Here is a 52,792-nt window from a genome sequence, read left to right as displayed (position 1 = left end):
AGACGAAGGAGTACGAGGGCAACGCCCTCACGCAGGTGTCGTCATCGTCGTACACGACGTCGTACTCGCAACCCCGCACCCTGACGGAGGTGCTCGACTACCTCCGGGGTCGCGGAGAGACGGCGCGCAGCGTCGGGGGGCGCGCGCAGATCCTCGCCCACTGGACCGAGTCGAGCGAGCACATCGACCAGAACAACGTGCTCATGGATCGCCTCGCCGACGCCTACGCGAAGCTGCAGAACGCCGAAGCAGACTGCGCGAACGCGATCAATCGGCAGCGCGAGACCTGCATGGCCGAGGTGGAGCACATCGAGGCGTGGCAGCTCAAGCAGTCCGACGAGCTCACGGTCGTCATGCCGTGGGGCAGTCGCGTCGACGAAGACCGCAACTGCGGCGAGTCGTTCTGGTGGGGTGCCGGCAGCGCGGGCAAGGAGATGCTCGAGGGGCTGGGTGGCCTGATCGGCTACAACTCGCTCATCGACGGGTGGGAGTGGGACCGGTCGTGGCAGACCGCCGGTCAGGCGTGGTGGGGCGCACTCACCGGCATCGGCTCGCTGCTCGTCATCACGTCGCCGCCGCTCATGCTGCTCGGGATGGCCGGCGTCCCGGTCCTCAAAGACGGCGTCGCGATGGGTCAGGAGATGGTCAAGGGACTCCTCGCCTGGGATACCTGGGAGGAGAACCCCGCCGAAGCCGCGGGCCGCGTCGTGGTCAACGTCGGGTCGATGTTCATCCCCGGCGCGGGCGAGGTCGCTGCGGCCGTCAAGGCGCTCACCGCGGGGTCGCGCATCGTCGATCTCGCCGGGGACGCCGTCCGCCTCGGCGACGCGGCCCTCGACGGCGTCAACAAGGTCGACGGTCTCGTCACGAAGATCGACGGCCTGACGAGCGAGATCGCGGGGGCGGGGGCGGTCGCCGACGATCTCGTGACGGTGGGGTCGAGGATCGACATGCCCGACAGCAGTCTGCTGCACGTGGGAACCCGCACTCCCGACACATCGCCGACGCCGTCCTCGCTGCTCGACGATGCAGGGGGGAGGCCTCACCCGAGCGACGGGCCGTCATCACGGGGCGACGACACCCCGACCGCGCCGACGGACCCTCCGTCGACCGCGGCCGCGCACGGCGGCGACGAGCTCGTGCCCGGGCCGTCGTCCGACGGTCCGGGACCCCATGACCCGGCGTCCCCGCCGGCGAAGGGCGACGACGGCACGCCGGGCGGCGGCCCCGGCGTGGATGCCAAGCCCCTCAGTCAGAGCGACTTCGCGCAACTCAGCGCGAGCGAGCAGATGGCTCTCGCCAAGGCGGAACTCGCCCGCGGCGCCGTCGACTTCGACAGCGAGGCCGCCGCGATCAAGTACGGTCAAGATCGATGGAACGGGTACGCGGATGATCTGCCCGCAGAGCAGGCTGCCGCGGTGAGGGACTACACCGGCGCGGCGTACACGGAGTACAACGGCGCCCTGCGCGGTGAGAAGCCCATGACGCCCGAACTCCGGAGCCAGATCGCTCAGATCGACAAGGCCCTCGCGGGACATCCGGTGCCCGAAGACCTCATCGTGAGCCGAGGCAGCGGCTTCGCCCACCTGACCGACGACCCGACCACGCTGATCGGTCAGGTCATCGGCGACGATGGGTTCCTCTCGACCTCTCTCGGCAGCGCGGCTTTCAGCCACAAGCCGGCGATCTTCCACTTCTTCGTACCCGAGGGCACCCCGGGTATGTACGTGGGCAAGGTGTCCCAGCTCGCCAACGCGGAAAAGGAACTCCTCCTCGGCCGCGGGCTCGAGTTCGAGGTGCAACGCGTCTTCCTCGATGACAAGGGCAAGTGGCAGATCTTCGCGACGATCCTGAAGGCAGACTCATGACCCCCGAGCTTCCTGACCTCCCCAACGAGCGCCTCGACGCGGACCTCCAACTCAAGGTCGTCCGCGGAGCCCCCCGGTACGCCTTCCGGGCCGTGGGCGAGGTCGCGTATGTCCCCGTGCGTCGCGAGGTCGCCGGGGAACCGCAGCTCTTCGGCTACCTCTGGTTCAGCGACGACGAAGATGCGGCGGGTTACGTGGCGCACCGCGCCTTCAGCCCCGAGAGTGACAACTTCGGCGCGGTCTGGAACGAGAGATTGTCGGCCGGCAAGGCGGAGGGCGCGAGCCCGTCGGCGGCCGTGGCCGCTCTGGGCTCGCTTCCGGCCGGTCCCGAGGGCCACGCCGACGTCACCGAGGTGTCCCGGGCGGGCTCCGTCGCCGAGCTCCGGATCGCCGCCGGCCACGAGCCCCCGGCCTGAGACCATGACTCCCTCGGAGACCGACGGTGCGATCGTCGGCCGGGAGCTGCGTTCGCCCGACCCCGACGCACTGAGACACGAAGTGGATCGCGCGATCGTCGACGTGACCGGGTGGGGCCGCACGAGCTTCCCCCACGGCTCTCTCGCCGGCCTGAATCCGCGCATCGAACCGCGGGTCCGGGAGGTGCTCGTGACCCTTCACTCCTACGAGCCCGACGGGACGATCGATGACGCGGCCGAACTCTCCCAGCGTGCCCGAGCCCACGTCGCCGCCGCGCATCCCGAGCTGAGCGACGATGCGCTCGATGCCCTCGCGTGGCTGTTCAGCTTCGAGTGGCGCTGACGCTTCGAGGTGCTTGGAGCCGTCGAGCGGTCTCGACAGCTCTCAGAAGGCGTCGGGTCACGACGCGCTGAGGCCGACCTAGCGCTTCGTGGCCTTGGTGACGGCGTCGGTGTTCTTCGCCGCGCGGTCGGTGGCCGCCTTCTTGTCGGCCTTCGCCGTGCGCTTCTCTTTCAGCGTCTTCGACGCGGCGGTCTTGCCGGACTCCTTGCGTGCGGACTTCTCGCCCATGGGTCGTGCTCCTTCGAGAGCCACGGTGACCCTATGGGCCTGAGGCTACACGTCGCGCCCGGATCGCCCGCCCTCAGAAGACGTCGGGCGACGGCGTCGACGCGTAGCGGATCGTGACGTCGGCGTGACGGTCGAAGCGGTAGCCCGCCCCGCGCACGGTGCGGACGATGTCCTCGTACGCGCCGAGCTTCGAGCGCAGGCGCCGCACGTGCACGTCGATCGTGCGCTCGTTGGGCGTCTCGTCGTCTTGCACGTCGCCCCACAGCGTCGAGATGATCTCGCCGCGGTCGATCGTGCGGCCCTCGCGCAGCACGAGGAACTGCAGCAGCTCGAACTCTTTGTAGGTGAGCGGAGCGGTCTCGCCGTCGAGCAGCACGCGCTTGCGGGAGATGTCGATGACGACGCCCCCTCGCGGCTCCGGCTTCTCGGCGACCGAGACCTGACGGTGCTTCGCGAGCGCGGCCGGGTCTTGCAGGGCGAGGCGCACGACGTCGACGTCCCGACCTCCCGCGCCGGTCGGCGCGAGCGCGACCGACGCGTAGGTCTCGGCGCCCGGCACCTGCTCGGCGAGAAGCCGCTTGACGGCGGCGACGATGCTCGGCAGATCGGTGCCGGCGGCCTCGGCCTTCGCCTCGTCGATGCCGACGTAGAGCGCGAAGCCGCGGGCTTCGGTGCCGTCGGGTACGGCGCGGATGCGGTTGACGGGAGTCGGCTCGGGGGCGGATGCCGGAGCGGGGGTGACGGGCCGGGGGGCGGCGGCGGGGCGGAGCTCGGAGAGAGTGGCGAGAGACATGGTGTCGAATCCTTGGTCGGAGTCCGGCGGCGCGGGTTCATCCATCGCGATCCGCCTTACGGAGGTGTGGGTCAGAGCAGGAGCCACGGAACGGGCTCACGCGCCCGAGGGGCGCAGGGGCGTCTGTTACGCACACATTCGACAACACATGACCGCGCGCGACTTCATCACCGAGGTGACGGTGAGGTCGCGCTGGGTCGCGGTCATGTCCAGCAGTCTGACCCACGCGCGTCACGGTTCGCAACCTCACGACGCCGTGTTACGCACGTGAAGCGGGCTCAGACCAGGCCGTAGAGCCGGTCGCCGGCGTCGCCCAGGCCGGGCACGATGTAGCCGAGTTCATTGAGCTTCTCGTCGAGCGCGCCGAGCACGACGGTGACGTCCCTGCCCTCGAACTGCTGCCGCACGAACTCGACCCCCTCGGGCGCACCGAGCAGGCAGATCGCGGTCACGTCGACGGCGCCCCGATCGAAGAGGTATTGGATGGCGGCCGCGAGCGAGCCCCCCGTGGCGAGCATCGGGTCGAGCACGAAGCACTGACGGTCGGAGAGGTCGTCGGGCAGCCGGTTGGCGTAGGTCGTCGGCTGCAGCGTTTCGTGATCGCGCACCATCCCGAGGAAGCCGACCTCCGCGGTCGGGACCAGCTTGACCATGCCCTCCAGCATCCCGAGCCCAGCGCGGAGGATGGGCACGACGAGCGGGCGGGGCTCGCTGATCCACAGCCCGGACGCGTCGGCGACGGGGGTCTTCACGGTGACGGCCTGCGTGCGCACGTTGCGGGTCGCCTCGTACGCCAGCAGGGTGACGAGTTCTTCGACGAGGGCGCGGAACACGGGCGAGGGCGTCTTCTCGTCGCGCAGCACGGTCAGCTTGTGTGTGATGAGCGGGTGGTCGGCGACGTGCAAACGCATACGCTCAGCGTAGTGACCCCGTCCTCCGCTGCCGATGAGACCGCGATGCGCCTCGCCCTCGCGGAGGCGGAGCGCGCGCTCGCGACCGGGGACGTGCCGGTCGGCGCGGTGATCGTGGATGCCGCGGGCGCCGTCATCGGCACGGGCCGCAACGAGCGTGAGGCGACCCACGACCCGACGGCGCACGCCGAGGTCGTCGCGATCCGTCAGGCCACGGCGGCCCGGGGCGCGTGGCGGCTGCCCGACGCGACCCTCGTCGTCACCCTCGAGCCGTGCGTGCTGTGCGCGGGCGCGATCCTCGCGGCGCGTATCCCCCGCGTCGTGTTCGGAGCCTGGGACGAGAAGGCGGGCGCCGCGGGGAGCGTGCACGACCTGCTGCGCGACCGGCGGCTGCAGCACCGGGTCGAGGTCGTGCCCGAGGTGCTCGGTCCGGAGGGCGCCGCGCTGTTGCGCACGTTCTTCCGAGGCGCGCTCGGGTCGGAACTCTGACTCTTACTGCCAGAGCACCGCGACGAGCACGTTGATGACCGCGGTGCCGCCCGCCGCGTGGAAGGCCGGCTTGACCTTGCCGCCGCGTCGACGCTGCACGTGCGCGACGATCGCGGCGACGAGCACGACGACCGCGAGACCGAGCTTCACCGCGATCTTGACGTTGTTCACGCCGAGGTCGGTGGCTTCACGCACTCCGACGAGCGCGAGCCCGGTGACGACCTGCGTGATCGCACCGGTGAGCATGACGCCGGTCGCGAAGCCCTCCTTGGCGCGGAGTTGCACGAAGAAGGTGCCGACGATCGCGGAGAGGCCGAGGATGTGCAGGGCGAGCAGGACGAGACGGACGATCTCGAGGGATTCCATGGTGACTCCGTTCGGGTGGATCGGTCGTGTCGACGATCAGTCGTGCGACTGGATGATGATCGCGTCGGTTCTCGTGTTCGACCCGGCGACGTAGATGTCGGGCTCGATGTAGATGACGCGCGCGACCGGCACCGCCTCGCGCACGGCCACCTCGATCTCGTTGATCGCCTTCGCGATCTCGGCGGCCTTCGTCGTCTTCGACACGGCGACCTTCGCCGCGACCATGAGCTCGTCGGGACCGAGGTAGAGCGTCTTCATGTGGATGATCGCCTCGACGTTCTTGTGCCCGGTGAACGCGGCGCGGATCTTCTCGACGTCGGCGCGCGAGCCGCCTTCGCCGACGAGGAGGCTCTTCGTCTCGATGCCGAGGATGACCGCGACGCCGATGAGCAGCACGCCGATCGCGATCGTGCCGATGGCATCCCAGATGACGTCGCCGGTGAGCAGCGAGAGGCTGACGCCGATGAACGCGAAGGCGAGACCGGTGAGGGCCGCGATGTCCTCGAGCAGGATGACCGGCAGCTCGGGCTGCTTCGCGTGACGGATGAACGCGATGAGGCTGTCTTTGCCGCGGGCCTTGTTGGCCTCGATGACGGCCGTGCGCAGCGAGAAGCTCTCGAGCACGATCGCGATCGCGAGCACCGCGAGCGGGATCCACGGGAGGTTGAGCTCCTCGTGCGCCTCGAGCTTGTGGATGCCCTCGTAGAGCGAGAACATGCCACCGACCGAGAACAGGATGATCGCCACGACGAACGCGAACACGTACCGCTCGCGGCCGTAGCCGAACGGGTGCGTCTCGTCGGCGGCCTTCTTCGCGCGGCGCCCGCCCACGAGCAGCAGCACCTGGTTGCCGGCGTCGGCGACGGAGTGCACACCCTCGGCGAGCATCGAGGCCGAGCCGGAGATGCCGGCGGCGATGAACTTCGCGACGGCGATGCCGGAGTTCGCGAGGAGTGCCGCGATGACCGCTCTCGTGCCGCCTTCGGTGCTCATGCGCTCCAACTTACACTCGGGTTATGAGTGCCCCTCTTCCCCGCATCGCCATCCTCGGAGCCGGCTCCATGGGCGGCGCCATCCTCGCCGGACTCGTCGAGTCGGGCCTCGCCGTCGACGGTGTCGCGGTCACCAACCGCTCCGCCGCGAAGGCGGACGCCGTGCGGCTGCCGGGAGTCGACTCCTACGCGCTCGAGACCCATCCGGAGGCGAATGCGACCGCGCTCGAGGGTGCTCGCGTCGTGATCGTCGGCGTGAAGCCCGCGATGGTGCCGGCGCTGCTCGAGGAGGTCGCGGAGTTCCTCGCCCCCGACGCGATCGTCGTGAGCGTCGCCGCGGGTGTCACGACGGCGACGATGGAGGGCATCGTTCCGAATCCCGTCGTGCGGACGATGCCGAACACGCCGTCGGTCGTCCGCCGCGGGGTCACCGGCCTCGCGGCGGGGTCGCGTGCGACGTCGGAGCAGATCGCCCTCGTGCGCGCCGTGTTCGAGACCGTCGGCGCCGTCATCGAGCTCGCCGAAGATCGCATCGACGCCCTCGGCACGATCTCGGGGTCGGGCCCCGCGTACGTGTTCTTCCTCATCGAGCAGCTCACCGGCACCGCGCAGCGGCTCGGCTTCAGCGTCGACGAAGCTCGGCTCATGGTCGAGCAGACGTTCCTCGGCGCGACCGAGCTGCTGCAGTCGTCGGATGTCGACCCGGCAGAACTCCGACGTCGCGTCACGAGCCCGAAGGGCACCACCGAACGCGCGATCGCCGTGATGGCGGAGGCAGACCTCGGCGGCATGTTCGACCGGGCGACCGCCGCCGCCCTCGCCCGCACCCGCGAGCTCGCCCTCGGTGGTTGAGTAGCGCCGAAGGCGCGTGTCGAAACCGCCCTTCGAGTTGCCCGGGTGAGGTCTCGACACGCCGCTGCGCGGCTACTCGACCACCGACGTCAGCTCTGAAGAGCAGAGAACTTGTCGAGGTCGGCGGTGTTGCCGGACGCGATGATGAGGTCGTGGTTCGACACCACCGTGTCGGCCGTCGCGTAGGTGAAATCCTTGCCGGGACTCTTCACCCCGACGACCGTGATGCCGTACTTCTGGCGCACGTGGGCCTCGGAGAGGGAGAGCCCCCGGATCGGCTTCGGCGGGTACATCTTCACGATCGCGAAGTCGTCGTCGAACTCGATGTAGTCGATCATCCGCCCCGAGACGAGGTGCGCGACGCGCTCGCCGGCCTCCGCCTCCGGGTAGATCACGTGATTGGCGCCGATGCGACTGAGGATCTTGCCGTGCGACTGGCTGATCGCCTTGGCCCAGATCTGCGGGATCTTGAGGTCGACGAGGTTGGCGGTGATGAGCACCGACGCCTCGATCGACGACCCGACGGCGACGACCGCGATCGAGAAGTCGCCGGCGCCGATCTGGGTCAGCGCATCGATCGAGCGGGCGTCGGCCTGCACGGCGTGCGTGACACGTTCCGCCCACTTCTGCACGAGTCCCGCGTCCTCGTCGACGGCGAGCACGTCGCGGTCGAGCCGCTGGAGTTGACCCGCCGTGGCGGCGCCGAAACGGCCCAGCCCGATCACGAGCACGGGCGCGTCGTGCGCGATCTTCTCAACCAACGATCGGCCTCTCCTCGGGCCGGCGGAACAACTGCCGGCGGGTGCTCGCCGCGAGGGCCGCGGCGAGAGTCACGGTACCAAGACGACCCAGGAACATCGTCGCCGCGAGCACGTATTGGGCGGCATCCGACGTGGATGCCGTGAAGCCGGTCGTGAGACCGCACGTCGCGAAGGCGCTGATGACGTCGAACAGGATGTAGTCGAGCGGCACGTCGTCGGTGATCAGCAGGAGGGTGATCGTCGCCACCGCGACGACGGTCGCACCCCCGAGAACGACCGACACGGCGAGGCGCAGCACGTCTTGGGGGACGCGGCGCTTGTACGCCTCCATGTCGTCGACGCCCCGCGCCTCGGCGAACGCGGCGAGGAACAGGATGGCGAGCGTCGTCACCTTGATGCCGCCCGCGGTCGAGGCTGAGCCGCCGCCGATGAACATGAGCATGTCGGTGATGAGCAGGCTCGAGCCGTCGAGCTGCGACATGTCGAGCGTCGCGAAGCCGCCCGACCTCGCCATCTGCGAGATGAACAGCGACTGGAGTATTCGTTGGTCGAACCCCATCCCGGCCATCGTGTCGGGGTTGTCCCACTCGAGCAGGAGGTACGCGACGGCGCCGCCGAGGGTGAGCAGCGCGAACGTGATGAGGGTGAGCTTCACGTGGAGCGACCACCGGTGGGGCCGCTTCAGGTTCTTGCTCAGCACGTAGATCACGGGGAATCCGATCGCGCCGAAGATCACGCCGATCATGAGGGCCCCGAGGAACCACCAGTCGGAGCCGTATGGCTCGAGGCCCGTGCTCGTCGGCAGGAAGCCCGTGTTAGTGAACGCCATCGCGGCGATGTAGATGGACTCCCACGCGGCCTCGAGCGGGGGCACGCCTTCGATCAGCATGCGCGGGAAGATCAGCACCGCCACGAAGAGCTCGATCACGACGACACTCAGCGCCACGGTGAGCAGCAGGCTGCCGGTCTCGCCGAGTCGCACCGCCTGGCTCTCGGAGACGGGGCCCTTGCGGATGCGCAGCGGGTTGGCGTCGCCCGCCGCCATGAGCTTCTGCCGCAGTCCGAGCTTGCGGCTGATGATGAGCCCGAGGATCGACGCGACGGTCAGCACGCCGATGCCGCCGATCTCGACGCCGACGAAGACGAAGATGTGGCCGACCGGTGACCAGTAGGTCGCCATGTCGACCGTCGAGAGTCCGGTAACGCAGATCACCGAGACGGCCGTGAAGATCGCCTCGACCAACGGTGCGCGCGTACCCGACGTCGTCGCGACCGGGAGCGAGAACAGCACCGTGAAGATCGCGATGAGCGTGGCGAACACGAGCACCGCGAACCGGGCCGGGGTTCCGGAGGCGAAATCTCGCAGCCGGTCCTGGATGCGGGCGCCGAGGGAGTCCTGCTGCACAGGCCGCGCGTGCATCCCTCTCCTTGCTCTTGCGGAACAGGTGCACATGCTACTCGCGTGGCGGCGCGGCTACCCTGAGGGGCATGGCCGACATCTTCGACGTGCTCGCCGACGGCACGCGGCGCGACATCCTGCGTCGCCTCCTCGACGGTGAGGCGACCGTCGGCGATCTGGTCGAGAAGCTCGGCTCGACGCAGCCGACCGTGTCGAAGCACCTCGCCCAGTTGCGGGATGCGGAACTCGTCACCGTGCGGGAAGACGGCCGTAAGCGCATCTACGCGCTGCGGCGGGCACCCCTCGGAGTCGTCGACGCCTGGCTCGCGCCGTTCCTCGAAGACGCCACCGGCGGTGCGGGTGCCGCCGCGGCGGGGCCCACGATCTTCGCCGCGTGGGCCGGCTCAGACGCCGGCGACCGGGTCGGTCGGGTCGCTGCGGAAGCCGCCCACAACGCCCGCGTCGCCCTCGAGGCCGCGCAAGAGAAGCTGCAGGGCGCCCAGAAGCGCGTGAGCGAGAAGCTACCGCGCCGGCGGAGCGACGACTAGTCTGAGCGGTCGAACGCACTCGCGTCACACCAGCCACAGCCGCACCAGGGGGCGACATGCCAGGAGCACTCTCCGACATGCGTTTCCTGACCGTCGCCGAAGTCGCTGAGATGATGCGCGTCTCGACGATGACCGTCTACCGACTGGTCAAGTCGGGCGAGCTGCCGGCGGTGCGTTTCGGGCGGTCCTACCGCATCCCGGAGTCGGCGGTCGCAGCCGCCGTAGAACTCCCGGATGTGTCGGGTCACCGCGCAGGGTAGACTCGCCCCTTGTGATTTCCGCGGTTCGATGAGGGCCCGGGTGGGCTCGACGAATCGAATCGAGGTGAACGATGGGCTCCGTCATCAAGAAGCGCCGCAAGCGCATGGCGAAGAAGAAGCACCGCAAGCTGCTTCGCAAGACGCGTCACCAGCGTCGCAACAAGAAGTAAGTCGTGCGTCGGGGCCCGGACGGGCTTCGCGAGTCAAGAGCGGGGACCCCTACCCCGATTGACTCGCGAAGCCCATCCGGCCCCCGTCTGCGTTAAGGGGCGGAGGAGCGGCGGGCGCTGCGTCGCACGCGGCGGGCTTCGCGGCGCACGCGACGCTGCGCACCGCGGATGCTGCGCGGGGTGAGCCGCATCATCGGCCAGCCGTTCTCCTCCGCGTGGCGGGCGAGTTCGGCATCCGGATTCACCGCGACCGGGTTGCCCACCATCGCGAGCAGCGGGATGTCGTTGCGGCTGTCGGAGTACGCCCAGCAGTCGGCGAGCTCGGCCTTCGCGGTCGCGGCGAGGTCGCGCGCGGCGACGGCCTTGCGCTCCGCGTGGAGCGTGTGACCGACGAGCCGCCCCGTGTAGACGCCGTCGACCGACTCCACGACCGTGCCGAGGGCACCGGTCAGGCCGAGGTGCTTCGCCATGACGGCGCCGATCTCGACGGGGGTCGCCGAGACGAGCCACACCTCGTGGCCCTTCGCGATGTGCTCCTGCGCGAGGCCGACGGTCTCGGGGTAGAGGCGCTTCGAGATGCGGTGCTGCCAGATGTGCTCGGCGAGCGACGTGATGTCGGAGACCTTGTGGCCCTTCGCGAGGCCGAGGGCGCGGTCGCGAGCGTTGTCGAGGTGGTCCTGGTTCTCGCCGACCGAGATGAACCGACGCTGGTGCCAGGCGAAGCGGGCGATCTCGCGGAAACCGATGATCTTGCGTGCCCAGGCCTCGCGTCCGAGGTGGAAGAGGCTCGTGCCGCGCATGAGCGTGTTGTCGACGTCGAAGAAGGCGATGATCGGGCGGTCGCTCGGCACGGGGAGCTCGTGGGCTCCGGTGACTGCATCGTCGCCGGGGGGCGGGCTCGGGGCGGCGGGCGTCTCCTCGGGCATCCCCCCAGGGTAGCCGCCTCCTATTCTGAGGAGGTGTCCCCGACCCGCGTGCTGCTCCTCGGCAAGCCCGGGTGCCATCTCTGCGACGACGCGCGCGCGATCGTCGCGCAGGTGCTGACGGAGTTCCCCGCCGTCGCGTTCGAGGAGCGGTCGATCCTCGACGATCCTGCCCTCCTCGACGCCTATGCGGAGGAGATCCCCGTCGTGCTGCTCGATGACAGGGTGCACACCATCTGGCGCGTCGACGCCGACCGACTCCGAAAGGCCCTCGCATGATCCGTCACCTCGTCCTCTGGAAACTCGCCGCCGAGACCGCTGAGGAGAAGGCGGCGGTCGTCGCCGAGATGGTGGAACGCTTCGGCGCCCTCGTGCCGCTCATCGACGGCACCGAGCGCCTCGACATCCGGGCCGACCTCGGAGAGACCGACGGCAACTGGGACGTCGTGCTCGACTCCGACTACCGTGACGCGGCCGCACTGGACGCGTACCAGGTGCATCCCGCGCACGTCGAGGTCGCCGCGTGGGTGCGCTCGGTCGTCACCGCTCGGGTCTGCGTCGACTTCGCGGCCTAGCCGCTGACGCGGGGCGGGCGTAACCTGAGCGCAGGTCAGGACCCTCGAAGGGACGCACCCATGAAGTTTCAGATCGTCAAGGGCAAGAGCGCGACGCAGCCGTTCTTCTTCCGAATCGTCGCCGCGAACGGCCAGACCCTCGCCGTGAGCGAGAACTACGCGGCGAAGGCGTCCGCGAAGAGCGCCGTCGAGTCGATCATGAAGAACGCCGCGGGCGCGAAGTTCGAAGACCTCAGCTGAGGCGTCCCGCGCCTCAGCGTCGGATGACGATCGACCGTCCGGCGAGATCCTGCAGCCCCCGGTACTGCGGGCGCACGGCGAGCACGACGAGCAGGGTGACCCAGCCGGCCAGCGGCGGGAGGAGCACGACGGCGAAGAACGCGTCACCGGCCGCCGGGGGCAGGAACAACGTGAGGTAGCCGACCAGGAACGTCAGGCCGATGGGGGCGACGATCACGAGGCTCCGCAGGATCGACCGCCAGCCGATCGGCCGACCGGTGACGGCATCCACGACCTTGATGCCGACGATGGCCTTCGACGGCGTCACCCCGAGCGTGGCGGTGAGCACCGTCGAGAGCAGGGCCGAGACGAACGGCACCGCGAAGATCGGGTAGAACGCCAGGTCGTACGCCGAGCCGAGCCCGGCGAACACGGCGAGCACCGTGACGACGACCGTGCCGACGCCGTCCATCGTGAACGCGAGCGCGCGGAGCACGGGATGAGCGAGCGCGGGGCCGGACGGGAGCGGATAGGGCGGCGCCGCCGCCGCGGGCACCTCGGCGACGTCGAAGATCTCGACGCCGGGAATCGGCGGCGGTCCGTCGGGCTGCGGGACGGCGGGAGGCTTCTCGTCGCTCATGCCCGGCAGCCTACGGGGCGCATCCGGCGCTGAGCGCAACCCCTTCGGCGACGGCGTCGAGCGATCTAGGTTCGAAGCGTGCTGAGAGGGAGCAGGCCGCTCGTCATCGCGATGCTCGCGCTGACGCTGCTCGCGGCGTGCGGGATCAGCGTCCCCTCCGATCCGGAGGGGACGCTCGACCGCGTGCGCGGCGACGTGCTTCGGGTCGGCGCGACGTACCACGATCCATGGGTCGTCGTGACGGCTGGTGACGATCCGAACGGCGACGAGCCGGCACTCCTCGACGACTTCGCGGCGACGCTCGACGCCGAGATCGTGTGGACGGTCGGCAACGAGGAGTCGCTCGTCGAGTCCCTCGAGCGCGGCGAGCTCGACGTCGTGATCGGCGGCTTCACCGACGCCACTCCGTGGACCGACCGCGCGGCGATGACGGTGCCCTACCTCGAGGCTCCGGGCACCGACGGCACGCCGCAGAAGCACGTCATGCTCGTGCGGATGGGCGAGAACCGGTTCCTCGTCGCGCTCGAGGAGTTCCTGCTCGAGTCGGGCGGTGGCGGATGAGCCGGCGGTTCGGGCGCACCGAGCTTCCCGCGGAGGAGCAGGAGGCGCTGAGGCGCGCGAAGCGGCTCGAGTGGGCGACGCTCGGCTTCCTTGCCGTGGCCATCCCGGTGGTGTTCCTCGTCATGGGCAACTCGCAGGCGATGCGCACCGCGTGGGCGGAGGACCTGCTCTCGCTCGCTCCGCCGATCGCATTCCTCGTCGCGGTGCGCATCGTCAACAAGCCGCCGAGCCGCGTCTACCCGTACGGACTGCACCGCTCGGTCGGCATCGGTCACCTCGTGGCGGCGCTCGCGCTGCTGTCGATGGGCGGGTTCCTCCTGGTCGACGCCGCCTCCGGGCTGCTGAGTGGCGAGCATCCTCCGATCGGAGTCATGAGCCTCTTCGGCGTGACGTTCTGGTCGGGCTGGGCGATGATGACCGTGATGGCGCTGACCATCCCGATCCCGGCCATCCTCGGTCGCAAGAAGATGCGGCTGGCCGAACAGCTGCACGACAAAGTGCTCTACGCCGACGCCGACATGAACAAGGCGGACTGGATGACGGCTGCCGGGTCGATCGTGGGGGTCGGCGGCATCGGGCTCGGCCTGTGGTGGGCGGATGCCGCCGCTGCACTCTTCATCTCCGGCAGCATCGTGTGGGACGGCGTGAAGAACCTCCGATCCGCGGTCGTCGACCTCGCGGACCGGCGCGCGATGGGATACGACGACGCTGACCCGCATCCGCTGATCGGTCGCGTCGAGGAGTTGCTCCGGGGCCTGCGCTGGGTGGATCAGGCCGGGGTGCGCGCGCGCGACGAGGGGCACGTCTTCCACGTCGAGGCCTTCGTCGTCCCCCGACGCGGCAGGGCCCCGTCGCTCGAGCAGCTCATCGACGCCCGCACGCGCGTCGCCGACCTGGACTGGAAGCTCGACGACGTCGTCATCGTGCCGGTGGCCGAGCTGCCCGACGAAGTGGGCGGAGCGGGCGGCGACCGGCAGTCGGCGAAGAACAGCTGACCGCCCCGTACCTCAGGGTGTGAGGCGGTTGGGGCCGCGGAACAGGTAGGTGACCTCGCGGATCGACGGCTGATGCAGCAGCAGCATGAGCACGCGCTGCAGTCCCATGCCGAACCCGCCGTGCGGCGGGACGCCGTAGCGGAAGAAGTCGAGGTAGAAGCCGAGCTCCTCGGGGTCGAGGCCCTTCTCCTTCGCCTGTTCGACGAGCACGTCGATGCGGTGCTCGCGCTGGGCGCCGGTCGAGATCTCCACGCCGTTGAAGATGAGGTCGTACGAGTTGGTGAGCCCCGCGTCGTCCGCATGGCGGCGGTGGTAGAACGGCCGGATGCTCGAGGCGTAGTCGGTGAGGAACACGAACTCGTGGCCGTACTCCTCCTTCACGTAGGCGGCGATCTGGCGCTCGCCCTCCGGGTCCATGTCGGCGTCGTTGCGAGGCACGGTGTACCCGCGCTTCGCGACGATCTCCTTCGCCTCGGCGAGCGGGATGCGCGGGAACGGCGTCGTGGGAACCGTCACCTCCACCTCGAATGCGGCGAGGATCTCGTCGCCGTGCTTCTCTTTGACCGCGGTGAGGCCGGCGACGAGGAGCTCCTCGTGCATCTGCATGACGTCTTCGTGCGAGTCGACCCACGAGACCTCGGCGTCGACCGAGATGAACTCGGTCGCGTGGCGCGAGGTGAACGACGGGTCGGCGCGGAACGCCGGGGCGACCTCGAAGACCTTGCCGAAGCCCGCGGGCTGGGCCATCTGCTTGAAGAACTGCGGGCTCTGCGCGAGGTACGCCTTGCCTTCGAAGTAGTCGACCTCGAACAGCTCGGCCCGGCCCTCCGACGCGGACGCCATGAGCTTGGGGGTGTGGATCTCGATGAAGCCGTGTTCCACCCACCAGGTGCGCAGCGCGTGCAGGAACGTGGTCTGCACACGGAAGACGAGGTTCTGCTCCGGTCGGCGCAGGTCGAGGAAGCGCCAGTCGAGGCGCTTGTCGATCGACGAGTCGTCGGCGATCGGCGAGTCGAGGGCCGCGCCGACGACCTCGAGGGAACCGATCTTGACCTCGAGCCCGCCGAGCTTGACCCGCTCATCCTTCTTGAGCTCGCCCTCGACGGAGATGAACGACCCCGCGGAGAGCCCGGAGATGAGGGAGGTGATAGTCGGGTCGCCCTCGTCGCCCTCGCGTACGGCGGGGTTGACGAGCTGCGCCGCGCCCGACTCGTCGCGCAGCACGATGAACTGCACCTTCTTCTGATCGCGCACCGTGTCGACCCAGCCCGCGACGCGGACAGGACCTTCCGGGGCGGCGGCGAGGTCGGAGATGAGGGTGCGTGACGTCACGGGGGACGAGTCTAGTTCCGGGTCGACCGGCGTTCCCCCAGCGCGGCATTCCCTCAGCCTGTGGGCTCGTAAGCTCGGAACCGTGCCTGCGGAGAGAGTCCACCTGGTGCGCCACGGCGAGGTCGAGAACCCCCTGGGCGTGCTCTACGGGCGCATCGAGGGCTACGGCCTGAGCGAGCGCGGCCACCGGATGGCGGAACTCGCCGCCGCCTCGTTGGCCGGCCATGACATCCGGGCCGTCGTCGCGAGCCCCCTGCAGCGCACGCAGGAGAGCGCCGCGCCGTGGGTCTCGCGGTTCGGTCACGGGCTGGAACTCGACGAGCGGCTCATCGAGCCGACCAACGTGTTCGAGGGCATCAACATGCGCCGCGACCTCCCACGGCGCCCCGACCTGTGGCGGCACCTGCGCAATCCGCAGAAGCCGTCGTGGGGCGAGCCGTTCCTCTCGGTGCAGGCGCGCATGATGGCGGCGATCGCGGCGCACTGGCAGGAGCACGACGGCGGCGAGGTCGTGCTCGTGAGCCACCAGATGCCGATCGTCATGGTCGCGCGCACCGTGGCCGGCGTGCGTCTCGCCCACAACCCGTCGAAGCGCCGCTGCGCGCTGTCGAGCATCACGACGCTCGAGCGCCGCGGCGAGAGGTTCGTCGAGGTGTCGTACGCCGAGCCCGCGGCCGCGTTGCTCGCCGACGCGATCGACACGGGGGCCGTGTGATGCGTCGTCTCATCTCGGTCGCTGCGGCCGGCCTCCTGCTGCTCGCCGGATGCACGTCGACCGACGGCATCGCGGGGGAGAACACCGGCGGGTACATCTCCGGTGACGGGTCGGTGCTTCTCATCCCGGCCGCCGATCGCGTCGAGGTGCCCGAGTGGGGCGGTGACACGGTCGACGGCGACACCGTCGCGAGTTCGTCGCTCGACGGCGTCGTGGTGCTCAACTTCTGGTACGCCGGTTGCCCGCCGTGTCGGCAGGAGGCGCCCGACCTCGAGGCGGTGAACGTCGAGTACGCCGACCGCGTGCTGTTCCTCGGCGTCAATACGCGCGACTCGACCGAGACCGCGTCGACGTTCGAGCGCGACTTCGGGGTCACGTACGACTCGATCCTCGACGTGTCGACGAAAGACGTCATGCTCGCCTTCGCGGGCGACGTGCCGCCGTCGGCGGTGCCGACGACACTCGTGCTCGACGCCGACGGCCGCGTCGCCGCCCGCATCTCGGGGATGCTGCCGAGCCCGACGACGCTCGCCGACATCCTCGACGACGTGCTCTCCGAGAACTCGTGAGCGCGCGCCGTGGGTGACGTCGTCGCCGACGGCGGGCTGTGGCTCGCCGTGCCGATCGCCCTCGCCGCGGGACTGCTGTCGTTCCTGTCGCCGTGCGTGCTGCCGCTCGTGCCGGGGTACCTCGGCTACGTGTCGGGGGTCGCGGGCGGTGCCGAGAAGAAGCGCAGCCGCTTCGTGCTCGGGGCGCTGCTCTTCATCCTCGGCTTCACGGTCGTGTTCGTCGTCGTCAACTTCCTCGGCGCCACGACCGCGCGCTTCTTCCTCGAGTACGGCGAGCTGCTGCAGCGCATCGGCGGGGTGGTCGTCATCCTGCTCGGCCTCGTCTTCATCGGACAGGTGACCTTCCTGCAGCGCACGATCAAACCCGCGTGGCAGCCGCGCACGGGGCTGCTCGGGGCGCCGCTGCTCGGCATCGTGTTCGCGATCGGCTGGACGCCGTGCATCGGCCCGACGATGGCGACGGTGTTCCTCGTCTCCGGTTTCGATCCCGCACGCGCCGTGCTGCTCGCGATCGTCTACTCGCTCGGGCTCGGCATCCCGTTCCTGCTCGTCGCTCTCGGCTTCGGCTGGGCCACCGGCGCCATCGCCTGGATCCGGAAGCGCATCCGCCTCGTCAACATCCTCGGCGGCGTGCTGCTCATCCTCGTCGGCCTGCTGCTCGTCACCGGGGTCTGGAACCTCCTGATGTCGAACTTCCAGGCGGTGATCAATGGCTTCGTTCCGGCCCTCTGACGCCATCTCCGCCGACCCCGCCGACGCGCCCGACCCCGACGGCGGCCCCGAGCTGCCCCGGCTCGGGTTCGTCGGTTTCGCACGCTTCGTCTGGCGGCAGCTCACGAGCATGCGCACGGCCCTCGTGCTGCTACTCCTGCTCGCGCTCGCCGCGGTACCCGGCTCGCTCGTGCCGCAGCGCTCCTCCGACCCGAACGGCGTGCTGCAGTTCCGCGCGCGCGACCCTGAGGGCTTCGCGATCCTCGACTCCCTCGGGGTGTTCTCCACCTTCTCGTCGCCGTGGTTCTCGGCGATCTACCTGCTGCTGTTCGTCTCGCTCATCGGCTGCATCCTGCCGCGCACCAAGCACCACCTCGACGCGATGCGATCGCGCCCGCCGAAGACGCCCGCCCGCCTGGCGCGGCTCGTCGGGTACACCGAGGGCACGACGGCGGCGGGTGCGGAGACGGCCGTCGAGAGCGCGCGGAAGGTGCTCAAGGGGCAGGGCTACCGCGTCGAGCGCTACGGAGACTCGATCTCGGCGGAGCGCGGGTACCTCCGCGAGACGGGCAACCTCATCTTCCACACGGCGCTCGTCGGCGTTCTCGCGGCCGTCGCGGTGGGCGGCGGCTTCGGCTACAACGGGCAGCGGCTGCTCATCCAGGGCGAGCCGTTCGTCAACATCCTCGCCGACTACGACTCGTTCTACCCGGGCGCGTGGGTCGACGCCGACAACCCCCCGCTCGACCCCTACGCACTGCGGCTCGACGACTTCACGGGCACCTACGAGCTCGACGCGCAGGCGCGCACCTGGCATCCCCTCGACTACGACGCGACGATCAGCGTGCGTGAGCGCGGCGGCGACTGGGTCGAGCAGACGCTCAAGGTGAACTCGCCGCTCGACGTCGGTGGCACGTCGGTCTACCTCCTCGCGAACGGGTACGCCCCGGTCGTGACCGTGCGCGACCCCGACGGCACCGAGGTCTTCCGGCAGGCCGTGCCGTTCCTCGCGATCGACGCCAACTTGTCGAGCACGGGAGTCATCAAGGTGCCCGACGGCCTCTCCGACGAGCTCGGTCTGCAGGGGTTCTTCTACCCCGGCGGGGCGGTCGACGCCGGGGGCGGGCTGCTCACCTCGTTCGCGCCGGTGCTGAGCGACGACGCCCTGCTGACCCTCACCGTCTACCGCGGCGACCTCGGCCTCGTCGACGGCAGCGGCGGCAACGTCTACACGCTCGACACCTCCGAGATGGAGGAGCTCGCGGGCCGCGCCGAGCCGCTCGTGCTCCAGGTCGGCGACACCGTCGACCTCCCCGACGGGATGGGCACGATCGAGCTCGAGGCGGTGACGAACTACGTCGGCCTCGACATCCATCACGACCCCGCGCAGGTGTGGGTGCTCGGCTTCGCGCTCGCCGCCGTCGGCGGGTTGCTCACGAGCCTCTTCATCCCGCGACGGCGGATGTGGATCAAGGCGACCGCGGGCGACGGCGGCACCCGGCTGGAGTACGCCGGTCTCGCCCGCGGCGAGGACCCGACGCTCGAGGCCGCGGTCGCCGACCTCGCGCGCGACCATGCGGAAGCCCTCGCCGGGCGCCGAGATTAGGATGCCCTCATGACTCCCGAGACCCTCGCCGCCTGGTCGCTCGTCGGCGTGTACTCGGCCGCCGCGGTCTACCTCGGCGCGTTCGTCGTCTTCATGCTCGACCTCGCGAAGCGCTCGTCGGTGGCTCCCGCGAAGGCGACCACGGCATCCGCGACTCAACTGAACGGGTCGACCGCGGTGCTCGTCGACGCGCCTCCGGCCCCGCCGACCGTCGAGACCCCGCGACCCAGCCGCAACGCTCGGGTCGGCTTCGCGCTCACCATCGTCGCCTGGGTCGTGCACGTCGCCGCGATCATCCTGCGCGGGGTCGCCGCCGAGCGCGTGCCGTGGGCCAACATGTTCGAGTTCGCGCTCACCGGCACGGGCATCATCGTCGGCGTCTTCGTGTTCGCGAACCTCTGGAAAGACCTGCGCTTCCTCGGCACGTTCGTCACCGGCCTCGCCGTGCTGCTGCTCGTGCTCGCCACGCGCAACCTCTACGTCGACGTCGTGCCGCTACCGCCGGCCCTCGACTCGGCGTGGCTCGTCGTGCACGTGCTCGTCGCCATCCTCGCGACCGGGTTCTTCGCGCTCGGCGCGGGGCTGTCGATCACGCAGCTGATGCAGTCGCGGCGGGAGGCCGGCGGGCTGAAGCGGGCACGGTTCCTCACGACGCTGCCCGGCTCGACCGTGCTCGAGACCCTCGCCTACCGGGTCAACGTCATCGGCTTCGTGCTGTGGACGTTCACGCTCATCTTCGGCGCCATCTGGGCCGAACGCGCGTGGGGTCGCTACTGGGGCTGGGACACGAAGGAGGTCTGGACCTTCGTGATCTGGGTCGTCTTCGCCGGCTACATCCACGCCCGCGCGACGCGCGGCTGGCGCGGGTCGCGCTCCGCCATCCTCGCCCTCGTCGGCTTCGCGGCGGTGCTCTTCAACTTCACCGTCGTCAACCTGTTCTTCACCGGTCTGCACGCCTACTCGGGGCTGTAGACGGGCGACACTTTTGTCGAGTTAGTTGCACATTGCCGCGTACTCCCGCAGCAGTCTGCAACTGAGGGTGCGAATCACGGCCGAAGTTCGACGAACGAGCCGAGCGGTCGACGCGGTCGCAGTCGCAGAACGTCCCGGGAGTACGCGGCAATGTGCAACTAACTCGACAAAACTCGTTCGTCTAGGGGAGCAGCTCCCGGCAGCGCTCCAGACGGGCGAGCCACCAGTTGCGGCGCTCGGGCGGGGCGGCCCAGCGGTCGAGCAGGTCGGGGTCGGCGTCGACGCGGTCGACCGGGATGCGGCCCTCCCGCGGCAGCAGCGGATGCGCGGCGACGTCGGCGGCGAGCAGCGCGGCGGTTCCGAGGCCGCAGTCGAAGTCGAGGTCGGGCAGGGCGGCGGCGAGGCGGGCGCCCATCGCGAGACCGACGGAGGTGTCGAGGGCGCTCGAGACGACGGCGGGGAGGCCCGACGCCGCGACGATGCGCAGCGCTGCGGCGATCCCGCCGAGGGGTGCGGCCTTCACGACGAGCAGGTCGGCGGCGCCCTCGCGCGCGACGAGCAGGGGATCGGCGGCCTTGCGCACGCTCTCGTCGGCGGCGATCGGCAGGTCCCAGTCGTGCAGCCGGGCGCGCAGTTCCGCGAGCTCGGGCACGGTCGCGCAGGGCTGCTCGAGGTACTCGAGGTCGAACGGGCTCAACTCGTGCGCCGCGCGCTCGGCCTCGTCGACGTTCCAGCCGCCGTTGGCATCCACCCGGATGCGTCCCGCGGGGCCGAGCCGCTCGCGCACCGCCCGCACGCGGGCGACATCGTCGGCGAGGGTCTGGCCGCGTTCGGCGACCTTGACCTTCACCGTGCGGGTCGCGCCGAAGCGGTCGAGCACCTCGTCGACGTACTCCGGCGGCACCGCCGGGAGCGTCGCGTTGACCGGGATGACCTCGCGCACGAGCTCCGGCTCGGCGCCCCAGCCGTAGTCGAGCGCCGCCGCGAGCCAGGTCGCCGACTCCTCGTCGGAGTACTCGGTGAACGGCGAGAATTCGCTCCAGCCCGACGGACCGCGCAGCAGGAGCGCCTCGCGCACCTCGATGCCGCGGAACCGCGTGGCGAGCGGCAGCGCGACGACGTGCGCGACCGAGCGCAGCTCGCGAGCATCCGGTGAGGCTCCCATCACCCCAGTGTGCTCGGTAGGCTGACCGCACGCGAGCAGAGAGGATGCGGCATGAGCCTTCAGCCTCCCGGCGGCCAGCAGCCGACTCCGGGCTACTCGCGGCTCCGCATCCCGCAGCCCGGCCAGACGCCCGGCTACTCGCAACCCGGTCACGCGCCGGCGACGGGATTCCTCGTCAACTCCACGCCCGTGCAGCCGATGCGGCAGCTGAAAGCCCCGACGCTCATGGAGTTCTGGCGCAGCGACTCCCGCGTCGCACCCGGGCGGAAGCCGCCGAAGTGGGCGGGTCGCGCCGCCTTCTGGATCGGGATGCTCGCCGCCATCCTGTTCTTCGCCGGCGGCTTCTTCGGCGCCGCGGTGCTCGTCGCGCTCGCCTCCCCGTTCTCGGTGGTGGCGATCTTCTTCGCCCTGATCGCCCTCATCGCGGGCGTCGGTCGGGGCCTCGGCTTCTTCGGCCTGGTCTTCGCCCTCGCCGGCAGCACCCTCTTCTGGGCCTGGCTCGCGTCGGTGTTCGGGTAGGTTCTGTCGCCTTAGTTGCACATTGCTCCGTCTTCCCGGAGCAGTCTGCAACTGAGACGGCGAACTAGGCTCGACCCGTGACCGATGCCGTCGACCCGACCCTCGAGGTCGCCCCCCGGGTGCGCCCGCGCTGGCCCGGACGGGCGGCGCTCGCCTGCGGCATCCTGACCCCCCTCGCCGTCGCCGCCGGCGTCGCGGCGACGCAGACCGGAGCGTTCGAGTTCGCCATCGGGGCGGCCTGGACCGCGATCGGGGCGAGCGTCCTCGCGGTACTCGGCGGCGTCGTCGCGATCATCGGCAACTGGGACCGCGGTGCCGGGATCGCCGGACTCGCCGTCGGCGTCCTCGGCAACCCGCTCGTGCTGCTGCACGGCCTCGACGCGGTCGGGAGCGTCTGATGCCCACCGCCGGAGTGTCGGAGCTCTTCGACCCCGCGGCCTGGGTCGACGTGCCCGCCTTCGACGACCTCACCGACCTCACGTACCACCACGACACCACCGGCGGCGTCGCACGCATCGCGTTCGACCGCCCCGAGGTGCGCAACGCGTTCCGCCCGCACACCGTCGACGAGCTGCTGCGCACCCTGACGGATGCCGCGAGCAACCCGCGCATCGGCGTGGTGCTGCTCACCGGCAACGGGCCGTCGCCGAAGGACGGCGGGTGGGCGTTCTGCTCGGGCGGCGACCAGCGCATCCGGGGGAAGGGCGGGTACGAGTACGACGAGGGGGGTCTCGACACGTCGGCTGCGCCGACTACTCGACCACCGAGCGGGGGCGGACGGCTGCACATCCTCGAGGTGCAGCGGCTCATCCGGTTCATGCCCAAGGTCGTCATCGCCGTCGTACCCGGCTGGGCGGCGGGTGGCGGCCACTCGCTGCACATCGTCTGCGACCTCACGATCGCGAGTCGCGAGCACGGCCGGTTCAAGCAGACGGATGCCGACGTCGGCTCGTTCGACGGCGGCTACGGCAGCGCGTACTTCGCGAAGCAGGTCGGGCAGAAGTTCGCGCGCGAGGTGTTCTTCCTCGCCCAGGAGTACTCCGCGGAGCGCGCCTACGAGCGCGGCGCCGTCAACGCCGTCGTGCCGCACGAGGAACTCGAGAGCACGGCGCTCGAGTGGGCGCACACGATCCTCGGCAAGAGCCCGACGGCGATCCGCATGCTCAAGTTCTCGATGAACGCGACCGACGACGGGATGGTCGGGCTGCAGGTGCTCGCCGGGGAGGCCACCCGCCTCGCCTACGGCACCGATGAGGCGCAGGAGGGCCGCGACGCGTTCCTCGAGAAGCGCCCGCCAGACTGGTCGCCCTACTCCTGGCCGTTCTGACGATGAGCGGAACCTGAGCCGATGCGCCGCCTCCGCACGGTGAGCCCGGGGCAGGGCGTGCTGCCGGCGCTCCGGGGGGCACTCGGCGGGGGCGACGCGATCCTCGTCGGAGCACCCACCGCGGAGCTCCCCGCCGAGGTGCCGCAGCGAGTCGCCGTCGTCGTCGAGACGAGCGGCTCGACCGGCGCACCCAAACGGGTCGCGCTCTCCGCCGATGCCCTGCTTGCGAGCGCCGCGGCGAGCGAGTCGGCGCTCGGCGGTCCCGGCCAGTGGCTGCTCGCCCTGCCGACCCACTACATCGCGGGGATCAACGTGCTCGTGCGCTCCCTCGCCGCCGAGACCGAGCCGGTCGTCGTCGAGGGCGACCACTTCACGGCCGCCGCGTTCGTCGACGCCGCGGCGCGCCTCGAACTCCCCGAACGCTTCACGTCGCTCGTACCGGCGCAGCTCGCGAGGCTGCTCGACGACCCGGCGGCGACCGCGGCACTCGCCCGCTTCGACCGCGTGCTCGTGGGCGGCCAGGCGCTCGCCGCTCCCGTGCTGCAGCGGGCTCGGGATGCCGGGGTCGCCGTGACGAGAACCTACGGGTCGAGCGAGACGAGCGGCGGGTGCGTCTACGACGGTGTGCCGATCGGACAGACGCACGTGCGCGTCGTCGACGGCGAGGTGCAGCTGGGCGGGCCGACGCTCGCCGAGGGCTACCTCGGCGACGAGGCACTCACCGCCGAACGTTTCCTCCACGAGGAGGGGATGACGTGGTTCCGCACCGCCGACGCGGGCGCGTGGGATGGCGAACGCCTCTCGATCAGCGGCCGCCGCGACGATGTCGTGATCTCCGGCGGCATCAAGGTCTCCCTCGGCGCCGTCGAGAGGCTGCTGCACGACCACGGGTTCCCCGGGGCCGTCGTCGTGAGGGGAGCCGATGAGCGTTGGGGCGAGGCACCCGTCGCCTTCATCACCGACGACCACGACACCGCACCCGCCACCGCCGCGATCGAAGCGGCCCTCGGACCGGCCGCCCGTCCCCGCTTTCGCCGCGTGAGCGGCATCCCGTACCTGCCCAACGGCAAACCGGATCGGGTGAGCCTGACCGCCCAGGCCGAAGCCGCCGCGAGGTGATGCCGAGGGGTCACGTTGGGGCCTCTGGCGGGGTGACGAAGGCCACAAAGGCGACCCCTCGCGGTCGGAGGCAATAGGGTCGAGCCGTGGCGAAGCAGCAGCGACCGATCCCCCGCGCCAAGATGGCCGCGAAGATGCAGGAGAACCGGCCGATCCCGCCGAAGGCGAAGGTCAAGACCGCCGGCAAGCTCCAGGCGGTCAAGCCGGCGACGCTCGGCACCTGGATCGCGGGAGCGCGCCCGCAGACGCTCGTGCTCGCGATCGTGCCCGTCGCCCTGGGCACCGCGGCCGCCGCCCAGGTGATGGAGAACTGGTACGACCACTGGGTGCGTGCGCTGCTCGCGCTCGGCGTCGCGGTGTTCCTTCAGATCGGCGTCAACTACGCCAACGACTACTCCGACGGGGTGCGCGGCGTCGACCGCGACCGCGTCGGACCCGAGCGCCTCGTCGGCTCGGGCCGCGCGAAGCCGCGCACCGTGCTCGTCGTCGCCCTCGTCTTCTTCGGCCTCGCCGCCGTGGCGGGGGCCGTGCTGGTCTGGCGCACCGAGCAGTGGTGGCTGCTCGCGGCCGGGGCGCTGTGCCTCGCCGCCGGGTGGTTCTACACGGGCGGCCGCCGTCCGTACGGCTACCTCGGGCTCGGCGAGGTCGCGGTGTTCGTCTTCTTCGGCATCGTCCCTGTCGCGGGCACGATGTACGTGCAGGTGCTCGACGTCAACATCGAGGCCTGGCTCGCCGGTGTCGCGGCGGGCGCGCTCGCCTGTGCGGTGCTCGTCGCCAACAACGCGCGCGATCGGGAGCGCGACAAGGTGCACGGCAAGCGCACCCTCGCGGTGCTGCTCGGCGACCGCGGCTCGCGCGCGCTGTACGTCGTGCTGCTGCTCGTGCCGTTCGGCATCCTCGCGTTCTTCGCGCTGTTCTACGAGCCGAGCACGGGCACGGGTTACGCGCCGTTCGTGTACTTCGCGGGCGTCGCGGCGCTTCCCGCGCTGCTCATCGCGGTGACGGGCAGGACCGCGCGCGAGTGGGTGCTGGTCATGAAGCTCACGCTCCTGACGACGCTCCTCTACGGCCTCGGCCTCGCGGTCGCCATCGCCCTGCCGGGCGCGATCGCCTAGAGACGTTCAGCGGGCGTCTTCGGCATCCTCGTCGGTGCGCGTCTTCGCCTCGGCGGCGGCGCCGCGCGACTCCGCGAGTTGCGCGGCGACCTGATCGCGCAGCGGACGCAGGAAGATGTACGACACGCAGAAGCCGACGGCGGCGGCGATGAGCGCGGCGATCCACCATTCGAATCCGATCGCCATGAGGATGCCGAGCGGCACGGCGAAGACGAGCACGCGCACGACGGAGTAGATCACCCAGGCACGCACCCGCACAGTCTAGGCCGCGAGCCTGAGGCGACCGTCGAGCGCAACCCCAGGGAACGGGGTGCCGGACTGCCTAGAATCAGGGCATGACGAGGCTGATCCCGGTGCTGCTCCTCGTGCTCGCATTCATGATCTTCACGGTCGTGGACATCGTGCTCATGGATCGCAGCCGCGTGCGCGGTCTGCCCAAGCCCGCCTGGATCGCGCTCGCCGTCCTGCTGCCGGTCGTCGGCGGCGTGCTCTGGCTCGCGGTCGGTCGCGTTCGCCTCCGCGACGCGGGAAGCCCGGCCCGTCGCGGCCCCATCGCCCCCGACGACGACCCCGCGTTCCTCAACCGCCTCGGCCGCGAGCAGGCGATGGAGGACCGGATCGAGCAGCTCGAGCGGGAGCTCCGCGACCTCGACGATGACGGCAAGCCGAAAGACTGACGCGGAGCCCTCGCCCGCGAGCGAGTTCTCCGTCGCCTTCCTGGGTGAGCTCGTCCGTCGCGGGGTGCGCGACCTCGTGCTCTGCCCCGGCTCCCGGTCGCAGGCCCTCGCCCTCGCTGCCGCCGAGTTCGAGCGGAAGGGGCTCCTGCGGCTCCACGTGCGCATCGACGAACGCTCGGCGGCCTTCCTCGCGCTCGGCCTCGCCCTCGCATCCCGCATCCCCGTGCCGATCGTGACGACGTCGGGCACGGCCGTCGCCAACCTGCTGCCCGCCGTGCTCGAGGCGTCGCACTCGGGCGTGCCACTCGTCGTCGTCACCGCCGACCGGCCGGCGGAGCTGCTCGGCATCGGAGCCAACCAGGCGACCGTGCAGCGCGGCATCTTCGGCAGCGCGGTGCGTCGCGACTGGGATGTCCCCGCCCCCTCGTCGGCGGACGGCGCCGTCGACCTCGCGACCGCCGTGCTCGCCGGGATCACCGGGCCCGTGCACGTGAACCTCGCGCTGCGCGAACCGCTGTCGTCGGTCGTGCCCGTCCCCGAGGTGAGCCCCGGGGTGTGGTCGGCGGACCCGGTCGCGAGCGACCCCGCGGTGCTTCACCCCGGTGCGCTCACGGTGGTCGTCGCCGGCACCGGGGCGGGCGAGCGCGCCGAGGAGGTGGCGCGCGAGCTCGGTGCCCCGCTGCTCGCCGAGGTCGCGAGCGGCGCGCGCTTCGGCCCGAACCTCGTGCCCGCCTACCGCGAGCTGCTGCGCGAGCCGGGTTTCGGCGACCGCATCGAGCGCGCGGTCGTGTTCGGGCATCCCACCCTCAGTCGGGAGGTACCGGCACTGCTCGAGCGCCCCGACGTCGAGGTCGTCACGATCCGCGGACCCGAACGGGATGCCTACGACCCCGGTCGCCGGGCGCGCCACGTTCCCGGGGTGGTGGTGACGGGGCCACCGCATCCCGAGTCGCGGGCCTGGGTCGGACCGTGGGTGCACGCGTCGCGGCAGCTGCTCGCCGTCGAGGAAGCCTCCGCGGTCTCCGTCGGCGACGACCGGCTTGAGCGCGCCGAGTTCGCGCGCGTGCAGCTCGAGCGCCTGCGCGAACCCGTCACGCGTCGGATGCTCGCGGAAGCCGTGTGGGCGATCACCTGGCCGCACGACCGGCTCGTGCTGGGGGCATCCCGGCTCGTGCGCGACCTCGACCGCGTCGCGATGGGCAAGCGCATCCCCGTGCTCGCCAACCGGGGCCTCGCCGGCATCGACGGCACGATCGCCACGGCGACCGGGATCGCGCTCGCCGCCGCCGCGGGCTCCCCGGAGCGGCCGGGCGTCACGCGCGTGCTGCTCGGCGACCTCGCCCTGCTGCACGACGCGGGCTCGCTCGCGCCCGCACTCGGCGAGCCGGTCGCTCCGATGCAGGTGATCGTCGGCAACGACGGCGGCGGCACGATCTTCGACGCGCTCGAGGTCGCGGGGACCGCCGAACCGGAGCTCTTCGATCGCGTGCTGTACACGCCGCACGCGATCGACCTCGCGGCTCTCGCCGCTGCCTACGGCTGGGAGTACCGTCGCGCCGCGACGCGCGGCGAGCTCGAGGACGCGCTCTCGGCATCCGGTGCCCGCGTGATGATCGAGGTTCCGCTCGCACGCTGACGGTCGTAGGGTCGGCGCATGAGCGTGCCCGAGACCCCCGCTTCCGAGATCGCGAGCCTGCTGCGCGCCCGACCCGGCATCGACCTCGCCGGCGTCGACACCTCCGGCACGCCCGGCTTCGACGGCGACAAGGCTGCGGGCGAGGAGGCTCTCGCGGCCGGGGCCGAGGAGCTCGCCGATCTGCAGGAGCAGCTCTTCGCCGCGTCGCGCAGCGGAGGCGACACCCGCCGCGTGCTGCTCGTGCTGCAGGCGATGGATACCGCGGGCAAGGGCGGCATCGTGAAACACGTCGTCGGCTCGGTCGACCCGCAGGGCGTCGCGATCGCCGCCTTCAAGCGCCCGACGCCCGAAGAGGAGGCGGAGCACTTTCTCGCGCGCATCCGCCGTCGCGTTCCGGCCCCCGGGATGATCGGCGTCTTCGACCGGTCGCAGTACGAGAGCGTGCTCATCCACCGTGTGCGCGGGCTGTCGACGCTCGACGAGGTGGAGTCGCGGTATCCCGAGATCGTCGAGTTCGAGGAGTCGCTCGTCGCCGGCGGCACCACGGTGATCAAGGTGATGCTGCACATCTCGAAGGACGAGCAGAAGGCCCGCCTCGCCGAGCGGCTCGAGCGCGCCGACAAGCACTGGAAGTACAACCCGGGGGATGTCGACGAGCGTCAGTACTGGGAGGCCTATCAAGAGGCGTACGAGCTCGCGATCACGCGCACCTCGACCGACGCCGCGCCTTGGTACGTCGTGCCTGCCGACCGCAAGTGGTACGCCCGGCTCGCGGTGCAGCAGCTGCTGCTCGACGCTCTGCGCGGCCTGCGGCTCGAGTGGCCGCCGGCGACGTTCGACGTCGAGGTGGAGAAGAAGCGGCTCGCCGCGACCTAGGCCGCCCCGCGGGTTGAGGAGCGCCGCGCGCAGCGCGACGCGTCTCGAAACCCCGGACAAGCAACCCAGATGAGGGGTTTCGAGACGCGTCCGCCTGCGGCGGGCGCTCCTCAACCCGCGAGGGTTTGGGTTCAGCCGAAGGCTTCGACGATGGGGCGGAACTTGAGTTTCGTCTCCGCGAACTCGCGGTCGGGGTCGGACTCGGCGACGATGCCCGCTCCCGCGAAGGCGGTCAGGGTGCCGTCGGCGGCGAGTTCGGCGGAGCGCAGCGAGATCGCCCACTTGCCGTCGCCCGAGGCGTCGACCCAGCCGACCGGGCCCGCGTAACGGCCGCGGTCGAAGGGCTCCAGCTCGCGGATGACCTCGAGCGCCGTGCGCGTCGGGGTGCCCGCGACGGCGGCGGTGGGATGCAGGGCCGCGACGAGGTCGAGGGCGCCCGAGCCGTCGGAGAGCCGTCCGTGCACATCGCTGCCGAGGTGCCAGAGGTTGGGCAGCTTGAGGGTGAACGGCATCTCGTCGGCCGTGATGCCGGGGCCGTGCGGGCGGAGGGCACGCAACACGCTCTCGACGGCGAAACGGTGCTCGTCGAGGTCTTTCGGTGAGGTCGCGAGTTCGGTGGCGGCCGCGGCATCCGCTTCGGCATCCGAGCCGCGGGCGTGGCTGCCGGCGAGCACGCGCGACGTCACCTCGCCCTCCGTCACCCGCACGAGCGTCTCGGGGCTCGAGCCGAGGTGGCCGTCGACGGCGAAGGTCCAGGTGTCGGGGTAGCCGAGCGCGAGCTCGAGCAGCACGCGCCGGAGGTCGGCGCCTTCGGGCACGTGCGCGGTGAGGTCGCGCGCGAGCACGACCTTCTGCAGGCGCTCGGCCCCTCCGGTGCCCGCCAGGATGCGCGCGACGGCGGTGCGGACGGCATCCCGATACCCGTCGGCGCCGAGCGCGCCGGGGTGCAGCGAGAGGCGGTACTCCGCGCCGAGTGGCGAGGCGGTGACCGGATCGTCGGCGCCGTTGACGCGCGTGATCCAGCCGACGCCGTCGCGACGGCCGACGACGACGCGCGGCACGATGAGCACGCTCGCGCGGGAGGAGGCGTCGTCGAACGCGAAGGCGCCGAAGGCGACGAGTCCCGAGCCTCGTACCTTCACGTCGTCGTCGACCGCGGCGGAGGCGGCGACGTCGCGCCAGGCGGCGGCGGCATCCTGGATGCGCGTCGGTCCGCGGAACTCGAGCCTCAGCGCCTCGCCGAGACCGACGATGCCGTCGGACCGGCGGAGGAACAGCAGCGGTCGACCGGGGTCGGCGTACGGGATGAGCGAAGGGACCGGGTCGATCCGGCGCGTTTCGACGGTGAGGTCCGTCACACCTCCAGCCTAGGCTCCTCGCGGCACCCACGCCGGACCCGAGGCGTCCGCCCTGCGTAGGATGGATCAAGTGAGCACGGCGGACCTGAACAAGGACCCGGATGAGGTGTCCGGCATGTTCGACGACGTCGCCGCCGGGTACGACCGCACCAACACGGTGCTGAGCGCGGGCAACGCGATCCTCTGGCGCATCGCGACCACGAAGGCGATCGATCCGAAGCCGGGCGAGCGCATCCTCGATATCGCGTGCGGCACCGGCACGTCGACCGTGCCGTTGGCGAAGGCGGGCGCGACCGTCGTCGGCGTCGACTTCTCCGCCGCGATGATCGCCGAGGCCGAGCGCAAGCATCCGCACCTCGAGTTCCGCGAGGCCGACGCGATGAAGCTGCCGTTCGGCGACGACGAGTTCGACGCCGTCACCATCTCGTTCGGCCTGCGCAACGTGCAAGACCCGAAGGTCGCGCTCGCCGAGATGTACCGCGTGCTCAAGCCGGGCGGCCGCATCGTCGTGTGCGAGTTCTCGAAGCCGCCGCGCGCCCTGCTCCGGGCGGGCTACTTCGCCTACCTCCGCGTCGTCGCCCCGCTCGTCGCGGGCATCACGTCGTCGAACCCCGACGCCTACAAGTACCTCGTCGAGTCGATCCAGGCCTGGCCCGACCAGCAGACGCTGACGCAGTGGATCCGCGGCGTCGGCTTCACCCGGGTCGCGTACCGCAATCTCACGACCGGCGTCGTCGCGCTGCACCGCGGCCGCAAGCCGGAGGATCTCGCGATCCGCACGGCCCCCGCGCGCCGCACCGGCCGCGCCGCCACCGCGCGCGGCGCGGGGCGTGCGAAGCCGAAGCCGAGCACCCCGTGAGCCCGGCCCCGCCGGCCCGGCGCAGCAAGACCCTCAGCTCGTCGCTCGGACTCGGCGAGAAGCTCTTCGCCTCGAGCGAGGAGCGGCAGTTCGCCGCCGACATCGAGAACGGTCTCGCGATCGTCGAAGACCGGCTCGTCGAGCAGGTGCGCTTCGCCGACGAGATCGCCGACGTGACGACCCGCTACCTGCTGGATGCCGGGGGCAAGCGGGTGCGTCCCGTGCTGACCCTGCTCACCGCGCAGCTCGGATCGGGATCGAACGACGACGTGCTCACGGCGGCGCAGGCCGTCGAGATCACCCACCTCGCGTCGCTGTACCACGACGACGTCATGGACGAGGCGGAACTGCGTCGCGGCGTCCCGTCGGCGCAGACCGTCTGGGGCAACTCGGTCGCGATCCTCACCGGCGACCTGCTGTTCGCGCGCGCCTCGAAGCTCATCGCGTCGCTCGGCGAACGCGCCCTCACCATCCAGGCCGACACCTTCGAGCGGCTGTGCCTGGGCCAGCTGCACGAGACGATCGGGCCGCAGCCGGGCGACGACCCGATCGAGCACTACCTCGAGGTGCTGTCCGACAAGACCGGATCGCTCATCTCGCTCGCGGGCCTCGTCGGGGTCATCTTCTCCGACGCCCCCGAGGAGTACCGCGAGCCGGTGAAGCAGTTCGGCGAGCGGATCGGCGTCGCCTTCCAGCTCGTCGACGACGTCATCGACCTCTCCGGCGCGATCGAGAAGACCGGCAAGGCGGCGGGCACCGACCTGCGGGCGGGCGTGCCGACGCTCCCGCTCCTCTACCTGCGCCGACGGGCGGAGTCGGATGCGGCGTCCGCCGAGCTGCTCGCACGGCTCGAGCGCGACATCGAGCAGTCGACCGACGAGGTCGTGCATCCGGACTTCGCGGCGGCCGTCGCCGAGCTGCGCCGGCACGCGGTGACGGACGATACACTCGCCGAGGCGCGACGCTGGGCCGACCGTGCGGTGGAGGCTCTCGAGCCGCTGCCGGACGGGCCCGTGAAGAAGGCGCTCACGCGCTTCGCGCAGGCGATCGTCGAGCGATCGGGCTGACCGCTCCGAATACCCCCGCGGGTCGAGTGCCGCGCGCAGCGCGGTGTATCGAGACCCACCCCGAGCAACCGTGAGGAACTACGTTGACCAAGCTTCGCCTGGCCATCGTCGGAGCCGGCCCCGCCGGCATCTACGCCGCTGACATCCTGCTCAAGCACGAGCGGTCGTTCGACGTCTCCATCGATCTCTTCGAGGGACTCCCCGCGCCGTACGGCCTCGTGCGCTACGGCGTCGCCCCCGACCACCCGCGCATCAAGGGCATCATCACGGCCCTGCGCGAGGTGCTCGACCGCGGCGACATCCGCATCTTCGGCAACGTCCAGTACGGCCGCGACATCACGCTCGACGACCTCAAGAAGCACTACCACGCCGTCATCTTCGCGACCGGCGCCGTGCGCGACGCCGACCTCGACATCCCGGGCATCGACCTGCCCGGGTCGTACGGTGCCGCCGAGTTCGTCTCCTGGTACGACGGCCACCCCGACTTCCCGCGCGAGTGGCCGCTCGACGCGAAGTCGGTCGCCGTGATCGGCAACGGCAACGTCGCGCTCGACGTCGCGCGCGTGCTGGCGAAGCACGCGGATGATCTGCTGCCGACCGAGATCCCCGCGAACGTCTACGAGGGACTCAAGGCGTCGCCCGTCACCGACGTGCACGTCTTCGGCCGCCGCGGCCCGACGCAGGTGAAGTTCAGCCCGCTCGAGCTGCGCGAGCTCGGCGAGCTGAACGACGTCGACATGGTCGTCTACGACGAGGACTTCGACTACGACGACGCCGCGCGTGCGGCCATCGAGTCGAACAAGCAGGTCCTCGTGATCGATCGCGTCTTCACGAAGTGGCGCTCCGAGGAGCCGGGCACCGCCTCGCGTCGCCTGCACCTGCACTTCTACGCGCGCCCGGTGGAGGTCGTCGCCGGTCCCGACGGGCGGGTCGCCTCGTTCCGCTACGAGCGCACCGAGCCGGACGGCGCGGGCGGCGTGCGCGGCACCGGCGAGATGCGCTCCGTCGACGTGCAGGCCGTCTACCGCGCGGTCGGCTACTTCGGCTCGCCGCTCGACGGCATCCCGTTCGACGAGCGCCGCGGCGTCATCCCGAACCACGAGGGCCAGGTGCTCGGCTCCGACCCGTCGAGCCCCGGGCAGGACAACGAGATCCTTCCCGGCGTCTACGCCACGGGCTGGATCAAGCGCGGCCCCGTCGGCCTCATCGGCCACACCAAGTCGGATGCCATGGAGACGATCCAGCACCTCGTCAACGACCAGGCATCCTGGTGGAGCCCCGCCGATCCGTCGGAGGAGTCGGTCACGGCGCTGCTCGAGTCGCGCGGCGTGGAGTACACCAACCTCGACGGCTGGCATGCGCTCGACCAGCACGAGATGGCGCTCGGCGAGCCCGAAGGTCGCGCGCGCATCAAGGTCGTCCCGCGCGAAGAGATGGTGCGCGTCTCCCGCTCCGGTCAGTAGCTGCCGCCGAGTGCATCGATTCGCGTCGAGTGCACGTGCGGACTGATGCGAGCTCGACGCGAATCGGTGAAGTCGGCGTGACCGGCTACTGCACGGCGGCGGTGAGACGCGCGAGGTTGTCGAGCACGCGGATCCACACGGGACGCGCCAGCCACTCCTCGAGAGTGAGCTCGCGGCTCATGGCGCGGTTGGCATCCTCGATCGCCCGCAGCTCGTCGAGGAACTTCTGCCCCCGCACCATGACCGAGATCTCGAGGTCGAGGCTGAACGAGCGCATGTCCATGTTGCTCGAGCCGATGACCGAGATCTCGTCGTCGATCGTCATGTGCTTGGAGTGCAGGATGGTCGGTCCCGCGTACAGCCAGATCTTCACCCCCGCCCGCAGCAGCACCTCGTAGTAGGAGCGCTGCGCGTGGAAGACGAGCAACTGGTCGCCGATCTCCGACACGAAGAGCTCCACCTGAAGCCCCGACTGCGCCGCCGTGGTGATCGCGTAGAGCATCGAGTCGTCGGGCACGAAGTAGGGCGACGTGAGGATGACCTTCTTCTGCGCCGCGTACACGAGCGAGTTGAACAGCCGCAGGTTGTTCTCGCCGTCGAACCCGGGACCCGACGGCACGACCTGGCAGTCGTAGTCGCCGTCGCCCTCGGGTCGCGCGGGGGCGGCCTCGCGTTCGAGCAGCTCGCCCGTCTCGGAATACCAGTCGGTGACGAAGAGCGCGTCGATGCCCGCGACGACCGGACCTTCGAACCGCGCCATGTAGTCCTTCCAGTGCAGCCCGCGGCGGTGGTTCTTGCGCCGCTGGTAGCCGGTCTCGACGACGTTCTGCGAGCCGGTGAAGGCGACCTCACCGTCGATCACGAGGAGCTTGCGGTGGTTGCGCAGGTCGGGGCGCTGGAACTGTCCGCGCAGCGGGCGGAACGGCAGCATCCGCCGCCACTTCACACCCATCCGGTTGAGTCGCTTCACCGTGCGGCGGTAGCCGGGGTATTGGAGGTTTCCGAGGTGGTCGAGCAGCACGCGCACGATCACGCCGCGGCGATGCGCCTCCTCGAGGGCGCCGAAGAAGTCGGCGGTAGCCTCGTCGAGCAGCAGGATGTAGAACTCGCAATGCACGGTCTTCTTCGCCGCGCGAATCGCCGCCGTCATCTGGGCGAGCGACTCGGTGTTGTCGTTCCACATGCGCGCCGTGTTGCCGCCGACGAGCGGCATCGCGCCGAGCGTGCGGTTGAGCTCGACGATCGGCTGCAGCCACGACGGCCACGGCGGGTCGAGCTTCACCTTGTCGAAGCCCTCCGTGGTGTCGAGGATGTACTCGTTGATCTCGCGCTGCTTGCGGCGTCGTGCCCGCGGCAGCCGGGCCCGACCGAGGATCAGGAACAGGATGATCCCGACGTAGGGGATGAAGAAGATCGCGAGCAGCCAGGCGAGCGCGGTCTGCGGTCGGCGGTTCTTCGGCACGAAGATCAGGGCCAGGATGCGCACCGCGAAGTCGACGACGAGCAGCACCACCGTGACGGTGACCGCGAACCAGCCGTCGATCATGGCTTCAGTCTGGCAGGGGCGGGCGGCTTCCCCGGGAGGGCGAGGCGGTGCCCGACAGTCGCGCGGCCGCCGGGCGGTCGGCGATCACGGTCAGGTCGGGGTGGCTCTGCAGCGCGGATGCCGGGCAGGACGGGTCGACAGGACCCTCCAGAGCACGCGCCAAGGCCTCCGCCTTCTCGGCCCCGAAGACGAGCACCACGAGTCGCCGGGCGCGCAGGATGGTTCCCACGCCCTGCGTCATCGCGCGGGCCGGGGTGTCGTCGAGCTCCACGAGAGCCGAGGAGTTCGCGGATCGCGTGCTCGGGTCGAGCTCGACGACCCGCGTCACCCCGTCGAGCGGGGAGCCCGGCTCGTTGAACGCGAGGTGGCCGTTGCGGCCGAGTCCGAGGAGCTGCAGCTCGACGTTCGTTCCCCTCAGCATCTGCTCGTACCGCCGGCACTCCTCGTCGGGCGCGGGTGCGTCGCCCCGCAGGAGATCGACGCGGCGAGGGCCGAGGGGGTCGATGACGTGGTGTGCGAGGTAGGCCGAGAACGAGTCGGGATGCGCGGGCGCGAGCCCGAGGTACTCGTCGAGCGCGACGGCCGTGATCCCCGACCAGTCGACGCGACCGAGGCGGCGGTCCTCGGCGAGGCGACGGTAGAGACCGAGCGGCGTCGCGCCCGTGGCGAACCCCACCGTGGCGCCGGGTGCCGCCCGGACGACGCCGCCGATGAGTGCCGCCGCTCGGTCTGCTCCGGCGTCGACGGAGTCGACGAGTTCGATCACGGCTCGATCGGGCGGATGCGATCGGCGTGCAGGTTCTCGATCTCGGCGTTGGCCTCGTCGCCGTCCGGCAGATTCATCGACCGGTAGATCGGCGGACGCAGTCCCTCGTCGAGGTAGCGCCGGGCGATGCCCTCGGTGAGCATCTGCACGATGACGACACCCAGGAGGTTCGACACCGCGCCGACCGCGATGCCGTCGGCGAGCGGCAGCGCGGCGTCACCCGCCGGTCCGAGGTTGTCGAGGACGAGGTCGGCGACCTCGAACAGCCGTTCCCCGGACGGGTGCCGGGAGGCCACGGTGGAGCTGTGCGCCATCGAGGTGAGCGCGACGAGGGGCAGCCCGCGCTCGCGCGCGATCCGCGCGAACTCGACGGTGATGCCGTTGATACCCGAGTTCGACGCGACGAGCACGACGTCGCGGGCGTCGTCGATGCGCGAGAGGTCCCAGAGCTGCTGCGCGTAGGTGGCGTCGCGTTCGAGCAGAGGGTCGGAGATGGCCGAGAACGGCAGGTCGCCGTGAGCGGCGAGGTCCTGCATCCGGATCAGGTTCACCGGGCGCAGGCCGCCTGCCCGCCCCGTCATCTCGTGCACGGGCAGGCGCGCGTGGCCGGTCGCGAACAGCTGCAGCACACCGCCCTCGAGGAGGCGGGGGGCGATGAGGTCGACGGCGCGGTCGATCGCCTCGGTCTGGGTCGCGACGAGCTCGGCGATCTTCGCCGTGGCGAGGTCGGGGTAGGAGTAGGGCATGGGGTCTCCGGTCAGGAACGGGGCGGGGCGGTGAGGAACGGGGAGAGGGCGGCCCGGAAGGCCGATTCGGCGACGTCCGAGAACACCGCGGTGCGGGCCTCGTAACTGTCGGCGGCGACGGCGGCGGCATCCGGGAGGTACCCCAGGTAGTCGTCGACGCAGCCGAGGAGGCGCACGGGGCCGTGGCGGCGGAGGGTTGCGGCGGTGCTCGAGAAGACCTCGAGGGGGGTCGCGACCCAGCGGATGCCGTCGAGGCCGATGACCGTGACCGGAACGTCGATCACGGGGCCGCGCGCGGCGACCGCGACGTCGACCTCGACCGCTGCTCCGTCGGCGACCGACCTGGCCACGGCATCCTCAGGGTCGGTGTCGGCCTCGGCGCGCGCGCGGGTGAGACGCTCCACGGCGGCGTCGACGTCGACCGACCGCGTCGGGAGCGGGATGTCGACCGACTCGATCTCGAGCTTCCCGACGACGGGTCGCGCGCGCCCGTCGCCGGCGAGGATCGCGTCCGCGACGACGCCGCCGAGACGTTCCACCTCGTCGGAGGAGGCCTCCCGGCGGGTGAACCTCGTGGACAGGTCGCCGCACGCGCCACCGAGGAACGCGATCTCGGCCTCAGGATGGGCGGTTCGCACCCGCCGGCGCATCGCGCCCGGCCAGTCGGCCGACCAGCCCGTCGACGCGGGCCCGAGCACCGTCGGATGGCACGGAGCGTCGACGAGGAGCGCCGTCACCCGACCGCCGACGCTCGCCGTGAGCACGCCGGCCTGGACGGGCACGGCGTCCGACCGCGTGAGCCGAGGGGCGGCGACCCCGCGGATCGTCGGCTCGCTCCAGTCGAGCTCGCAATCGGCGAGACGGGCGACGGCGTCCGCCGCGATGAGGGCGACCCGCTCGGCGAGCTCGTCCACCGCGACCTCGTCGAGGGGAGCCCGGTGCCCGGGTGCGAAGTCGCCGAGCCAGTGCGCCGGCCCACTGTGGGTGTGGGATGCGGCGACGAGGACTCGGGCATCCGGCCCGACCGCCGGGCGTGCGGCGGCGGCCAGTCGGCCGGCGAGAGCCGTCGTCACGGCGACGGCGTCGAGCGTGATCCAGACGAGGCGCGGGCCGGCGTCGAGCACGAGCACCGTCGCCTCGAGGTCGTCGATCGTCGAAGTGGCCACCGCCTCCCCCCGTGCCGCGTAGCCCGCGAGCGGACCCGGGCGGCTCGGGGTGACGATCCCGTGCGCGGCGCCGACGCGGGTGGTCACGACCCGGACGCGCGCAGCGCGGCACGCAGGTAGGCGGTCTGGTCCATCGGGTTCGTGACCGCCGTGCCCATGACGACGGTCCATGCGCCCGCGTGGCGGGCCGCCACGAGGTCGTCGGCCGTGCGGATGCGTCCCTCCGCCACGATCGGCACGTCGAGCTCGGCCGCCAGGGCGGCGATGAGGTCGAGGTCGGGGTGCAGCGCCTCGACGTCGCCGGTGTAACCCGAGAGCGTCGTGGCGACGGCATCCACTCCCGCTTCGGCGGCGAGCTGCCCCGCCCGCAGCTCGTCGACGTCGGCCATGATGGCGCCGTCGCTCGCCTCGCGGATGCGGCGCACCTCCTCGGCGAAGGAGCGCCCGTTCGGACGGGGTCGCAGGGTGGCATCCATCGCGACGACGGAGGCGCCCGCCGCGAAGAGCCGCAGCGCCGACTCCGCGTCGGGCGTGATGAACACGCCGTCGGCGCCGACCTTGTCGATGCCGATGATCGGGATGCGCACGTTCGCGACGATCGCCGAGACGTCGGCGATGCCGTTCGCGCGCACGCCGTCGGCCCCGCCCAGTTCCGCGGCGCGCGCGACGAGCGCCATCGTGGCGGCGCCCGCGAGCGGGTTGGGATGGTAGGCCTGGCAGGAGATCACGAGCGATCCCTCGGCGAGCACGGCGGCGAAGCGGTTCATGCGGGTCCTTCTCCTCGATGCACGAGGTGCTGGTAGAGCGCGGGGCCGGAGCGGGCGAGCCAGGCCGACCCGTCGAGCGGGCCGCCGATCGGCGGGACGATCCGCACCAGCGGCGCCCGGTCGGCGAGGGAGTCCCGGAAGGCGGCGTCGAGCGCCGAGCCGGGGGCGACGAGGCGGCCGACGACGGCGACCTCGTCGAGGCCGAGGGCGCGCGCCGCCGCCGAGCACGAGAGGGCGATCTCCGCACCCGCCGCGGCGACGACCCCGGCGGCGACCGGGTCGTCGTGCGCCGCCGAGATCACGCGCGGCGCGAATCGGGCGACCCGGTCGATGCGCCGCGGGTCGGCATAGAGGTCCCACGTCGCATCGCGCAGCCCCGCGCCGAACTCGGCGATCGCGAGCTCGGCGAGCACGGTGTGCTCGCCCCGCCCGTCGAGGGCGCGGAGTCCCGCATCCATCCCCGCCCGAGCGAGGGCGAAGGCGCTGCCGGCGTCGCCGAAGAGATGCCCCCAGCCGTCGACCCGGTGTCCGCGCCCGTCGGCGGCGACGCCCAAGGTGACAGTGCCGGTGCCCACCGAGGTGACGACCCCGGGGCGGCCGGCGAAGGCGCCCGCGTGCGCGGTCACCTCGTCGGGAGCGAGCACGACCTCGGCGGCGATCCCCGTCGCGTGCAGCTCGGCGGCGAGCCGGGAGCGGGTCGCGTCATCGACCGGCAGTCCGGTGTGCCCCACGACGAGCCGCGCGACCGGGGCGGGCGGAGGGGGGAGGAGCTCGAGCAGCGCCGAGACCTGCCCCACGATGACCCGCGCACCCTCGGTCGTGTGCACGAAGCCACCGAGCTCGACGTCGGACGCGGCCCACGACGCCCGGGCCCGTGTCGTCGACTGGCCGCCATCGACGGCGACCCAGGGGGCGCTCACTTGATGCCCGCGTTCATCGAGATGCCCTCGACGAACTTCTTCTGCAGCACGAGGAAGAGCAGCACCGTCGGCAGCACGGCGATGAGCGCCGCCATGAGGATGATCGGGATGCCGGCATCCCCGAGCTGGTTGCTCTGCATCGCGGCGAGGCCCACCGGAAGCGTGCGGTAGCGGTCGTCGCCGGCGACGATGAGCGGCCACAGATGGCTGTCCCAGTTCGTCATGAAGATGAAGAGGGCGAGTGCGCTCATCGTCCCGGCCACGCTCGGCACGATCACCGAGACGAGGGTGCGCACAGGTCCCGCGCCGTCGAGATGCGCCGCTTCGAGCAGCTCATCGGGCACCGAGTCGATCGCCTGCTTCATGAGGAAGATGCCGAACGCGCTCGTCGCCGCGGGGATGATGAGTCCCGCGAAGCTGTTCGTCCAGCCCAGGTCGAAGACGATCTTGTAGAGCGGGACATAGAGCACTTCGAGCGGCACCATTAGCGTCGCGATGACGAGGATGAACGCCGCGTTGCGTCCCGGATAGCTGAACTTGCTGAAGCTGTAGCCGGCTGCGGTGCAGGTGAGCACGTTGAGCACCGTGACCGAGACTCCCACGATCGTGCTGTTGGCGAAGTAGGTGGCGAACGGCGCCGTCTCGAAGACCGCGAGGATGTTCTGCCAGCGGAACTCCGTCGGCCACCAGCTCGCGCCCGCGCCGAGCGGTTCACCGGGCGACTTGAAGGCGGTGAGCACCGCGTAGACGAGCACGCTCATGATGGCGAGGCCGCCGAGCGCGGCGACACCCAGCCAGGCGCGTTTCAGGATGCGTTCGAGACGCATGTCAGTCCCTCCTGCGCAGCGCGCGCATCTGCACGATCGCGATCGCGATGAGGGCGAGGAACATGATGACCGCGACGGCGGACGCTCGCCCCATGCGCGCGCTCTCGAAGGCGGTCTTGTAGACGAAGAGGTTGATCACCTCGGTGCCGACCGCGCCGTTGGTGAGCACCTTCTGAGCGCTGAACGCCTGAACGCCGCGCAGCACCGCCATGATCGCGCAGACGAGGGTGATCGGCTGGAGGAGCGGGAGGGTGATGCTCCAGAACCGGCGGATCGGACCCGCACCGTCGATGCGAGCCGCCTCGAAGACGTCGTTCGGGAGGGTCGACATGCCGGCGAGGAAGAGGATCAGGAAGAACCCGGTCTCCTTCCACACGCTCATGAGCACGAGCCCCCACCGCGCGGTGACCGAGCTCGTGAGCCACGTGACGTCGAGCCCGAGGGCCTCGTTGAGCATCCCGTCGGGATGCAGCACCACGCGCCAGATGATCGCCGCCGCGACCCAGCTGGTCGCGAGGGGGAGGAACCACATGAGGCGCACCGCCCATGCACCGCGGATCTTCTCGGCGAGCACCTGTGCGAGCAGCAGCGCGAGTACGAGGGCCGTGCCGTAGGTGCCCACCGCGTAGAAGGCGGTCTGCCCGACCGACTCGAGGAACCGGGGGTCGCTCGAGAGGTAGGCGAAGTTCTTGAAGCCGACGAATTCCGGCGGCGAGGTGAGGCTGTAGTCGAAGAACGAGAGCCCGAACACCTGCAGCGACGGCACGACGGCGAACACGGCGAAGAGGGCGAGCGCCGGTACCGCGAACAGGAAGCCGACGAACTGCCGGCCGCGCAGGCGGGACCGCCGGGTCCCCCGGGTGCGTGACCCGGGGAACCCGACGGAGGGGGATGCAGGGGTCAACGTCAGCCCTGCAGGATCCGGGTGACCGCTTCGGTCGCGGACTTCGCCGAGTCCTCGACCGAGACGCCGTCGAACACGACGTCGTTGACCATCTTCTGGATGGCATCCTGCACTTCGGCGTAGTAGGGCGTGACCTGGTCGAAGCGTCCGATGGCGTACGCCTCGGCCCAGACGTCGATGAACGGGATCTCCTGAGCCGCCGCCGACTCCTCCCAGCCCAGGACGGGCTGGACGAAGTCGGTGCCCTCGAGGAACTCGGTCGGGTGGTCGGCGAGGAACTGGATGAACTTCCACGCCTCCGCCTTCTGCGTGCTCGCGTTGTTCACGGCGTAGTAGTACGCGTAGACGCGCGAGGTCGGCTCGGCCGGGTTCGCCTGCGGCAGCGGCACGACGCGCAGCTGCTCGTAGGTGTCGGGATTGGTCTCCGAGATCTGCTGCATCGCCCAGGGGTAGACGATCGCCATCGACTGGGTGCCGGTCGCGAGGTCCTGGAACGGGGTCGTGGCCTCGCGGCTCGATGCGTTCGGGTCGCTCACGGCATCCGGCCCCGTGGCGAGGTCGGCCCAGATCTGCAGTGCTTCGACGGCCTCGGGGGAGTCGAGGCGACCTTCGTCGCCCTCGGCGATCTCGCCGCCCACCTGGTGCAGGAGCGTCTGGTACTGCTGGGCGTACCAGAGCGCGTGCAGGTAGAGGAACCCGAACGCCTGCGTGTGGCCCGCCGCCGCGAGTTGGCTGCCGACCGTCGCGACGTCGTCCCAGGTTTCGAGCGACGTGGTCTCGGGGTCGAGCCCGGCGTCGATGAAGTGCTGGGTGTTGATCGCGAGCGCCGAGCCGTTGTACTCGCTCGGCAGGCCGTAGAGCTGCCCGTCCTCCCCGGTCGCGCCGGCGAGGGTGCCCTCGACGTAGCGGGCGACCACCTCGTCGGCGTCGGCGGCGCCGAGCGCCTCCGGGTCGACCGGCGCGAGCAGTCCCTTGGGGATGTAGTCGCCGCGCAGGGCGGCATCGTCCATGTTGATGATGTCCGGGCCCGACCCGTTGCTGAGCGAGGTCAGCATCTTGGTGTTGAAGTCGGCGTTCGGGATCGTCTGGTAGTCGATCGTGACGTTCGGGTTCTCCTCCTCGTACTCCGCGATGAGGTCTTCGAACACCGCGATCATCGGCGGGTGGGTGTGGGTCCAGAACGTGAGCGTGACGGCTTCGCCGTCGCCCGACTCGGTGCTGCACGACGTGAGGGCGGTCGCCGCGACGGCGACGCCCAACGCTCCGGCGAGGATGCGTTGAAGTTTCATCGGTCTCCTTGTGGTGTGCGAGGTGGTGCGGTGGTGGGGTGGACGTCGACGTCCGTCGGGCCGATGAGTTCGGCACCGAGGCTGTAGCGGTCGCCGCGATACACGGACCGACCCACCTCGACGACGCCGCCCTGGCGGTCGAGGCTCGTGACTTTGAGGAGGATGCACGGCTGCGCCGAGTCGATCCGCAGCAGCGGGACGACCTCGGGGCGCGGCAGGACGGCCTCGATGTCGAGGCTCGCCCGCTCGATGACGATGCCCCAACGGTCGGCGAGCAGCTCGTACCAGCTCGTCGAGAGGTCCTCCTCGCGCAGGCCCGGGACGTGGGCGCTTGCGATGTAGGTGGTCTCGACGGCGAGCGGCTCGCCGCTCGCCGAGCGCAGACGGTCGAACGAGACGACGGTGTCGCCGACCGGGATGCGCAGGCGGCGGGCGGTGACGCGGTCGGCTCGGCGGGTCGCGAACGACAGGACCCGGGTCTCGGGGACGAGCCCGCGGCGCCGCACGTCGTCGCTGAAGGAGGTCATCGCGATCCGGCGGGTCATCCGGCTGCGGCTCACGAAGGTGCCGGCGCCCGGTCGCCGTTCGAGGGTGCCGTCGAGGGCGAGTTGGTCGACGGCGCGGCGGAGGGTCATGCGTGAGACCCCGAACATCTCGGCGAGCTCTCGCTCAGCCGGGAGCGCGTCGCCCTCGCTGAGTCGGCCGAGGACGCCGGTCAGCTGCTGACGAGCCGCTTCCGCCCGCGGGGGGAGAGACGCCATGATGCCTCCGTCTGGTGAGTGGCTCTACCCAACACAGCGCAGTGCCGTCTGCCAAGCTTGCGCGCCGGATCGGTCTAGACCAATTCGGCGGCCAACGCACCAATACACATCATTGATCAGGTATTTGGCGTCGCCACGGTTCAGCAAGTGGTCTAGTGCTAGACCGGCGACCCGGAGGGCGTGACGACGTCGGGCGAAGCTGGTAGACCGGAGTCATGACCGATCGCGCCGCCGCCGAAGACTGGGTCCGCCGCTACCGCGTCGCCTGGGAATCGAATGACCCCGACGACATCCGGGGGCTGTTCACCGACGACGGGCGGTACTTCACCGAGCCGAGCGACGAGGAGCCGTCGATCGGTGCCGAGGCGATCGTCGCCGACTGGATCGCCCACGCCGATCAGCCCGGCGACACCGAGTTCGAGTTCGAGGTGATCGCGGTCGACGGTGATCTTGCGGTCGCCCGCTGTGTCTCGACCTACCTCAAGCACGACCCGCCGCGCGTGTACGACAACCTGTTCGTGGTGCGCCTCGCCGACGACGGCCGCGCCACCGAGTTCACCGACTGGTACATCGAGCGCAAGGACGACGAGTGAGCGACGCCCGCGTCGACGCCTTCATGACGAAGTACCGGCAGGCCTGGGAGTCGAACGACCCCGACGACATCGCCGCGATCTTCACCGAGGATGCCGTCTACCGGGGTCGCCCCGGAACGCCGGCGTGGACGGGCCACGCCGAGATCGTCTCCGGCTGGCTCGAGCACGCCGACGAACCCGGCTCGACGACGTTCGCGTGGGAGACGCTCGCGCGCGACGGCGACCTCGCGGTCGTGCGGTGCGTCACCGAGTACCCGAAGGGTCCGAAGAAGGGCACCTACGACAACCTGTGGGTGATCGAGTTCGCCCCCGACGGCCGCGCGCAGGAGTTCACCGACTGGTGGATCCCCCGCAAGTGGCCCTCCGCCTCGGTGGTCGAGTAGCCGCGGAGCGGCGTGTCGAGACCTACCGCATGTTGATGAACTGCAGCGCGACGTCGAGGTCTTTCCCCTTCAGGAGAGCGATCACGGCCTGAAGGTCGTCGCGCGACTTCGACTGCACGCGCAGCTCGTCGCCCTGGATCTGGCTCTTGATCGACTTGGGGCCTTCGTCGCGGATGATCTTCGAGATCTTCTTCGCGTCTTCGCTCGAGATGCCGTTCTTGATGGCCGCCTCGATGCGGTACTCCTTGCCGCTCGCGAACGGCTCCCCGGCATCCAGGGATCGCAACGAGATGCCGCGCTTGATGAGCTTCTGCTCGAAGACCTCGAGCACGGCCTTGACCCGCTCTTCCGCGCTCGCCTTCATGAGGATCTTCTCGCCCGAGAATTCGATCGATGCGCCGACGCCTTTGAAGTCGTAGCGCTGCGCGATCTCCTTCTGCGCCATGCCCAGCGCGTTCTGGGTTTCCATCGGGTCGACCTTGCTCACGATGTCGAAGGAGGAATCAGCCATGTGCCCATGGTACAAACCCAGGATGCGCGCGGCCCGACCCTTCCTCATCGGCGGGGCCGTGCTGGCGGCGATCGCGGTCGTCGCCGTCGTGATCGTGACGTTCCTCGCGCCGCGCTCCCCGGTCATCCCCGAGGCGCTCGAACCGGAGGAACCCGCACCGTCGTGGGCGCCGCCGGCCGACCCGCCCGTCACGGCCGCAACCCCGAGAGCCGGGATCGCGGGCCTCGTGGATGCCGCCTGGCTCGCCGAGACGAGCGAGGCGACCGGCATCCCGAAGCGTGCGCTCGCGGCCTACGCCGGCGCCGTGCTCGTGAAGGCCGAGCAGATGCCCGAGTGCGGCATCTCGTGGAACACCCTCGCGGGCGTCGGCGCGACCGAGAGCGACCACGGGCGCCACGGCGGTTCGACCGTGGCGGCGGACGGCACGGTGTCGCCGCCGATCTACGGGCCGCCCCTCAACGGCGGCGACGGGGTGGAGCACATCCCCGACTCCGACGGCGGCACGATCGACGGCGACGCGACGATCGACCGAGCGTCGGGTCCGTTCCAGTTCATCCCGCAGTCGTGGCGCAACTGGCACGTCGACGCGAACGGCGACGGGGTCGAGGATCCGCAGAACATCGACGACGCCGCCCTCGCGACCGTCAACTACCTCTGCCGGGTGTCGATCGGGATGGACACCGAGGAGGGCTGGATCGCCGCGATCTCGGGATTCAACTCCCCGCAGTCCTACCGCGACACCGTCGCCACCTTCGCCGTCCGCTACGCCGCTTCGGTGGTCGAGTAGCGGCGAAGCCGCGTGTCGAGACCTACCGCCGCGATGGCCTAGGTGGGTTCGATCGCAACGAGAGTCCGAATGAGGGATACCAGGACCTGAGGGTCGAAGTCGAGGTCGACCGCGGGCTGGATTCGCGACAGTGCACGGGCGATGGATGCAAGAGCACGCTGCGCATCCAGCCGGGATCCGGTCGCTATCGTGCCGAGCCTCCAGCCCCCGATGCTCGACGCGTCCCGCTCGTTGACGATGTGGAGGAGGTTGTGGACGTCAGTGAGGTCTTTCGATGCCAGGCGACTCGCGTATGCGGTCGCCTTGAGCACGACCGCGCATTCGACTGTGGAACACGCGCCATGAAATCCAGTACTCACCCGTCGGTGAGGGTCACATCGACGTGCACGCAGATCGGGTCCGCGGCGAGTGCGAGCGAGATTCCCGGTGCAGCGTCGAACGAGCGTCCGCCCAGTTCCTCAACCTGGAATCGCCCCGTCGGAGCGGGGACGAGAAGGTCGATCTGCTGCCCCGCCCGCACGTAGCTGGTGCCGCTCGTGGCCTTGTAGCCGGCCTGCTCCAAGAGCTCGTGCACGCGTCCCGTTGCGGCGAGTTGCGTCCCGATTGCCGCGTCGGCGTCCGCCGTTCGTCGAATTACTGCCGAAGGCGATGGGAACGCCGTTCCTAAGAGCGCTGACATCTGTCCGCCGACGATCCTTACGTCCAGGTTCTGCGTGAGGGCGCAAACGTCGGCGAGAGCTGCAAAGGCCAGATCATCAGCCTTGCTCGTGGCGATCGTCGTCGCCGAGACCTCAATCACGCGCGTGCCACCGACGTGCCCATGACTGAACCAGGTGATGACGGGCTTCGACCGCGTCGGAACCACCGCTTCGGGAGATGTCGAAGGCGCAGATGAACGGGTCGGCCGTTTGGGGAGGTAGCCCGGACCTCGTGTAGGCGCGCACGACGGACTGGATAGTGGGGTCAGCGGGAACGGTGACGGTAAGAGTGCGCTTCTCAGCGCTCGACTCGGCGAATCCGTCGAGCCGAAGGTCGAACCCTGTTGTCGAGTAGACGACGCTGCTCCGAGGCGATCGCCAGGGCGCGATGCGATCAGCGCCGGCATCGCCGGAGGCGAGTGCCTCGCTACTCTTGTGCAGTACCGACTCGACTTGGCGCATGACCGGCATCACGCTGTACCAGGAGACCGAAATGCCGCCCGGTCCGGGGTATTCGGCGACGAACGCCTCGGCGGCTTCTTCGACGTCCCGCAAAGACCAGCCCTCGGCCGTGCGGTAGGCGAGTGAGTCGAGCCGCTTGAGCGATTGTGAGACAGCAGCCTGGGTCGCGCCGACTTCGGCGGCGAGTTCGGCTTGTGTTCGTGGTCGGGCCGTGCGTGCGAGTGCGCGGATGACAGCAAGGCGAATCCAGGGGCGTCGGCGTTGCCCGGAATGCGTCGATGTCGGAGTGGGCGCGGTCTGGTGAACCTGGCGTTCCCAGATGAGCTGACCCTCGCGGACTCCAACGACCGAGATGCGAGATGTGCTGAGTGCGAGGTCGCGCAGATAGTCAGTGATGTGGGGCACGACGTACACGACTACGTCGGAGGGGTCGTGCTCGATGGATGCGGGCGAGGGCGGCCTTTGGCGCACCACGAATCGCGCATGACGCTCAGCGATCGTCGCGTCGGAGAAGGTCTTGACCTCGATAGGGATTCCCGAGGCGTGAAAAAGTTGGACAGCATCACCAGCTGTAAGGTCCACAGTGCTCCGCATAAGTTTTGAGGGCTGTAAGTATTAAAACTTATATCAACTCAAGGCGTCAATACTTATATCGGCCGGTTTCCGAAACCGCACGCCGAACGCCGGGCGACTGCTCCACGTGCGCACCTAGCGTCGCGGTCGGACCTACCGCCGCGCGGGATCGGGCCGCGACGTCGACGACCGCACGACGAGGTCGAACGGCAGCGGGGTGTCGAGCTCCCCGCCATCCGGATGCCCCTGCAACTCGGTCATGAGCACATCCACCGCCATGCGCCCCTGCTTCTCGGGGTACTGCGCGACGGTCGTGAGGCCGAAGAAGTCGGCGAGCTGGTGGTCGTCGATGCCGACGATCGAGACGTCGCGGGGCACGTCGAGTCCGAGGTCGCGGGCGGCGAGAATCGCGCCGATCGCCATCTCGTCGGATGCCGCGAAGATCGCCGTGGGTCGGTCGCCGGGCGCTCCGAGCAGCTGCTTCGCTGCCGCGTAACCCTCTTGGATGGTGAAGTTTCCGACGTGGAAAAGGCGCGGGTCGGACGGGATGCCCGCCGCCGCGAGTGCCCTCTGGTAGCCGACGCGCCGGTTGGTGGGCAGGTGGAAGTCCATCTCGATCTCGGGGTCGCCGCCGATGTGCGCGATGCGGCGGTGGCCGAGGCCGATGAGGTGCTCGGTGATGAGCCGCGAGACGGCGACGTCGTCGACGCTCAGCGTGCGCACGCCCGGCACGGGACCGCCGACGCCCACCATCGGCTTGCCCACGCCGTGCAGGAGCGACACCTCGGCTTCGGTGAGTTCGAGCGAGACGGCGATGACGGCATCGACCCGCTGTCGCAGCAGGAAGTGCTCGAAGATGTTGCGCCGCTCCTCGGCGCTGCCGCCGAGGTTGTAGAGGGTGAGGTCGTAGCCCTGGGCGAGCAGCGCCGACTCGGCGCCCTCGACGACGGCGCCGTAGAACCACCGGTTGAGGAACGGGATGACGACCCCGACGTTGCGCATGCGTCCCGTCGCGAGGGCGGAGGCGCTCGACGAGACGACGTACCCGAGTTCGGCGGCCGCCGCGTGCACCTTCTCGCGGGTCGCGGGAGAGACGTGCCCCCGGCCGGAGAGCGCGCGCGAGACCGTCGCGGCCGAGACGCCGGCGCGCCTCGCGACCTCTTCGATGCCCGCCACGGGACCTCCTTGTCGAGGGAGCCTCCCGATCCTAACCGCGTGGTACAGGGTGGCCGTGCGACCGGGTATCCTTGTGCAGGCGTTCGCGCCACGGCGAGTTACCCAAGCGGCCAAAGGGATCTGACTGTAAATCAGACTGCTCAGCATTCGGGGGTTCGAATCCCTCACTCGCCACCATCGAAGAAGCCCCGCTCATGTAGCGGGGCTTCCCGTATCTTGCTCCGGTCGGCGGATCGCCGTGGAATGACGCAGGTCTGCGCTACGTTGTGTGGAAGTGGATCGGGCATTCTCGATCGGCGCTAGGTCCCCGGCTCGACCGGGGCCTTTCGCTTTCTATGGGTATACCTTGAGGCCGTACCCGTCGATCGCACCGCTTGACGACTTCACCACTTTCTCGCGCAAGATCGTCCATGCTCGGTTCGGTTGATCCGGGCGCAGGTCGTGGATGCCGATAGGGCGGGCGATGAGGTCCGCCACCTGCAGACCTGGACTGTTGACCTGCTTGCTCACGCACAGAAAATTCAGCGTCTGGGGCATGCCGCGCATCGTCGTGCGATCCATGATGCGCCGGAACTCCAGCTCGAGCTCCCGGTCTTCGTCCTTGCCGCGGCTCTCGAAGATCACGAACACCCGCCGCCCCACCTGCCCACGCTCCTGGAGCTGCAGGAACACGCGCTCGAGGCCGAACTCGAGCGCGACGTGATACGGGCTCACATCGGCTCCGACCCGCTGCTTGAACTCGTTCTTGCGAATGACGGTGGCGACGATCCCGAAGCGCGGCTTTGCGATGAGCTCCTCGAGGCGCTCCATGAAGGCACCTCGGACGTGCGGCACGCGCAGAAGATCGAATGGCGGAAGGCTCTTGCGAATCTCGCGCTCGTGGAGCACGACCATGTCGTGCCCGAAGAAGTCGAACTTCAGCTGCTCTACTGCTGGTACGACCCGGCGTATGTACTCCTCAACGGGGTAGATGCAGAACGCCAGGACGAAGCGTGGGTAGATGTCGTTGACGTCGGTGAGGCTGTGATCGCCGCTCTCGTCGACGAAAACCACGTAGTCGCTGAATCGGCGCACGACCGGATCGGCTGCGGCGTTCATGCTGAGAACCTAGCGCTGCCCTCCGACCCGATCGCCTGTCGCGCGCCTGGGCCCTGGCCCGGTAGGCGGCGTGATCTATCTCGCGCGCGAGAGCGGCGCTTGACAACCTTCGGCCACCACTTATTATAAGTCGTGTAAGAACCCGACGATCGGTCGGGACCCCTGCCGGAGATCGACGATGACCCGACCCGAGGATGCCGCCTGGCTCCCCGCCTTCCCCCGCGACTTCCGCTGGGGGCTCGCGACCGCGGCCTACCAGATCGAGGGCGGCGCGACGGAGGGCGGCCGCGGGCCGAGCATCTGGGACACCTTCGCGCACACCCCGGGGCTCGTGAAGAACGGCGACACCGCCGACGTCGCGTGCGACCACTTCCACCGCTGGCCCGTCGACCTCGACCTCCTCGTCGAGCTCGGCGTGCGCGACTACCGCCTCGGCCTCTCCTGGACCCGCCTCCAGCCGACGGGCGAAGGCCCGCTCAACCCGGAGGGTGTCGAGTTCTACCGGGCGCTGCTCGGCGGCATGCGCGACCGCGGCATCCGGCCCCTCGTCACGCTCTACCACTGGGACCTGCCGCAGCAGCTCGAGGATGCCGGCGGCTGGCCGGTTCGCAAGACGGCCGAGCACTTCGGCGTCTACGCGGGGCTCGTGCTCGAGGCGCTCGGCGACCTCGCCGACGACTGGATCACGCTCAACGAGCCGTGGTGCAGCTCGTTCCTCGGTTACGGCAACGGCGCCCACGCCCCCGGCCGGAAGGACTACCGGGATGCCGTCGCCGCCGCGCACCACCTCAACCTCGCCCACGGCCTCGCGCTGCGTGAGATCCGGCGCGTCGCGCCGCAGGCACGCGTCGGCACGACCAACCTCGTGCTCGACATCGTTCCCGAGACCGACAGCCCCGCCGACGCCGTCGCCGCCGAGCGACTGGATGCCTTCCACAACCGCGTCTTTCTCGACCCGGTCTACCTCGGCGCGTACTCGCCCGCCGTGTACGAGACCCTCGGCCGCTACGGGTTCGAGCAGCACGTCGTCGAGGGCGACCTCGAGCTGATCGGCGCCCCCACCGACTTCGCGGGCGTCAACCACTACCAGCGGGTGACCGTGCGCTCCGACCTCGATGCCCCGTTCGGGTTCGTCGACACACCCGCCGAGCCGGCCACCACCTCCTTCGGCTGGTCGGTCATTCCCGACTCCCTCCGAAGCGTGCTCGCCCGAGTCGCGCGCGAGTTCACGAGCCTGCCGATCTACGTCACCGAGAGCGGCGCGAGCTTCGACGACGTCGTCGTCGACGGCGCCGTGCACGACGCCGACCGCGTCGCGTACCTCGACGGGTACTTCGCCGCGGCGGCCGCCGCCATCGAGGAGGGGGTCGACCTGCGCGGGTACTACGTGTGGTCGTTCCTCGACAACTTCGAGTGGGCGGAGGGCTACGGCAAGCGCTTCGGCCTCGTCTATGTCGACTACCCGACGCAAGAGCGCATCCCGAAAGACAGCGCGCTCTACTACCGCGACCTCATCTCCCAGCATCGGGACGCCGCGATCCGTGCGACGTCCTGAGTCCCCAAGGGTGCGAGCCTGATGACACGCACCCGGCACCACCGCATCATCCACCTCTGCAATCCGAACAAGTAAGGACACTCAATGAAGAGAGCAGCAACCACCGGACTCGCGGCCGTCACGGCCGTCGGTCTCGCGCTGGCCCTGGGCGCGTGCTCGTCGTCGCCGACGGAGAGCGAGGCCGACGGCCCGCTCACCGTCTGGGTGATGGGCGACTCCGGCGCCAACTTCGAGGCGCTCGTCGCCGACAGCGGCCTCGAGGTCGACGTCGTGGCGGTGCCGTGGGATGCCATCGACGAGAAGCTGACGACCGCGGTCGCCTCCGGCTCCGGCCCCGACATCCTGCAGATCGGTCTCTCGAAGCTCGCGACGTTCGCCGAGGCGGGCGCCCTCATGCCGCTCGACGACGTGCTCGGCGACCACCCGAACCTCGACCCGGCCAACTTCCCGGCCGGCGTCTCGGGTGCGGCGACGGCCGTCGGCGGCGAGATCGTGAGCGTGCCGTGGACCTCCGACACCCGCGTGCTGTTCACGCGCACCGACATCCTCGCCGAGAACGGCATCGACGCCCCGCCCGCCACGTGGGACGAGCTGCGCGAGGCCGCGAAGACTCTCGCGGCGCGTGGCGACGGCCAGTACGGCTACTACATCCCGCAGTGGGATGCCCCGCTGCCGATCGAGATCACCTGGAGCATGGGCGGCGAGGTCGTGGATGCCGACGGCAACGTCGACTTCGACACCCCCGAGTTCCAGGCGGCCGTCGACGTCTACACGGGTCTCTACGCCGACGGCTCGGTGCCGACCAACGGCGACTTCGACCAGACGCAGGGCTTCGTGTCGGGTGTCGCGCCGATGCTCGTGAGCGGCCCGTATCTCGGCCGCGGCATCGCCGACTCGGCGCCGGAGCTCGACGGCAAGTGGCAGGCCTCGCCGCTCCCCGCGGGCGACGGCGGCTCGATCTCGCTCTTCGCGGGCTCGAACCTCGGCGTGTGGTTCAACACCGATCAGCCGTCGGCGGCGCTCGAGCTGCTCGACTACGTGTCGGCGCCCGAGCAGCAGCTCGCCTGGTACGAGCTCACGGGTGAGCTGCCGACCGCGACCGCCGCGCTCGAAGACGAGGAGCTGAACTCCGACCCGAACGTGAAGGTCTACACCGACCAGCTCGCGACCGCGAAGGTGCTGCCGATCGTGGCCGGCTGGGACGGCATCGTCGGCACCGAGCTGCTCAACGCGCTCAACGCCATCGTGCTGACCGGCGCCGACCGGGATGCCACGCTCGACGCGTTCTACGCCAAGGTGGCAGGACTCTCCGTCAAGTAGTACCCCGGGGTGGGGTCGTCACGGCCCCACCCCTCCCTCTGCCCGCGCCGACCGGAAAGGACCGAAGGATGCGCAGCCGCCTCGCACCGTACCTCTTCGTCTCGCCGGCGATGGTGCTGCTCGTCACCTTCGGCATCGTGCCGATCCTCGTCGCGGCGGTCATCAGCACGACGAACATGAACATCTCGGCGTTCGCGAGCTGGGACAACGTCGACTTCGTCGGCATCGACAACTACGTGACGCTGTTCGCCGATCCCGACTTCTGGCAGGCACTCGGCAACACCGGCCTGTTCGCGATCGTCGGGGTGCCGGCGATCGTCATCGTGTCGCTCGCCGTCGCGATCCTGCTCAACCGCAGCCAGAGCCGCTTCTTCCGCGCCCTGCGCGCCTTCTACTTCATCCCCGCGATCACGGCGATCGTCGCGATCTCGCTCATCTGGGGCTACCTCTACAACACGCAGTTCGGGCTGCTGAACTACGGGCTCTCCCTCGTCGGGATCGAGCAGGTGCAGTGGCTCTCCGACCCGTGGCTGTCGAAGTTCTCGGTCG

At 70.2% G+C, this 52,792-nt stretch carries 64 protein-coding genes and 1 tRNA gene (1 of these 65 cut by a window edge); 36 read left to right on the top strand and 29 right to left on the bottom strand.

Annotated features, from left to right (window positions below):
• The 3 genes in view from ACO1X9_RS00535 to ACO1X9_RS00525 are tightly spaced (at most 4 nt apart) and all read left to right on the top strand, a layout consistent with a single transcriptional unit that may run on beyond the window.
• Nucleotides 1–1,868: the 3' portion of an ADP-ribosyltransferase gene (locus tag ACO1X9_RS00535; protein WP_486348876.1), read on the top strand. 406 nt of this gene lie to the left of the window's left edge; 1,868 of the gene's 2,274 nt are visible here — the last part of the coding sequence; its start codon lies beyond the left edge, outside the window; the stop codon is at nt 1,866–1,868.
• A complete protein-coding gene (locus ACO1X9_RS00530; RefSeq protein ID WP_486348875.1) occupies nt 1,865–2,284 on the top strand; it encodes a hypothetical protein in 420 nt (139 codons plus the stop codon). Before ACO1X9_RS00535 ends, ACO1X9_RS00530 begins: the two co-directional genes overlap by 4 nt.
• Before the next feature lie 4 nt (nt 2,285–2,288).
• On the top strand, nt 2,289–2,627 hold the full coding sequence (locus tag ACO1X9_RS00525) for a hypothetical protein (protein ID WP_486348874.1): 339 nt from the start codon (nt 2,289–2,291) through the stop codon (nt 2,625–2,627).
• Between the two features lie 78 nt (nt 2,628–2,705).
• On the opposite strand, the gene ACO1X9_RS00520 is transcribed toward ACO1X9_RS00525, so the two are convergent.
• The 3 genes from ACO1X9_RS00520 to upp all read right to left on the bottom strand — a co-directional run bounded on the left by ACO1X9_RS00520 (nt 2,706) and on the right by upp (nt 4,559).
• A complete protein-coding gene (locus ACO1X9_RS00520) occupies nt 2,706–2,855 on the bottom strand; it encodes a hypothetical protein (RefSeq protein ID WP_486348873.1) in 150 nt (49 codons plus the stop codon).
• A 73-nt stretch (nt 2,856–2,928) separates the two neighbouring features.
• Nucleotides 2,929–3,648 (bottom strand): winged helix-turn-helix domain-containing protein, encoded by a 720-nt coding sequence (locus tag ACO1X9_RS00515; RefSeq protein WP_486348872.1) that lies wholly within the window; start codon nt 3,646–3,648, stop codon nt 2,929–2,931.
• Nucleotides 3,649–3,926: 278 nt separating this feature from the next.
• Nucleotides 3,927–4,559, bottom strand: coding sequence for a uracil phosphoribosyltransferase (upp, locus tag ACO1X9_RS00510; RefSeq protein ID WP_486348871.1), 633 nt, complete (start codon nt 4,557–4,559; stop codon nt 3,927–3,929).
• Between the two features lie 12 nt (nt 4,560–4,571).
• On the opposite strand from upp, the gene tadA reads away from it, so the two are divergent.
• A complete protein-coding gene (gene tadA, locus ACO1X9_RS00505; RefSeq protein ID WP_486348870.1) occupies nt 4,572–5,048 on the top strand; it encodes a tRNA adenosine(34) deaminase TadA in 477 nt (158 codons plus the stop codon).
• A gap of 3 nt (nt 5,049–5,051) precedes the next feature.
• Here the strand turns inward: tadA and ACO1X9_RS00500 are convergent, their stop codons facing one another.
• Both ACO1X9_RS00500 and ACO1X9_RS00495 read right to left on the bottom strand, forming a co-directional pair.
• Nucleotides 5,052–5,414: a hypothetical protein gene (locus tag ACO1X9_RS00500; protein ID WP_486348869.1), complete on the bottom strand. Its 363-nt coding sequence runs from the start codon at nt 5,412–5,414 to the stop codon at nt 5,052–5,054.
• Between the two features lie 36 nt (nt 5,415–5,450).
• Nucleotides 5,451–6,407: a cation diffusion facilitator family transporter gene (locus ACO1X9_RS00495; RefSeq protein WP_486348868.1), complete on the bottom strand. Its 957-nt coding sequence runs from the start codon at nt 6,405–6,407 to the stop codon at nt 5,451–5,453.
• A 23-nt stretch (nt 6,408–6,430) separates the two neighbouring features.
• On the opposite strand from ACO1X9_RS00495, the gene proC reads away from it, so the two are divergent.
• Nucleotides 6,431–7,258 carry a pyrroline-5-carboxylate reductase gene (gene proC / locus ACO1X9_RS00490; RefSeq protein ID WP_486348867.1) on the top strand — a complete coding sequence of 276 codons (828 nt, stop codon included), beginning with the start codon at nt 6,431–6,433 and terminating at the stop codon, nt 7,256–7,258.
• An 89-nt stretch (nt 7,259–7,347) separates the two neighbouring features.
• Here the strand turns inward: proC and ACO1X9_RS00485 are convergent, their stop codons facing one another.
• Both ACO1X9_RS00485 and ACO1X9_RS00480 read right to left on the bottom strand, forming a co-directional pair.
• The gene (locus tag ACO1X9_RS00485; protein WP_486348866.1) at nt 7,348–8,019 is read right to left on the bottom strand and encodes a potassium channel family protein; all 672 of its coding nucleotides are present in this window, start codon (nt 8,017–8,019) and stop codon (nt 7,348–7,350) included.
• On the bottom strand, nt 8,012–9,439 hold the full coding sequence (locus tag ACO1X9_RS00480; RefSeq protein WP_486348865.1) for a TrkH family potassium uptake protein: 1,428 nt from the start codon (nt 9,437–9,439) through the stop codon (nt 8,012–8,014). The genes ACO1X9_RS00485 and ACO1X9_RS00480 overlap by 8 nt, the downstream gene beginning before the upstream one ends.
• A gap of 68 nt (nt 9,440–9,507) precedes the next feature.
• On the opposite strand from ACO1X9_RS00480, the gene ACO1X9_RS00475 reads away from it, so the two are divergent.
• From ACO1X9_RS00475 to ACO1X9_RS00465, 3 genes are all read left to right on the top strand, one after another.
• A complete protein-coding gene (locus tag ACO1X9_RS00475; protein ID WP_486348864.1) occupies nt 9,508–9,966 on the top strand; it encodes an ArsR/SmtB family transcription factor in 459 nt (152 codons plus the stop codon).
• 56 nt (nt 9,967–10,022) lie between these two features.
• Nucleotides 10,023–10,226 carry a helix-turn-helix domain-containing protein gene (locus ACO1X9_RS00470; protein ID WP_486348863.1) on the top strand — a complete coding sequence of 68 codons (204 nt, stop codon included), beginning with the start codon at nt 10,023–10,025 and terminating at the stop codon, nt 10,224–10,226.
• Nucleotides 10,227–10,297: 71 nt separating this feature from the next.
• The gene (locus ACO1X9_RS00465) at nt 10,298–10,396 is read left to right on the top strand and encodes a 30S ribosomal protein bS22 (RefSeq protein ID WP_003792170.1); all 99 of its coding nucleotides are present in this window, start codon (nt 10,298–10,300) and stop codon (nt 10,394–10,396) included.
• Nucleotides 10,397–10,488: 92 nt separating this feature from the next.
• On the opposite strand, the gene ACO1X9_RS00460 is transcribed toward ACO1X9_RS00465, so the two are convergent.
• On the bottom strand, nt 10,489–11,322 hold the full coding sequence (locus ACO1X9_RS00460; RefSeq protein ID WP_486348862.1) for an HAD family hydrolase: 834 nt from the start codon (nt 11,320–11,322) through the stop codon (nt 10,489–10,491).
• Nucleotides 11,323–11,355: 33 nt separating this feature from the next.
• On the opposite strand from ACO1X9_RS00460, the gene ACO1X9_RS00455 reads away from it, so the two are divergent.
• From ACO1X9_RS00455 to ACO1X9_RS00445, 3 genes are read left to right on the top strand one after another with little or no spacing between them, the layout of a single operon-like run.
• Nucleotides 11,356–11,598: a glutaredoxin family protein gene (locus ACO1X9_RS00455; RefSeq protein ID WP_486348861.1), complete on the top strand. Its 243-nt coding sequence runs from the start codon at nt 11,356–11,358 to the stop codon at nt 11,596–11,598.
• A complete protein-coding gene (locus ACO1X9_RS00450; protein WP_486348860.1) occupies nt 11,595–11,894 on the top strand; it encodes a Dabb family protein in 300 nt (99 codons plus the stop codon). The genes ACO1X9_RS00455 and ACO1X9_RS00450 overlap by 4 nt, the downstream gene beginning before the upstream one ends.
• Before the next feature lie 60 nt (nt 11,895–11,954).
• Entirely contained in the window at nt 11,955–12,134 is a 180-nt protein-coding gene (locus ACO1X9_RS00445; protein ID WP_486348859.1) for a YegP family protein, read from the top strand.
• A gap of 13 nt (nt 12,135–12,147) precedes the next feature.
• On the opposite strand, the gene ACO1X9_RS00440 is transcribed toward ACO1X9_RS00445, so the two are convergent.
• Nucleotides 12,148–12,753, bottom strand: a complete 606-nt coding sequence (locus ACO1X9_RS00440) for an RDD family protein (protein ID WP_486348858.1) — start codon at nt 12,751–12,753, stop codon at nt 12,148–12,150.
• 78 nt (nt 12,754–12,831) lie between these two features.
• On the opposite strand from ACO1X9_RS00440, the gene ACO1X9_RS00435 reads away from it, so the two are divergent.
• Nucleotides 12,832–13,314, top strand: a complete 483-nt coding sequence (locus ACO1X9_RS00435; protein ID WP_486348857.1) for a transporter substrate-binding domain-containing protein — start codon at nt 12,832–12,834, stop codon at nt 13,312–13,314.
• A complete protein-coding gene (locus tag ACO1X9_RS00430) occupies nt 13,311–14,309 on the top strand; it encodes a cation efflux transmembrane domain-containing protein (RefSeq protein ID WP_486348856.1) in 999 nt (332 codons plus the stop codon). Before ACO1X9_RS00435 ends, ACO1X9_RS00430 begins: the two co-directional genes overlap by 4 nt.
• 12 nt (nt 14,310–14,321) lie before the next feature.
• On the opposite strand, the gene aspS is transcribed toward ACO1X9_RS00430, so the two are convergent.
• On the bottom strand, nt 14,322–15,641 hold the full coding sequence (aspS, locus tag ACO1X9_RS00425) for an aspartate--tRNA(Asn) ligase (protein ID WP_486348855.1): 1,320 nt from the start codon (nt 15,639–15,641) through the stop codon (nt 14,322–14,324).
• 82 nt (nt 15,642–15,723) lie between these two features.
• On the opposite strand from aspS, the gene ACO1X9_RS00420 reads away from it, so the two are divergent.
• The 5 genes from ACO1X9_RS00420 to ccsB are packed head-to-tail and all read left to right on the top strand — an operon-like array spanning nt 15,724 to nt 20,214.
• Nucleotides 15,724–16,356 (top strand): histidine phosphatase family protein, encoded by a 633-nt coding sequence (locus ACO1X9_RS00420; RefSeq protein ID WP_486348854.1) that lies wholly within the window; start codon nt 15,724–15,726, stop codon nt 16,354–16,356.
• The gene (locus ACO1X9_RS00415; protein WP_486348853.1) at nt 16,356–16,925 is read left to right on the top strand and encodes a TlpA family protein disulfide reductase; all 570 of its coding nucleotides are present in this window, start codon (nt 16,356–16,358) and stop codon (nt 16,923–16,925) included. Before ACO1X9_RS00420 ends, ACO1X9_RS00415 begins: the two co-directional genes overlap by 1 nt.
• 9 nt (nt 16,926–16,934) lie before the next feature.
• The gene (locus ACO1X9_RS00410; RefSeq protein ID WP_486348852.1) at nt 16,935–17,657 is read left to right on the top strand and encodes a cytochrome c biogenesis CcdA family protein; all 723 of its coding nucleotides are present in this window, start codon (nt 16,935–16,937) and stop codon (nt 17,655–17,657) included.
• Nucleotides 17,635–19,242, top strand: a complete 1,608-nt coding sequence (gene resB / locus ACO1X9_RS00405; protein ID WP_486348851.1) for a cytochrome c biogenesis protein ResB — start codon at nt 17,635–17,637, stop codon at nt 19,240–19,242. Before ACO1X9_RS00410 ends, resB begins: the two co-directional genes overlap by 23 nt.
• 9 nt (nt 19,243–19,251) lie before the next feature.
• Entirely contained in the window at nt 19,252–20,214 is a 963-nt protein-coding gene (gene ccsB, locus ACO1X9_RS00400; RefSeq protein WP_486348850.1) for a c-type cytochrome biogenesis protein CcsB, read from the top strand.
• Between the two features lie 181 nt (nt 20,215–20,395).
• Here ccsB and ACO1X9_RS00395 read toward each other — a convergent pair whose 3' ends face one another.
• On the bottom strand, nt 20,396–21,379 hold the full coding sequence (locus ACO1X9_RS00395) for an o-succinylbenzoate synthase (protein ID WP_486348849.1): 984 nt from the start codon (nt 21,377–21,379) through the stop codon (nt 20,396–20,398).
• Nucleotides 21,380–21,430: 51 nt separating this feature from the next.
• On the opposite strand from ACO1X9_RS00395, the gene ACO1X9_RS00390 reads away from it, so the two are divergent.
• From ACO1X9_RS00390 to ACO1X9_RS00370, 5 genes are all read left to right on the top strand, one after another.
• Entirely contained in the window at nt 21,431–21,898 is a 468-nt protein-coding gene (locus ACO1X9_RS00390) for a hypothetical protein (RefSeq protein ID WP_486348848.1), read from the top strand.
• A gap of 77 nt (nt 21,899–21,975) precedes the next feature.
• Nucleotides 21,976–22,296 (top strand): hypothetical protein, encoded by a 321-nt coding sequence (locus tag ACO1X9_RS00385; protein WP_486348847.1) that lies wholly within the window; start codon nt 21,976–21,978, stop codon nt 22,294–22,296.
• Complete coding sequence (locus ACO1X9_RS00380) at nt 22,296–23,225, top strand: 1,4-dihydroxy-2-naphthoyl-CoA synthase (protein ID WP_486348846.1); 930 nt, start codon at nt 22,296–22,298, stop codon at nt 23,223–23,225. The genes ACO1X9_RS00385 and ACO1X9_RS00380 overlap by 1 nt, the downstream gene beginning before the upstream one ends.
• A gap of 21 nt (nt 23,226–23,246) precedes the next feature.
• Nucleotides 23,247–24,344, top strand: coding sequence for an AMP-binding protein (locus ACO1X9_RS00375; protein ID WP_486348845.1), 1,098 nt, complete (start codon nt 23,247–23,249; stop codon nt 24,342–24,344).
• A gap of 86 nt (nt 24,345–24,430) precedes the next feature.
• Nucleotides 24,431–25,459 carry a 1,4-dihydroxy-2-naphthoate polyprenyltransferase gene (locus tag ACO1X9_RS00370; protein ID WP_486348844.1) on the top strand — a complete coding sequence of 343 codons (1,029 nt, stop codon included), beginning with the start codon at nt 24,431–24,433 and terminating at the stop codon, nt 25,457–25,459.
• 6 nt (nt 25,460–25,465) lie between these two features.
• Here the strand turns inward: ACO1X9_RS00370 and ACO1X9_RS00365 are convergent, their stop codons facing one another.
• Complete coding sequence (locus ACO1X9_RS00365) at nt 25,466–25,711, bottom strand: DUF4229 domain-containing protein (RefSeq protein WP_486348843.1); 246 nt, start codon at nt 25,709–25,711, stop codon at nt 25,466–25,468.
• A gap of 83 nt (nt 25,712–25,794) precedes the next feature.
• On the opposite strand from ACO1X9_RS00365, the gene ACO1X9_RS00360 reads away from it, so the two are divergent.
• Genes ACO1X9_RS00360 through ACO1X9_RS00350 form a run of 3 tightly spaced genes read left to right on the top strand, consistent with a single transcriptional unit; the run spans nt 25,795 to nt 28,648 of the window.
• Nucleotides 25,795–26,136, top strand: a complete 342-nt coding sequence (locus ACO1X9_RS00360) for a PLD nuclease N-terminal domain-containing protein (protein ID WP_486348842.1) — start codon at nt 25,795–25,797, stop codon at nt 26,134–26,136.
• Nucleotides 26,114–27,772 (top strand): 2-succinyl-5-enolpyruvyl-6-hydroxy-3-cyclohexene-1-carboxylic-acid synthase, encoded by a 1,659-nt coding sequence (gene menD / locus ACO1X9_RS00355; protein WP_486348841.1) that lies wholly within the window; start codon nt 26,114–26,116, stop codon nt 27,770–27,772. The genes ACO1X9_RS00360 and menD overlap by 23 nt, the downstream gene beginning before the upstream one ends.
• An 18-nt stretch (nt 27,773–27,790) precedes the next feature.
• Complete coding sequence (locus tag ACO1X9_RS00350; RefSeq protein WP_486348840.1) at nt 27,791–28,648, top strand: PPK2 family polyphosphate kinase; 858 nt, start codon at nt 27,791–27,793, stop codon at nt 28,646–28,648.
• Nucleotides 28,649–28,779: 131 nt separating this feature from the next.
• Here ACO1X9_RS00350 and ACO1X9_RS00345 read toward each other — a convergent pair whose 3' ends face one another.
• The gene (locus ACO1X9_RS00345) at nt 28,780–30,006 is read right to left on the bottom strand and encodes an isochorismate synthase (RefSeq protein WP_486348839.1); all 1,227 of its coding nucleotides are present in this window, start codon (nt 30,004–30,006) and stop codon (nt 28,780–28,782) included.
• Nucleotides 30,007–30,076: 70 nt separating this feature from the next.
• On the opposite strand from ACO1X9_RS00345, the gene ubiE reads away from it, so the two are divergent.
• From ubiE to ACO1X9_RS00330, 3 genes are all read left to right on the top strand, one after another.
• Nucleotides 30,077–30,865 (top strand): bifunctional demethylmenaquinone methyltransferase/2-methoxy-6-polyprenyl-1,4-benzoquinol methylase UbiE, encoded by a 789-nt coding sequence (gene ubiE, locus ACO1X9_RS00340; RefSeq protein WP_486348838.1) that lies wholly within the window; start codon nt 30,077–30,079, stop codon nt 30,863–30,865.
• The gene (locus ACO1X9_RS00335; protein WP_486348837.1) at nt 30,862–31,932 is read left to right on the top strand and encodes a polyprenyl synthetase family protein; all 1,071 of its coding nucleotides are present in this window, start codon (nt 30,862–30,864) and stop codon (nt 31,930–31,932) included. The genes ubiE and ACO1X9_RS00335 overlap by 4 nt, the downstream gene beginning before the upstream one ends.
• 83 nt (nt 31,933–32,015) lie before the next feature.
• Nucleotides 32,016–33,395: an FAD-dependent oxidoreductase gene (locus ACO1X9_RS00330; RefSeq protein ID WP_486348836.1), complete on the top strand. Its 1,380-nt coding sequence runs from the start codon at nt 32,016–32,018 to the stop codon at nt 33,393–33,395.
• 85 nt (nt 33,396–33,480) lie between these two features.
• Here the strand turns inward: ACO1X9_RS00330 and cls are convergent, their stop codons facing one another.
• The 10 genes from cls to ACO1X9_RS00280 are packed head-to-tail and all read right to left on the bottom strand — an operon-like array spanning nt 33,481 to nt 43,087.
• The gene (gene cls, locus ACO1X9_RS00325; RefSeq protein ID WP_486348835.1) at nt 33,481–34,941 is read right to left on the bottom strand and encodes a cardiolipin synthase; all 1,461 of its coding nucleotides are present in this window, start codon (nt 34,939–34,941) and stop codon (nt 33,481–33,483) included.
• 4 nt (nt 34,942–34,945) lie between these two features.
• On the bottom strand, nt 34,946–35,707 hold the full coding sequence (locus ACO1X9_RS00320; protein WP_486348834.1) for a glucosamine-6-phosphate deaminase: 762 nt from the start codon (nt 35,705–35,707) through the stop codon (nt 34,946–34,948).
• On the bottom strand, nt 35,704–36,453 hold the full coding sequence (locus tag ACO1X9_RS00315) for a sugar isomerase domain-containing protein (protein ID WP_486348833.1): 750 nt from the start codon (nt 36,451–36,453) through the stop codon (nt 35,704–35,706). The genes ACO1X9_RS00320 and ACO1X9_RS00315 overlap by 4 nt, the downstream gene beginning before the upstream one ends.
• Nucleotides 36,454–36,464: 11 nt before the next feature.
• A complete protein-coding gene (locus tag ACO1X9_RS00310) occupies nt 36,465–37,706 on the bottom strand; it encodes a hypothetical protein (protein WP_486348832.1) in 1,242 nt (413 codons plus the stop codon).
• Complete coding sequence (locus ACO1X9_RS00305; RefSeq protein ID WP_486348831.1) at nt 37,703–38,386, bottom strand: N-acetylmannosamine-6-phosphate 2-epimerase; 684 nt, start codon at nt 38,384–38,386, stop codon at nt 37,703–37,705. The genes ACO1X9_RS00310 and ACO1X9_RS00305 overlap by 4 nt, the downstream gene beginning before the upstream one ends.
• Nucleotides 38,383–39,306: an N-acetylglucosamine kinase gene (locus ACO1X9_RS00300; RefSeq protein WP_486348830.1), complete on the bottom strand. Its 924-nt coding sequence runs from the start codon at nt 39,304–39,306 to the stop codon at nt 38,383–38,385. Before ACO1X9_RS00300 ends, ACO1X9_RS00305 begins: the two co-directional genes overlap by 4 nt.
• Nucleotides 39,303–40,133: a carbohydrate ABC transporter permease gene (locus ACO1X9_RS00295; protein ID WP_486348829.1), complete on the bottom strand. Its 831-nt coding sequence runs from the start codon at nt 40,131–40,133 to the stop codon at nt 39,303–39,305. The genes ACO1X9_RS00300 and ACO1X9_RS00295 overlap by 4 nt, the downstream gene beginning before the upstream one ends.
• Nucleotide 40,134: 1 nt before the next feature.
• Nucleotides 40,135–41,037, bottom strand: a complete 903-nt coding sequence (locus ACO1X9_RS00290; protein ID WP_486348828.1) for a carbohydrate ABC transporter permease — start codon at nt 41,035–41,037, stop codon at nt 40,135–40,137.
• A 2-nt stretch (nt 41,038–41,039) separates the two neighbouring features.
• Complete coding sequence (locus ACO1X9_RS00285) at nt 41,040–42,326, bottom strand: ABC transporter substrate-binding protein (RefSeq protein WP_486348827.1); 1,287 nt, start codon at nt 42,324–42,326, stop codon at nt 41,040–41,042.
• A complete protein-coding gene (locus ACO1X9_RS00280; protein ID WP_486348826.1) occupies nt 42,323–43,087 on the bottom strand; it encodes a GntR family transcriptional regulator in 765 nt (254 codons plus the stop codon). Before ACO1X9_RS00280 ends, ACO1X9_RS00285 begins: the two co-directional genes overlap by 4 nt.
• A gap of 215 nt (nt 43,088–43,302) precedes the next feature.
• Between ACO1X9_RS00280 and ACO1X9_RS00275 the strand changes: the two genes are divergently transcribed.
• Complete coding sequence (locus ACO1X9_RS00275) at nt 43,303–43,680, top strand: nuclear transport factor 2 family protein (RefSeq protein WP_486348825.1); 378 nt, start codon at nt 43,303–43,305, stop codon at nt 43,678–43,680.
• Complete coding sequence (locus ACO1X9_RS00270) at nt 43,677–44,063, top strand: nuclear transport factor 2 family protein (protein ID WP_486348824.1); 387 nt, start codon at nt 43,677–43,679, stop codon at nt 44,061–44,063. The genes ACO1X9_RS00275 and ACO1X9_RS00270 overlap by 4 nt, the downstream gene beginning before the upstream one ends.
• Nucleotides 44,064–44,085: 22 nt before the next feature.
• Here ACO1X9_RS00270 and ACO1X9_RS00265 read toward each other — a convergent pair whose 3' ends face one another.
• Nucleotides 44,086–44,574 (bottom strand): YajQ family cyclic di-GMP-binding protein, encoded by a 489-nt coding sequence (locus tag ACO1X9_RS00265; protein ID WP_486348823.1) that lies wholly within the window; start codon nt 44,572–44,574, stop codon nt 44,086–44,088.
• Between the two features lie 22 nt (nt 44,575–44,596).
• On the opposite strand from ACO1X9_RS00265, the gene ACO1X9_RS00260 reads away from it, so the two are divergent.
• A complete protein-coding gene (locus ACO1X9_RS00260; RefSeq protein ID WP_486348822.1) occupies nt 44,597–45,361 on the top strand; it encodes a lytic murein transglycosylase in 765 nt (254 codons plus the stop codon).
• A 38-nt stretch (nt 45,362–45,399) separates the two neighbouring features.
• Here the strand turns inward: ACO1X9_RS00260 and ACO1X9_RS00255 are convergent, their stop codons facing one another.
• The 4 genes from ACO1X9_RS00255 to ACO1X9_RS00240 form a co-directional block, all read right to left on the bottom strand.
• Complete coding sequence (locus tag ACO1X9_RS00255) at nt 45,400–45,672, bottom strand: hypothetical protein (RefSeq protein ID WP_486348821.1); 273 nt, start codon at nt 45,670–45,672, stop codon at nt 45,400–45,402.
• A 44-nt stretch (nt 45,673–45,716) separates the two neighbouring features.
• The gene (locus ACO1X9_RS00250) at nt 45,717–46,160 is read right to left on the bottom strand and encodes a hypothetical protein (RefSeq protein ID WP_486348820.1); all 444 of its coding nucleotides are present in this window, start codon (nt 46,158–46,160) and stop codon (nt 45,717–45,719) included.
• Nucleotides 46,153–47,103 carry an ArsR family transcriptional regulator gene (locus tag ACO1X9_RS00245; protein WP_486348819.1) on the bottom strand — a complete coding sequence of 317 codons (951 nt, stop codon included), beginning with the start codon at nt 47,101–47,103 and terminating at the stop codon, nt 46,153–46,155. Before ACO1X9_RS00245 ends, ACO1X9_RS00250 begins: the two co-directional genes overlap by 8 nt.
• Nucleotides 47,104–47,247: 144 nt before the next feature.
• A complete protein-coding gene (locus tag ACO1X9_RS00240) occupies nt 47,248–48,270 on the bottom strand; it encodes a LacI family DNA-binding transcriptional regulator (RefSeq protein WP_486348818.1) in 1,023 nt (340 codons plus the stop codon).
• A 92-nt stretch (nt 48,271–48,362) separates the two neighbouring features.
• Here ACO1X9_RS00240 and ACO1X9_RS00235 point away from each other — a divergent pair.
• Nucleotides 48,363–48,447: transfer RNA gene (locus ACO1X9_RS00235), tRNA-Tyr, on the top strand.
• 156 nt (nt 48,448–48,603) lie between these two features.
• On the opposite strand, the gene ACO1X9_RS00230 is transcribed toward ACO1X9_RS00235, so the two are convergent.
• Nucleotides 48,604–49,368 (bottom strand): DUF3800 domain-containing protein, encoded by a 765-nt coding sequence (locus ACO1X9_RS00230; RefSeq protein WP_486348817.1) that lies wholly within the window; start codon nt 49,366–49,368, stop codon nt 48,604–48,606.
• A gap of 178 nt (nt 49,369–49,546) precedes the next feature.
• Between ACO1X9_RS00230 and ACO1X9_RS00225 the strand changes: the two genes are divergently transcribed.
• From ACO1X9_RS00225 to ACO1X9_RS00215, 3 genes are all read left to right on the top strand, one after another.
• Nucleotides 49,547–50,923: a GH1 family beta-glucosidase gene (locus ACO1X9_RS00225; RefSeq protein WP_486348816.1), complete on the top strand. Its 1,377-nt coding sequence runs from the start codon at nt 49,547–49,549 to the stop codon at nt 50,921–50,923.
• An 84-nt stretch (nt 50,924–51,007) separates the two neighbouring features.
• Nucleotides 51,008–52,243 carry an extracellular solute-binding protein gene (locus tag ACO1X9_RS00220; protein WP_486348815.1) on the top strand — a complete coding sequence of 412 codons (1,236 nt, stop codon included), beginning with the start codon at nt 51,008–51,010 and terminating at the stop codon, nt 52,241–52,243.
• 68 nt (nt 52,244–52,311) lie between these two features.
• Nucleotides 52,312–52,792, top strand: a 481-nt coding sequence (locus ACO1X9_RS00215) for a carbohydrate ABC transporter permease (protein ID WP_486348814.1), incomplete at its 3' end; no start/stop codon positions are given.

The sequence above is a fragment of the Pseudolysinimonas sp. genome, from assembly GCF_057350545.1.
The sequence above is the reverse complement of the archived record's forward strand: the minus strand, read 5'-3'. Positions and strand labels throughout refer to the sequence as shown.

Coding starts and splice junctions, on each gene's coding strand:
- ACO1X9_RS00530 (WP_486348875.1), top strand. CDS start 1,865: ATGACCCCCGAGCTTCCTGACCTCCCCAACGAGCGCCTCGACGCGGAC.
- ACO1X9_RS00525 (WP_486348874.1), top strand. CDS start 2,289: ATGACTCCCTCGGAGACCGACGGTGCGATCGTCGGCCGGGAGCTGCGT.
- ACO1X9_RS00520 (WP_486348873.1), bottom strand. CDS start 2,855: ATGGGCGAGAAGTCCGCACGCAAGGAGTCCGGCAAGACCGCCGCGTCG.
- ACO1X9_RS00515 (WP_486348872.1), bottom strand. CDS start 3,648: ATGTCTCTCGCCACTCTCTCCGAGCTCCGCCCCGCCGCCGCCCCCCGG.
- upp (WP_486348871.1), bottom strand. CDS start 4,559: ATGCGTTTGCACGTCGCCGACCACCCGCTCATCACACACAAGCTGACC.
- ACO1X9_RS00500 (WP_486348869.1), bottom strand. CDS start 5,414: ATGGAATCCCTCGAGATCGTCCGTCTCGTCCTGCTCGCCCTGCACATC.
- ACO1X9_RS00495 (WP_486348868.1), bottom strand. CDS start 6,407: ATGAGCACCGAAGGCGGCACGAGAGCGGTCATCGCGGCACTCCTCGCG.
- proC (WP_486348867.1), top strand. CDS start 6,431: ATGAGTGCCCCTCTTCCCCGCATCGCCATCCTCGGAGCCGGCTCCATG.
- ACO1X9_RS00480 (WP_486348865.1), bottom strand. CDS start 9,439: ATGCACGCGCGGCCTGTGCAGCAGGACTCCCTCGGCGCCCGCATCCAG.
- ACO1X9_RS00475 (WP_486348864.1), top strand. CDS start 9,508: ATGGCCGACATCTTCGACGTGCTCGCCGACGGCACGCGGCGCGACATC.
- ACO1X9_RS00470 (WP_486348863.1), top strand. CDS start 10,023: ATGCCAGGAGCACTCTCCGACATGCGTTTCCTGACCGTCGCCGAAGTC.
- ACO1X9_RS00465 (WP_003792170.1), top strand. CDS start 10,298: ATGGGCTCCGTCATCAAGAAGCGCCGCAAGCGCATGGCGAAGAAGAAG.
- ACO1X9_RS00460 (WP_486348862.1), bottom strand. CDS start 11,322: ATGCCCGAGGAGACGCCCGCCGCCCCGAGCCCGCCCCCCGGCGACGAT.
- ACO1X9_RS00450 (WP_486348860.1), top strand. CDS start 11,595: ATGATCCGTCACCTCGTCCTCTGGAAACTCGCCGCCGAGACCGCTGAG.
- ACO1X9_RS00445 (WP_486348859.1), top strand. CDS start 11,955: ATGAAGTTTCAGATCGTCAAGGGCAAGAGCGCGACGCAGCCGTTCTTC.
- ACO1X9_RS00440 (WP_486348858.1), bottom strand. CDS start 12,753: ATGAGCGACGAGAAGCCTCCCGCCGTCCCGCAGCCCGACGGACCGCCG.
- ACO1X9_RS00430 (WP_486348856.1), top strand. CDS start 13,311: ATGAGCCGGCGGTTCGGGCGCACCGAGCTTCCCGCGGAGGAGCAGGAG.
- ACO1X9_RS00415 (WP_486348853.1), top strand. CDS start 16,356: ATGCGTCGTCTCATCTCGGTCGCTGCGGCCGGCCTCCTGCTGCTCGCC.
- resB (WP_486348851.1), top strand. CDS start 17,635: ATGGCTTCGTTCCGGCCCTCTGACGCCATCTCCGCCGACCCCGCCGAC.
- ccsB (WP_486348850.1), top strand. CDS start 19,252: ATGACTCCCGAGACCCTCGCCGCCTGGTCGCTCGTCGGCGTGTACTCG.
- ACO1X9_RS00395 (WP_486348849.1), bottom strand. CDS start 21,379: ATGGGAGCCTCACCGGATGCTCGCGAGCTGCGCTCGGTCGCGCACGTC.
- ACO1X9_RS00390 (WP_486348848.1), top strand. CDS start 21,431: ATGAGCCTTCAGCCTCCCGGCGGCCAGCAGCCGACTCCGGGCTACTCG.
- ACO1X9_RS00380 (WP_486348846.1), top strand. CDS start 22,296: ATGCCCACCGCCGGAGTGTCGGAGCTCTTCGACCCCGCGGCCTGGGTC.
- ACO1X9_RS00375 (WP_486348845.1), top strand. CDS start 23,247: ATGCGCCGCCTCCGCACGGTGAGCCCGGGGCAGGGCGTGCTGCCGGCG.
- ACO1X9_RS00360 (WP_486348842.1), top strand. CDS start 25,795: ATGACGAGGCTGATCCCGGTGCTGCTCCTCGTGCTCGCATTCATGATC.
- menD (WP_486348841.1), top strand. CDS start 26,114: ATGACGGCAAGCCGAAAGACTGACGCGGAGCCCTCGCCCGCGAGCGAG.
- ACO1X9_RS00350 (WP_486348840.1), top strand. CDS start 27,791: ATGAGCGTGCCCGAGACCCCCGCTTCCGAGATCGCGAGCCTGCTGCGC.
- cls (WP_486348835.1), bottom strand. CDS start 34,941: ATGATCGACGGCTGGTTCGCGGTCACCGTCACGGTGGTGCTGCTCGTC.
- ACO1X9_RS00315 (WP_486348833.1), bottom strand. CDS start 36,453: ATGCCCTACTCCTACCCCGACCTCGCCACGGCGAAGATCGCCGAGCTC.
- ACO1X9_RS00305 (WP_486348831.1), bottom strand. CDS start 38,386: ATGAACCGCTTCGCCGCCGTGCTCGCCGAGGGATCGCTCGTGATCTCC.
- ACO1X9_RS00295 (WP_486348829.1), bottom strand. CDS start 40,133: ATGCGTCTCGAACGCATCCTGAAACGCGCCTGGCTGGGTGTCGCCGCG.
- ACO1X9_RS00285 (WP_486348827.1), bottom strand. CDS start 42,326: ATGAAACTTCAACGCATCCTCGCCGGAGCGTTGGGCGTCGCCGTCGCG.
- ACO1X9_RS00280 (WP_486348826.1), bottom strand. CDS start 43,087: ATGGCGTCTCTCCCCCCGCGGGCGGAAGCGGCTCGTCAGCAGCTGACC.
- ACO1X9_RS00275 (WP_486348825.1), top strand. CDS start 43,303: ATGACCGATCGCGCCGCCGCCGAAGACTGGGTCCGCCGCTACCGCGTC.
- ACO1X9_RS00265 (WP_486348823.1), bottom strand. CDS start 44,574: ATGGCTGATTCCTCCTTCGACATCGTGAGCAAGGTCGACCCGATGGAA.
- ACO1X9_RS00260 (WP_486348822.1), top strand. CDS start 44,597: ATGCGCGCGGCCCGACCCTTCCTCATCGGCGGGGCCGTGCTGGCGGCG.
- ACO1X9_RS00230 (WP_486348817.1), bottom strand. CDS start 49,368: ATGAACGCCGCAGCCGATCCGGTCGTGCGCCGATTCAGCGACTACGTG.
- ACO1X9_RS00225 (WP_486348816.1), top strand. CDS start 49,547: ATGACCCGACCCGAGGATGCCGCCTGGCTCCCCGCCTTCCCCCGCGAC.
- ACO1X9_RS00220 (WP_486348815.1), top strand. CDS start 51,008: ATGAAGAGAGCAGCAACCACCGGACTCGCGGCCGTCACGGCCGTCGGT.